Source organism: Aquitalea sp. ASV15, from assembly GCF_016429115.1.
GTDB classification, from domain to species: domain Bacteria; phylum Pseudomonadota; class Gammaproteobacteria; order Burkholderiales; family Chromobacteriaceae; genus Aquitalea; species Aquitalea magnusonii.
Genome location: NZ_JAELTZ010000011.1, coordinates 1 through 57,171, shown reverse-complemented (window position 1 = coordinate 57,171; position 57,171 = coordinate 1). Strand labels below are relative to the sequence as shown.

Annotated in this window: 55 protein-coding genes, 1 tRNA gene and 1 pseudogene (1 of these 57 only partly in view); 24 read left to right on the top strand and 33 right to left on the bottom strand. The window is 58.1% G+C overall.

Translation table 11 applies throughout. The features are described 5' to 3' along the window. The 7 genes from JHD64_RS06835 to JHD64_RS06805 all read right to left on the bottom strand — a co-directional run. Positions 1-1,105, bottom strand: the 5' portion of a protein-coding gene (locus JHD64_RS06835) for a tyrosine-type recombinase/integrase (protein WP_233170372.1). 68 nt of this gene lie to the left of the window's left edge; 1,105 of the gene's 1,173 nt are visible here — the first part of the coding sequence; its start codon is at positions 1,103-1,105; its stop codon lies off the left edge, out of view. Positions 1,106-1,751: 646 nt separating this feature from the next. Next, positions 1,752-2,861 (bottom strand): replication initiation factor domain-containing protein, encoded by a 1,110-nt coding sequence (locus JHD64_RS06830; RefSeq protein ID WP_199052711.1) that lies wholly within the window; start codon positions 2,859-2,861, stop codon positions 1,752-1,754. 728 nt (positions 2,862-3,589) lie between these two features. Beyond that, positions 3,590-4,801 carry a zonular occludens toxin domain-containing protein gene (locus JHD64_RS06825; protein ID WP_199052710.1) on the bottom strand — a complete coding sequence of 404 codons (1,212 nt, stop codon included), beginning with the start codon at positions 4,799-4,801 and terminating at the stop codon, positions 3,590-3,592. Positions 4,802-4,973: 172 nt separating this feature from the next. After that, a complete protein-coding gene (locus JHD64_RS06820; RefSeq protein ID WP_199052708.1) occupies positions 4,974-5,294 on the bottom strand; it encodes a DUF2523 family protein in 321 nt (106 codons plus the stop codon). A 5-nt stretch (positions 5,295-5,299) separates the two neighbouring features. Beyond that, positions 5,300-6,619 carry a virulence factor TspB C-terminal domain-related protein gene (locus tag JHD64_RS06815; protein WP_199052706.1) on the bottom strand — a complete coding sequence of 440 codons (1,320 nt, stop codon included), beginning with the start codon at positions 6,617-6,619 and terminating at the stop codon, positions 5,300-5,302. Positions 6,620-6,686: 67 nt separating this feature from the next. Then, complete coding sequence (locus JHD64_RS06810) at positions 6,687-6,923, bottom strand: major capsid protein (RefSeq protein ID WP_199052705.1); 237 nt, start codon at positions 6,921-6,923, stop codon at positions 6,687-6,689. Between the two features lie 322 nt (positions 6,924-7,245). Continuing rightward, on the bottom strand, positions 7,246-7,551 hold the full coding sequence (locus tag JHD64_RS06805; RefSeq protein WP_199052704.1) for a hypothetical protein: 306 nt from the start codon (positions 7,549-7,551) through the stop codon (positions 7,246-7,248). A gap of 205 nt (positions 7,552-7,756) precedes the next feature. Here JHD64_RS06805 and JHD64_RS06800 point away from each other — a divergent pair, with 205 nt between their 5' ends. Together JHD64_RS06800 and JHD64_RS06795 are read left to right on the top strand one after the other, a co-directional pair. Further along, the gene (locus JHD64_RS06800; protein WP_199052703.1) at positions 7,757-8,062 is read left to right on the top strand and encodes a hypothetical protein; all 306 of its coding nucleotides are present in this window, start codon (positions 7,757-7,759) and stop codon (positions 8,060-8,062) included. Between the two features lie 226 nt (positions 8,063-8,288). Continuing rightward, complete coding sequence (locus tag JHD64_RS06795) at positions 8,289-9,341, top strand: NADP(H)-dependent aldo-keto reductase (RefSeq protein ID WP_199052702.1); 1,053 nt, start codon at positions 8,289-8,291, stop codon at positions 9,339-9,341. A gap of 82 nt (positions 9,342-9,423) precedes the next feature. Here the strand turns inward: JHD64_RS06795 and JHD64_RS06790 are convergent, their stop codons facing one another. Beyond that, positions 9,424-9,678, bottom strand: coding sequence for a hypothetical protein (locus tag JHD64_RS06790; RefSeq protein WP_199052701.1), 255 nt, complete (start codon positions 9,676-9,678; stop codon positions 9,424-9,426). Between the two features lie 154 nt (positions 9,679-9,832). Continuing rightward, positions 9,833-11,314, bottom strand: coding sequence for a DNA recombination protein RmuC (gene rmuC, locus JHD64_RS06785; RefSeq protein WP_233170371.1), 1,482 nt, complete (start codon positions 11,312-11,314; stop codon positions 9,833-9,835). Between the two features lie 265 nt (positions 11,315-11,579). On the opposite strand from rmuC, the gene gdhA reads away from it, so the two are divergent. Continuing rightward, positions 11,580-12,917, top strand: coding sequence for an NADP-specific glutamate dehydrogenase (gene gdhA, locus JHD64_RS06780; protein ID WP_199052699.1), 1,338 nt, complete (start codon positions 11,580-11,582; stop codon positions 12,915-12,917). A gap of 66 nt (positions 12,918-12,983) precedes the next feature. Further along, positions 12,984-13,685: a hypothetical protein gene (locus JHD64_RS06775; RefSeq protein ID WP_199052697.1), complete on the top strand. Its 702-nt coding sequence runs from the start codon at positions 12,984-12,986 to the stop codon at positions 13,683-13,685. 168 nt (positions 13,686-13,853) lie between these two features. On the opposite strand, the gene JHD64_RS22210 is transcribed toward JHD64_RS06775, so the two are convergent. The 3 genes from JHD64_RS22210 to JHD64_RS06760 form a co-directional block, all read right to left on the bottom strand. After that, entirely contained in the window at positions 13,854-14,834 is a 981-nt protein-coding gene (locus JHD64_RS22210) for a fimbrial protein (RefSeq protein WP_199052696.1), read from the bottom strand. A gap of 107 nt (positions 14,835-14,941) precedes the next feature. Further along, complete coding sequence (gene recJ / locus JHD64_RS06765) at positions 14,942-16,633, bottom strand: single-stranded-DNA-specific exonuclease RecJ (protein ID WP_199052694.1); 1,692 nt, start codon at positions 16,631-16,633, stop codon at positions 14,942-14,944. Between the two features lie 7 nt (positions 16,634-16,640). Continuing rightward, positions 16,641-17,654: a hypothetical protein gene (locus tag JHD64_RS06760; RefSeq protein ID WP_199052693.1), complete on the bottom strand. Its 1,014-nt coding sequence runs from the start codon at positions 17,652-17,654 to the stop codon at positions 16,641-16,643. Positions 17,655-17,844: 190 nt separating this feature from the next. Here JHD64_RS06760 and JHD64_RS06755 point away from each other — a divergent pair, with 190 nt between their 5' ends. The 6 genes from JHD64_RS06755 to JHD64_RS06730 all read left to right on the top strand — a co-directional run bounded on the left by JHD64_RS06755 (position 17,845) and on the right by JHD64_RS06730 (position 26,756). Then, a complete protein-coding gene (locus tag JHD64_RS06755) occupies positions 17,845-19,176 on the top strand; it encodes a M23 family metallopeptidase (RefSeq protein ID WP_199052692.1) in 1,332 nt (443 codons plus the stop codon). A gap of 17 nt (positions 19,177-19,193) precedes the next feature. Further along, positions 19,194-20,294, top strand: coding sequence for an anhydro-N-acetylmuramic acid kinase (locus tag JHD64_RS06750; protein WP_059285699.1), 1,101 nt, complete (start codon positions 19,194-19,196; stop codon positions 20,292-20,294). A gap of 94 nt (positions 20,295-20,388) precedes the next feature. Further along, positions 20,389-22,689 carry a DNA translocase FtsK gene (locus tag JHD64_RS06745; protein WP_199052690.1) on the top strand — a complete coding sequence of 767 codons (2,301 nt, stop codon included), beginning with the start codon at positions 20,389-20,391 and terminating at the stop codon, positions 22,687-22,689. 85 nt (positions 22,690-22,774) lie between these two features. Continuing rightward, positions 22,775-23,863: a ferrochelatase gene (hemH, locus tag JHD64_RS06740; RefSeq protein WP_199052685.1), complete on the top strand. Its 1,089-nt coding sequence runs from the start codon at positions 22,775-22,777 to the stop codon at positions 23,861-23,863. A gap of 193 nt (positions 23,864-24,056) precedes the next feature. After that, positions 24,057-25,274, top strand: coding sequence for a branched-chain amino acid ABC transporter substrate-binding protein (locus JHD64_RS06735; protein ID WP_059285688.1), 1,218 nt, complete (start codon positions 24,057-24,059; stop codon positions 25,272-25,274). A gap of 279 nt (positions 25,275-25,553) precedes the next feature. After that, positions 25,554-26,756: a branched-chain amino acid ABC transporter substrate-binding protein gene (locus JHD64_RS06730; RefSeq protein WP_059285687.1), complete on the top strand. Its 1,203-nt coding sequence runs from the start codon at positions 25,554-25,556 to the stop codon at positions 26,754-26,756. A 66-nt stretch (positions 26,757-26,822) separates the two neighbouring features. Here JHD64_RS06730 and JHD64_RS06725 read toward each other — a convergent pair whose 3' ends face one another. Genes JHD64_RS06725 through JHD64_RS06715 form a run of 3 tightly spaced genes read right to left on the bottom strand, consistent with a single transcriptional unit; the run spans position 26,823 to position 28,760 of the window. Further along, positions 26,823-27,635 (bottom strand): crotonase/enoyl-CoA hydratase family protein, encoded by an 813-nt coding sequence (locus JHD64_RS06725; protein WP_199052684.1) that lies wholly within the window; start codon positions 27,633-27,635, stop codon positions 26,823-26,825. Between the two features lie 10 nt (positions 27,636-27,645). Then, entirely contained in the window at positions 27,646-28,125 is a 480-nt protein-coding gene (locus JHD64_RS06720; RefSeq protein WP_233170370.1) for a DUF4442 domain-containing protein, read from the bottom strand. A gap of 44 nt (positions 28,126-28,169) precedes the next feature. Next, complete coding sequence (locus JHD64_RS06715) at positions 28,170-28,760, bottom strand: TetR/AcrR family transcriptional regulator (RefSeq protein ID WP_199052683.1); 591 nt, start codon at positions 28,758-28,760, stop codon at positions 28,170-28,172. Between the two features lie 120 nt (positions 28,761-28,880). Between JHD64_RS06715 and dapF the strand changes: the two genes are divergently transcribed. From dapF to JHD64_RS06700, 3 genes are read left to right on the top strand one after another with little or no spacing between them, the layout of a single operon-like run. Next, positions 28,881-29,711: a diaminopimelate epimerase gene (gene dapF / locus JHD64_RS06710; RefSeq protein WP_199052682.1), complete on the top strand. Its 831-nt coding sequence runs from the start codon at positions 28,881-28,883 to the stop codon at positions 29,709-29,711. 36 nt (positions 29,712-29,747) lie between these two features. Continuing rightward, a complete protein-coding gene (locus JHD64_RS06705) occupies positions 29,748-30,398 on the top strand; it encodes a DUF484 family protein (protein ID WP_059285682.1) in 651 nt (216 codons plus the stop codon). Further along, positions 30,395-30,964 carry a hypothetical protein gene (locus tag JHD64_RS06700; RefSeq protein WP_199052680.1) on the top strand — a complete coding sequence of 190 codons (570 nt, stop codon included), beginning with the start codon at positions 30,395-30,397 and terminating at the stop codon, positions 30,962-30,964. Before JHD64_RS06705 ends, JHD64_RS06700 begins: the two co-directional genes overlap by 4 nt. Positions 30,965-31,026: 62 nt before the next feature. On the opposite strand, the gene aroF is transcribed toward JHD64_RS06700, so the two are convergent. The 13 genes from aroF to JHD64_RS06635 form a co-directional block, all read right to left on the bottom strand. Next, positions 31,027-32,046 (bottom strand): 3-deoxy-7-phosphoheptulonate synthase, encoded by a 1,020-nt coding sequence (gene aroF / locus JHD64_RS06695; protein WP_199052679.1) that lies wholly within the window; start codon positions 32,044-32,046, stop codon positions 31,027-31,029. 107 nt (positions 32,047-32,153) lie between these two features. Further along, complete coding sequence (locus tag JHD64_RS06690; RefSeq protein ID WP_059285680.1) at positions 32,154-32,717, bottom strand: hypothetical protein; 564 nt, start codon at positions 32,715-32,717, stop codon at positions 32,154-32,156. A 37-nt stretch (positions 32,718-32,754) separates the two neighbouring features. Beyond that, complete coding sequence (locus JHD64_RS06685; protein WP_199052677.1) at positions 32,755-33,336, bottom strand: TIGR00730 family Rossman fold protein; 582 nt, start codon at positions 33,334-33,336, stop codon at positions 32,755-32,757. A 72-nt stretch (positions 33,337-33,408) separates the two neighbouring features. Next, positions 33,409-34,482, bottom strand: a complete 1,074-nt coding sequence (pheA, locus tag JHD64_RS06680) for a prephenate dehydratase (RefSeq protein WP_059285678.1) — start codon at positions 34,480-34,482, stop codon at positions 33,409-33,411. A gap of 4 nt (positions 34,483-34,486) precedes the next feature. Continuing rightward, on the bottom strand, positions 34,487-35,074 hold the full coding sequence (locus JHD64_RS06675) for an O-methyltransferase (RefSeq protein WP_199052675.1): 588 nt from the start codon (positions 35,072-35,074) through the stop codon (positions 34,487-34,489). 132 nt (positions 35,075-35,206) lie between these two features. Beyond that, complete coding sequence (locus JHD64_RS06670) at positions 35,207-36,430, bottom strand: MFS transporter (RefSeq protein WP_199052674.1); 1,224 nt, start codon at positions 36,428-36,430, stop codon at positions 35,207-35,209. Positions 36,431-36,545: 115 nt separating this feature from the next. Beyond that, positions 36,546-37,631: a 3-phosphoserine/phosphohydroxythreonine transaminase gene (gene serC, locus JHD64_RS06665; RefSeq protein ID WP_110312876.1), complete on the bottom strand. Its 1,086-nt coding sequence runs from the start codon at positions 37,629-37,631 to the stop codon at positions 36,546-36,548. Between the two features lie 61 nt (positions 37,632-37,692). Then, entirely contained in the window at positions 37,693-38,133 is a 441-nt protein-coding gene (locus JHD64_RS06660) for a PaaI family thioesterase (RefSeq protein WP_059287199.1), read from the bottom strand. Next, entirely contained in the window at positions 38,133-38,597 is a 465-nt protein-coding gene (locus JHD64_RS06655; RefSeq protein ID WP_199052672.1) for a PaaI family thioesterase, read from the bottom strand. The genes JHD64_RS06660 and JHD64_RS06655 overlap by 1 nt, the downstream gene beginning before the upstream one ends. Continuing rightward, positions 38,594-41,293 carry a DNA gyrase subunit A gene (gene gyrA / locus JHD64_RS06650; RefSeq protein WP_199052671.1) on the bottom strand — a complete coding sequence of 900 codons (2,700 nt, stop codon included), beginning with the start codon at positions 41,291-41,293 and terminating at the stop codon, positions 38,594-38,596. Before gyrA ends, JHD64_RS06655 begins: the two co-directional genes overlap by 4 nt. A gap of 233 nt (positions 41,294-41,526) precedes the next feature. After that, entirely contained in the window at positions 41,527-43,194 is a 1,668-nt protein-coding gene (locus tag JHD64_RS06645) for an ABC-F family ATP-binding cassette domain-containing protein (RefSeq protein WP_059287196.1), read from the bottom strand. 195 nt (positions 43,195-43,389) lie between these two features. After that, positions 43,390-43,465 (bottom strand) — tRNA-Thr (locus JHD64_RS06640). 44 nt (positions 43,466-43,509) lie between these two features. After that, entirely contained in the window at positions 43,510-44,061 is a 552-nt protein-coding gene (locus tag JHD64_RS06635) for a hypothetical protein (RefSeq protein ID WP_199052670.1), read from the bottom strand. 85 nt (positions 44,062-44,146) lie between these two features. Between JHD64_RS06635 and JHD64_RS06630 the strand changes: the two genes are divergently transcribed. Then, positions 44,147-44,884: an ABC transporter substrate-binding protein gene (locus tag JHD64_RS06630; protein ID WP_199052669.1), complete on the top strand. Its 738-nt coding sequence runs from the start codon at positions 44,147-44,149 to the stop codon at positions 44,882-44,884. A 48-nt stretch (positions 44,885-44,932) separates the two neighbouring features. On the opposite strand, the gene JHD64_RS06625 is transcribed toward JHD64_RS06630, so the two are convergent. Both JHD64_RS06625 and JHD64_RS06620 read right to left on the bottom strand, forming a co-directional pair. Further along, positions 44,933-45,352 (bottom strand): hypothetical protein, encoded by a 420-nt coding sequence (locus tag JHD64_RS06625; protein WP_199052668.1) that lies wholly within the window; start codon positions 45,350-45,352, stop codon positions 44,933-44,935. A 150-nt stretch (positions 45,353-45,502) separates the two neighbouring features. Next, a complete protein-coding gene (locus JHD64_RS06620) occupies positions 45,503-45,865 on the bottom strand; it encodes a hypothetical protein (protein ID WP_199052667.1) in 363 nt (120 codons plus the stop codon). A gap of 550 nt (positions 45,866-46,415) precedes the next feature. Between JHD64_RS06620 and JHD64_RS06615 the strand changes: the two genes are divergently transcribed. The 6 genes from JHD64_RS06615 (at position 46,416) to JHD64_RS22205 (ending at position 49,652) form a co-directional block, all read left to right on the top strand. After that, positions 46,416-46,748, top strand: a complete 333-nt coding sequence (locus JHD64_RS06615) for a multidrug efflux SMR transporter (RefSeq protein WP_199052666.1) — start codon at positions 46,416-46,418, stop codon at positions 46,746-46,748. Between the two features lie 226 nt (positions 46,749-46,974). Next, entirely contained in the window at positions 46,975-47,760 is a 786-nt protein-coding gene (locus JHD64_RS06610) for an SDR family NAD(P)-dependent oxidoreductase (RefSeq protein ID WP_370540938.1), read from the top strand. Next, positions 47,757-48,536: an SDR family NAD(P)-dependent oxidoreductase gene (locus JHD64_RS06605; RefSeq protein ID WP_199052664.1), complete on the top strand. Its 780-nt coding sequence runs from the start codon at positions 47,757-47,759 to the stop codon at positions 48,534-48,536. The genes JHD64_RS06610 and JHD64_RS06605 overlap by 4 nt, the downstream gene beginning before the upstream one ends. A 52-nt stretch (positions 48,537-48,588) precedes the next feature. Beyond that, positions 48,589-48,798: an Arm DNA-binding domain-containing protein gene (locus JHD64_RS06600; RefSeq protein WP_199052663.1), complete on the top strand. Its 210-nt coding sequence runs from the start codon at positions 48,589-48,591 to the stop codon at positions 48,796-48,798. A 16-nt stretch (positions 48,799-48,814) separates the two neighbouring features. Continuing rightward, positions 48,815-49,486 (top strand): tyrosine-type recombinase/integrase, encoded by a 672-nt coding sequence (locus tag JHD64_RS06595; RefSeq protein WP_199052662.1) that lies wholly within the window; start codon positions 48,815-48,817, stop codon positions 49,484-49,486. Between the two features lie 43 nt (positions 49,487-49,529). Continuing rightward, positions 49,530-49,652, top strand: a complete 123-nt coding sequence (locus JHD64_RS22205) for a hypothetical protein (protein ID WP_255524328.1) — start codon at positions 49,530-49,532, stop codon at positions 49,650-49,652. A gap of 155 nt (positions 49,653-49,807) precedes the next feature. Here JHD64_RS22205 and JHD64_RS06590 read toward each other — a convergent pair whose 3' ends face one another. The 3 genes and pseudogenes from JHD64_RS06590 to JHD64_RS22200 form a co-directional block, all read right to left on the bottom strand. Next, positions 49,808-50,197: a hypothetical protein gene (locus tag JHD64_RS06590; protein ID WP_199052661.1), complete on the bottom strand. Its 390-nt coding sequence runs from the start codon at positions 50,195-50,197 to the stop codon at positions 49,808-49,810. A gap of 507 nt (positions 50,198-50,704) precedes the next feature. Next, positions 50,705-51,393, bottom strand: a pseudogene (locus JHD64_RS06585) (IS5 family transposase); the annotation flags it as partial. Positions 51,394-51,475: 82 nt separating this feature from the next. Further along, positions 51,476-51,607: a hypothetical protein gene (locus tag JHD64_RS22200; RefSeq protein ID WP_255524327.1), complete on the bottom strand. Its 132-nt coding sequence runs from the start codon at positions 51,605-51,607 to the stop codon at positions 51,476-51,478. A gap of 160 nt (positions 51,608-51,767) precedes the next feature. Here JHD64_RS22200 and JHD64_RS22450 point away from each other — a divergent pair, with 160 nt between their 5' ends. Genes JHD64_RS22450 through JHD64_RS06565 form a run of 4 tightly spaced genes read left to right on the top strand, consistent with a single transcriptional unit; the run spans position 51,768 to position 56,870 of the window. After that, positions 51,768-52,940, top strand: coding sequence for a site-specific integrase (locus tag JHD64_RS22450; RefSeq protein ID WP_199052660.1), 1,173 nt, complete (start codon positions 51,768-51,770; stop codon positions 52,938-52,940). A 5-nt stretch (positions 52,941-52,945) separates the two neighbouring features. Continuing rightward, positions 52,946-54,595 carry a hypothetical protein gene (locus tag JHD64_RS06575; RefSeq protein WP_199052659.1) on the top strand — a complete coding sequence of 550 codons (1,650 nt, stop codon included), beginning with the start codon at positions 52,946-52,948 and terminating at the stop codon, positions 54,593-54,595. Continuing rightward, positions 54,592-56,469 (top strand): hypothetical protein, encoded by a 1,878-nt coding sequence (locus tag JHD64_RS06570; protein ID WP_199052658.1) that lies wholly within the window; start codon positions 54,592-54,594, stop codon positions 56,467-56,469. Before JHD64_RS06575 ends, JHD64_RS06570 begins: the two co-directional genes overlap by 4 nt. Continuing rightward, complete coding sequence (locus JHD64_RS06565; RefSeq protein WP_199052657.1) at positions 56,466-56,870, top strand: hypothetical protein; 405 nt, start codon at positions 56,466-56,468, stop codon at positions 56,868-56,870. Before JHD64_RS06570 ends, JHD64_RS06565 begins: the two co-directional genes overlap by 4 nt. Positions 56,871-57,171: the final 301 nt, after the last annotated feature.

Sequence of the window (57,171 nt, the reverse complement as noted above, 5' to 3'; positions counted from 1 at the left end):
CGGTATGCAGATAGCGCCGGGTGGTTTCAATCTGCGCATGCCGCAGGTTCTGGCTGACGGTCAGCAAGGGCAGGCCGGCTTCCAGCTGATGCGAGGCCGAACTATGCCGCAGCCAGTGGGTGGTGGCATGTTCCAGATTGGCGGCAATCTGGCTGTGGCCGTTGGCGCGTGCATCATCCGCAGCAGATTTCATGATGGACTTGATGATTTTGTACAGCGAATCGGCGCTGATGGCGGCCATCTCGCCATACACACTGCACACCAGTGGCGTGGTTTCAGCCGGCGAGGGCAGGGGAGTCAGCCCCAGGAAACGGCGATAACGCTGCAAGGCGGTCAACAGCGCCGCCGGCACCGGCACCAGCCCTTCCTTGTCACCCTTGCCGGTCACCCGGAACCACCAGTTACCCCGGATCAGCCGGATGTCTGCCATGCGGGCCGTCGGAATTTCGCGCAAGCGGGCTGCTGTGTAGTAGTACAGCGAGATGATCCACAAGGCGCGCTCGGCATGGCGCTTTTCCCGCTCGGTTTCCGCCGGCAAGGTTTCCAGCCAGTCGAACAGGAAATCTATGGTTTCTTTTTCCAGCAGACGTTCGTCATGGATGACCCGTGCGTCGGGTGTGCGCCCGCGTTTGAGAGCGAACGGGTTGTGGCGCAAATAGCCGGCTTCAACCAGATAGCGGAACAAATTGGCCAGAATCACCTGGGCCTGCAGGCAGGAGGACGCTGACAGGCCGTGTTTGTGTGGCGACCACTTGGCAAACGGCTTCCAGTCCGGGTGGCTGCGCGGCCGGGTTGGCCCGCACCAGCTGATATCCGGATTGCGCAGAAACTCGCTGTATTCCAGCACATCATCGCGATTGATGTCCGACAGGTTCTTGCCACGTTTGAGCGAGGCCCATAACAGGAAGCGCTCGGCTTCCTTGCGGTAGGAGTCCAGCGTGCGCGGCCGCTGGCGATATTCCTTGAGCCAGGTGCGCACAGCCTCGACATCGGAATCAGCATCGATCAGACAGGCACCTTGCTGGCGATTCCAGCCATGCGCCGCGGCAGGCTGCAATGTGGCCGAACTGGCTGTGGCAGTATCGGCATCCGTCTCAATAATCAAGGCAGGGAAATTCAATCAATCACTCCGGCAGCAGTCAAATCCGCCATGCGGATGCTGGTTGATTTGTAATTATTCATTGAAATAAATATCAACATTATGTGGATAATGGTGAATTATAACCAGCTTTTGGCCAACTCGCCTGCTGTTGTCGACACGCTCATTTCGCCGCCAGCGCAGCCATGACCGGGCCTGCATGCATGCAGGCACGCCAGGCTCGCAGGGGAGGAGTGGCCCTGCCAGCCCGCAGCAGGCAACCGGGCGCGGGCCTGGACAGTATCCTGCCGACTCCCGGTGTCGCCGATCGGCCACGACCGCCCATTTCCGTCCATGCCCGCCATGCCATACACCACATCAGCGAAACACCCGATACCCAGCTGTTGGCAACGGATTTTCTGCATGGCGTGCTGCATGTCGCGTCTGCTGCTTGCACGACCACCAGCGACTGCCGGATGCATGATGGCCAAGCAGCCTTGCCATGCCTGCAGCCCTATGTTCGACCTGATTCGAAACAGTGCTGGGCGAGCTACTGGCAAGCAATGCACAGCCTGCTGGTCCGATGGTTGGCTGTGCGCGTCATGCAGGGACAGGTGACTGTGGTCTGTCTTGCCAGCCGTACAGCAGTCATCCAATGCAATCAACTGCGTGCTCAGGCAAAACCTCCTGTCAGCAAGCCGTGTTTAGACAGTCTGGTGTGCAAGCTGATGTGTACAAGGCGCTCCCATCCGGCAGGCTGGGCTTGATGATGCCTTGCCTGTTGTACTGGATCATGCCCGATATCATATTTGACATAATATATATTATACGAACCGCGCGAACTCTCTTCCTTCAACTCTTCTTCACACCTTACTTCCAAAGCTGCACGCTCTAGCATCTCGCTTACTTGCCATGTTGGAGACTCGACTTGCAGCAGCTTCTTGTAGTGCATCACGATTTCCCCAAGCTCAGACCAGTCACCATGTGCATGATGACCGACAAGCTCTTGCATAAAGCCAAAATACTGCTTAATGAAATGCTTGGCGCGAGACTCTAAGCCAGTGTCACGAATCGGCTGTTCAGCACGTACGCGTTCAGCAGGTTGCCGGAAAAAATACTCTGAGAATCTGGCAAACGGCGTCTCACACCAAAGCGAAAAATAATCGCCCTGGGCGAGCTTCTTAAATGCATTGCGTTTAGCCGGCTTGCCGTCTGGTCGGTACTGAACTTCGGCCCGTACCCAATTCCAAGCATCCTTGCGTTTGAGTTGTTTGCCCTTTTCGTACAGCCGGAAAAGATACTTCTGGCCAGAGCCGACATACAGCGTGCTACCGTTGCCGGTGGCACAGTCGTTAATCTCACGTACACCCGGCTTGCGGCCTCGCTGGCCACCTGCAGACCAGTTGTCCACCTCATTAACAACATACGACCGGGCATCAAGGTAGAAATCCTGCGCCTCGAAATCAACAGCAAAGTCAGCGCGGGACATCAGGAAGGCATCAGCGCCAAAGCAACGCAGGAGCAAGGACAGCGCGACCGAAGACAAAGGCCCGGAGCGATCAAACATTATCGTCCCCTTTTGAGACTCGCCACCCTCATAAACCGTGACAATCGGGTCAGACGTAAAGAGCGAGTCTTCATGGACTTGGTAGGCGTAGGTATAGCCGAATTTAGGCCGTACTGGCTTGATAAATAGATTTTCGAGTTTGAAGGCTTCAACAACAGTGCGGGAATTCAATAACTCACTGATTACAGTGAGGTAATCAAGCTTGATGGGGAGCAAAACCCCGTCTGCGTCGCGAGACAGGCAGCTCCTTGAGGGGTATTTGGACCCCGTGTTACATATAACGGGGTCCTGCACTTGCGCAGACGCTGGCGCGTGGTAGAATTCGGACATGGTTTCACTCAGTCGAGTTGAGAGGAACTTAGAACCCCTGTTGAGTTGGCGCTCATCAGGGGTTTCGCTTTTGGTACTTCTTGCAGCGAGGCAATCAAGCCCCTTGGTTGAAAAGCATAATATTCCCTAAACGGGAATACGTAAAGAACGCTCGCCGCTGGGCAGCTCCGGGGGATGTTTGCAACCTCCCCCGGCGCAGCCGGGAGCTTATGGGACTGGTCAGGGCGTCAAGGGCATGAATCCTCGCCCGGTCCCTGTAAACAGGGCTGCGGCCTCCGGTTCAACCCTTGACACCCGGCTAGGTGAAATATTGCCGAGAATGGATCTATAAAAGGCAGATTATTGCTATTACTGCAGTAAGAAATACGGGTTTTGGGGTCGGCGCCGGGCTGGCCGGGGACGAGCTGGAGCAGATCGACAGCAATAAAATGCTAAACGCGACGGCGGATAACTCTACGCGCCAAACGTCGAAAAATGGGATACGTGACAAGGCGAAGCCAAGGCTCAGCCCAATGAAGCAACAAAGGGGCAAGTGAAGCAACAAGACCGCCGAAGAAGCCGGCACCAATAGCGATCTGCAGGACAGCAGACAGCGGTATAGAAATCAGGTCCATTCAATTCGCGGCAGATGCTGCCGCCCTCCTCTTTTTCATCTCAAGGCCCGGACGGCGCAGATCGTCAAAACGGTTTCCCTGCGGGTCAGAGTCGCCGAACTCAAGAGAACGTGCAGCCTGCCCCACCTGCTGGCCTTGCAGCGGGTATTGGCGAGGCTGGTTGGTCTCAGGAACTACGCTACGCGGTTCAGCATAGCGGTCATCCCTGCGCGCCTGCTGATCATCAACATAGGGGTCAAACTCCGACCGCTCTACCCTCGCCTTGCACTTGTCCAGGGGGAGATCAACAGGCGTACCCTGTTGAGTGAAACAGCCACACTTCTTGGTACTGGCAATGCAAGCAACAATACGTGGAAAGGTACGCGGCACAGCCAAGTCGTCGTATCGCGGAGCAGTCTCAGGAGAATCTGGAATACGGGGAATCCTCTCCTGAATGGCCATTAAAATGGTTTTCGGAGGTTTCCCCCCGGCGCTGACCGCCCCACCTTGTAAGGGGGAGCCAGCCCCCGACTGTTGTGGGTTCGGAGCGCCGGGCGCAAGCTGCGCTTGCATCTGGTGAGGCGTCACCCAGAACATCTGGTACAGCTTCCAGCCCAGAAAGCCCAAAGCAAATACAACGAATACGGCGAGAATTAAAAGCTGCTTGAGCTTTTTAGGCATCTGGAATTTATGGGTGTGGGCTTCGGCACTTTTGTACCAGCTGTAAACTTCCTTCGGAAAAACGAATACCTTGTTATCCAAGCATGATTTAGTCGCAGAACGAGAGTTCGGGTTTTCTTGGCAACCCTCTTGCCATGTAAGCAATGTCGAACGCTGAGCGCCAAACTGACGAACCAAATGACGATGCGTCCCCACAAGTTTACGGATATGAGCATCCATAAGGCTTGGATGCTGAGTAATAAGAACAACGTCGATACCGAGGTGACGGTGTGTTTCGAACATTGATACATGCTTTGGAACAACGCCACCTGACCGCCTAACGCCAAATATTCTTTGGCACTCATCAATGACCACAATGGCCTCAGCAGGTAATTCATACCATTTTTCAGGGTCCTCCAGTTCAATCCAGCCAAGCAATTCTTTGCCTTTGTCAGATAGTGGAATGCCTGAGTAATAAACTTGACGGTTTTCATTATCAGCCTTTTCTTTAAGCCATTGGAGAGTAAATAAAGTTTTACCACTGCCCGGTGTTGCGGTTATAAGGTAAATCATTTTATAAACCCTAGAATAACAATAATGGAAAAAATAAATGAAATATTTAGAGATATAAAAGTTAGAACGGAGAGTAAATTATGATGATTAAATGACTTTTCAGTAAGGAGTGCGAAAATTAAAGAAGCAATCAACCACGATAGAGGAAAAATAAAAAAAGGCACGGTTGACATCACTTGCCCCCAAATCCAGAAAACTTAATCTGCGAGAAATTACCAGCCTTATCCATGCCGGTTAATGTAAGGCGGATTGTATAAGCGCTAAATAATAACGAGAAACAAACACCAAGACCGGACATTCCAAGAATGTTTACAGCATCAGAACCAAAGCCGGATGTGAAGCCCATAATCGCCGTTTTCAATTTACCGACGATTAAATTAACACCAATAAATGTGACAGAACCAACGCCAATTGCGGTAAGTATACGAGCAATAAGCGCATTCAAAATTGAAGTGATCACACCCCAAACAACAGGAATCAACCAAGCTGGCATGGTAATTACCTCTTGAGAATAATAGCGCCAGCAACTAAAAAGCCGCAGGCAATAACAGCAGGACGTAAGCGAGAAACAATGTCACAGAAAGGGCTGTAATCAATAGACCAATTCCACTCAGTAATGTAAAGCGGGACAACAACGACTTTAGGCGCAGGGCAAGCACCACCACCAAAGAAATCAGTGGTATCAAGCATGGAAGAAATATCACCACCAGAACCGGCGAGGGAAGAAGGTGACGAACCGTCAGGACCAGACAAACCACCGCCTAAATTACAAACCCAATCAGGCATGCCAGTACATGAACCAGGGTCTTGAGTACCAGAGCCGGAAGCATCACCCTTGCCAGAAGATGGACTAGAAGCGTTTCCACCAGTCGAATTAGAACCACCTGATGATGAAGATCCACCATTGTTTGAATTAGATGGAACTGGATCTCCGGGTTTTGAATTTGGGTCAACACAAACAGTCTGCTGACCCGTAGAAATTTTATTCCAACCAGAAGGACAATTAGCGTTGGGGTCAGGTTGAGTATTGGGATAGCACTGCAAAGAGCCAGATGAATTAATAGAACCAATATATCCAGTGGCGCAATTTCCATTAGCATCTTTGCCAGTAGAAGAATCAGCAACGGGGGCGGTGGAAGGCGGAACAGGACCACCGCTATAACATCCAGCTACGCCATTAACAGAACCGTAATACTCACCGGGACCGCATGCGCCGGAATTTGCTGGCTGATTTTGCATTTCAGTAGGGTCAGAAACATTACAAATGTTCCCGTTATAAACCCAAGAGCCAGAAGATGGAAAAGAACGGGCAGCAGTGCAGCCGATAGTTTTATCCATAGAACAACCGGAGGGTGTGGGGTAATGATTATCACAAACACGAGTTCTACCATTGACAATATCGTTATAGCTTGAATCAAACGAAAGCGAGTGACCTGCATTAGATCCACAATATGAAGCCATCTGTGAAGCAGTACACGTTGTGGTCGAAGGATTGGATTGAGAAGAACTACAAGTTTTCTGATCAGATGAAGGGGTATAACCAGAAGGACAGGAATAAGTAACGACAAAGGTTCCGGAATAAATACCAACAGACCAATTAATTCCTTGAGTCTGCAACGAACAATCGGAAAGATGAAAATGATTACAAACCCAAACTGGATCATCAGTAGTAGAGCCAACCCACAACTGGTCACCAGCATAAACAGCTGCAATTTTGTTAGTTATTGTCGCTGTAGAAGGAATCGAATCTGCATGACTAACGGAAGAGAATCCAGCCAGCCCCAACAAAAGCAATAATAACGAAATAGCCCGCCACATTACGCACCCCTGTCACAGAATAAAAAAAGGGTGGCAGATGCCACCCCTGCCAGTTCAAGCTGGACGATTAAGTGCGGGCCAGAGCGCCCTTAACCATGCCATACAGCTTGATCAGACCCTGGACGCCCAGAACAGCGGCACCGATAGCGGCGACCGCAGCCAGACCAGTACCGATGAGAGTAACCAGACTGGAAACATCGACACCGGTAGTAGAGTCAGCAAAGGCCGGAACGGCAACAGCAGTAGCAGCAGCAGCTACAACAACACCACGGCCAAAGCGGCCAACACGGAAAATGTGTTTCATGTGTTTTCACCTTGAGAAGATGCGAGGAAATTGCCGATATTCCTGTAGAGCCAGGCACTGCCCCAAACGAGTAAGATAGAGCCGGAAATAAGAGCGCCATCAGACAAGGAAAGAGGCGGGAACATCGGCTGCAGGGCAGCTACCTCTTGCGGGGAAAGCAAAAGGTAGCCTTGACACGACTGGGGAGAGTCAGTCGTGACATTCAGGGAGCCAGTGGGCTGCTGCACGACGCACACGCTCATTGCGCCACCTCCCCGTGGGGCGTAGCCCCTTCCGTGTCGGCTGCGCCAGCGCGTGTATGTGTCGTTTGGCAGACCATGGCTTATTGTTCAATTGCGCGGAGGACGTTTTGAACCGGGCGACGGGTGACACGTTCACCGGTTTCCTTATCGGTAGCCTGAAATGACTTACCGAAGTAACCAGTGACATCGACAACGACTTGCACGTCATCGCCGGATGCGCCAAGGCGTTTCTTAGAGGAGATTTCACACACACCGGGCATGCTGAATTCGTCAGCAGCGGGAATCAAAATGACGGTATGAGTGAACTCACCGTTGCGCCGTGCTTCTTTGATGCGGCCAACGATGAGAGCGCGATTTGCATTGGGACGAGCTTGGGGTTCAGCCATGGGAAACCTCTACAGTGAAAGTGCGGGAGTGATAACCGCTAAACGATATGCGAACAGTCAAGGAGCCTGCCAAGAACAGACAGTCAGACGTAAAGCCATGCGAAGACTTGCAAACCGCAAAGGCTACAGAACGGTACATTGTAGGCTCCCGTTTAGTCCCTAGAAGGGACTATCAAAACAGGAGTTTAGTCCCTAAAAGGGAATAATGAAACAAAAGGAAAGAGAAAAGGTGAAAAATTTTTGCGAATACGTGGAAGAAATCAAGAAAAAACAAGGAATTACGAGCAATTACGGTGTTGCCAAACAGCTACTAATAGACCCAAGAAAGATAGGTCTAATAATAGAAGGGAAAAGGCATCCGCCACCGATAGCAGCCTATCGCATAGCGGACATTCTAGAACTAGACCCAACAGAAGTAAGGGCTTGTTTGGATTACGAAATGACGAAAGACGAGCAGGCGCGAGAATACATAAAGTCAGTTTTTTTTCGACGCGCGCGGAACGTAGCATAGGTGGTGCAAGTAGTTACTGGCACGACAAACGCAGACGTAGGAACAAAGGTTTTTTCATAGTGTGATATGACGGCGTAGTGTGTCATAAGCCCCTATTATGCGAACTTACGTAAACCACGGCACAAAGCCAAACCATGCTCTTGCCGTGGTCATGTCCGGCTTCTCACCCGGCTTGTGGCCCGCTACCATAGCTGGCTTGACCCACCCGCACAGAAAGACAAGCATCATGCAATACCGCAAGTTGGGTGATACCGATGTCTCGGTCAGTGTAATCGCACTGGGCACCATGACCTGGGGTGAACAGAATACTGAAGCCGAAGCGCACAGCCAGATCGATATGGCGCTGGCGCATGGCGTCAATCTGATCGACGCTGCCGAGATGTATCCGGTACCGCCACGGCCGGAAACCCAGGGACTGACCGAGAGCTATATCGGCAGCTGGCTGAAGAAATCCGGTTTGCGTGAGCGCATTGTGCTGGCCAGCAAGGCTGTGGGTCCGGCGACTGACCCCAAGCGGCCAAGCCACTTTCGGGATGGCAAGCCACACTTCGACCGCAAGAACCTGACACGGGCGCTGGATGACAGTCTGCGCCGCCTGCAAACCGATTATCTGGATCTGTATCAGCTGCACTGGCCGGATCGCACCGCCAATACCTTTGGTGCGCTTGGCTTCCCCTGGCAGGACGATCCGGATGGCAGCACGCCGATCGAGGAAACACTGGCCATTCTCAAGGAGTTTATCGATGCCGGTAAAATCCGTGCCATCGGCTTGTCCAATGAAACGCCCTGGGGCTTGGCCCAGTTTCTGAAAGCCTCGGAAAATCTCGGCTTGCCGCGTGTGGTGAGCATCCAGAATCCTTACAGCCTGCTCAACCGGCTGTTTGAGATCGGCCTGTCCGAGTTCAGCCGGCGGGAAAACATTGGCCTGCTGGCGTATTCGCCGCTGGCTTTTGGCGTCCTGTCCGGCAAGTATCTGCACGGCGCGCGCCCTGCCGCTGCGCGCCTGACGCTGTTCGAGCGCTTTACCCGCTATAGCAGTGAAGGCGCCGCGCTGGCGGCGCAGGCTTATGTCGAACTGGCGCAACGCCACGGCCTGAGCCCGGCCCAGATGGCGCTGGCCTTCGTCAATAGCCGTCCCTTCGTCACCAGCAATATCATTGGTGCGACCACCCTGCCCCAGCTGCAGGAAAACCTGGACAGCATTCATCTGACACTGGATGAAACCGTGCTGCAGGAGCTGGAAGCCATTCACAGCCGCATGCCCAATCCCTGCCCCTGAAACCTGCCATTGCGGTGCCGAGCAATAACAAAAAAGCCCTGATCAATCAGGGCTTTTGCTTTGGCAGACGTAAGGGCCTGGCTTATTCGATGTCTTTTTCGCGCTGATACATGGCGTAGCTGAAAATCGGCCAGCCGGATGCCAGCGCTTGTTCCAGTGTCAGCTGTTGCGGCTGCCAGTGTTCCGGCTGCTCGTCATCGAATTCGCCGAATACGTCGTACAGGGTGGCGGACAGCACATCATCCAGTTCGTCGGCGGATTTCATCTCCACCACGATGAAATCGTACATTTTTTCCCATTCGCTGGAATTGCGCATCGGGATCTTGAAGAACACCATACTGTTACTCCTGTTATCAATGCGGGCCGCAAGGCGGCGACCCTGTTTCATGTTTCGCCGGGCGCTATCTTACCATTTGCGCGGCATTGTTCATCCCCCGTCTGCGACAAGCAGGCAGGCCCGGAGTTTGTGCGCTCTTTGCTGCCGGGCCGCCTCACTCGTCGCTCCCCTCTTCCGCGCCGGCGTCCAGCAAGTGCCCCGGTAGCTGCTTGTTGGGTTTGATGCCCATCTTGCGCAGTCTTTCCGCACTGGATAGCAAATTGCCGCGGCCGCTGGAGAGTTGCCTCATCGCATCGCCAAAAGTGTCGCGGGTGCTGTCCAGCTGCTTGCCCAGCTTTTCCATATTGCCGACAAAGCCAGCCAGCTTGTCGTACATGGCACCACTCTGCCGGGCAATTTCCTGGGCATTCTGGTTCTGGTATTCGTAGCGCCAGATGCTGGCCACCGTGCGCAGGGTGGCCAGCAGGGTGCTGGGGCCGACAATCATGATGCGGCGTTCGAAAGCCTCATTGAACAGGCTCATGTCATGCTGCACCGCCAGCAGGTAAGCCGGCTCGACCGGGATGAACATGAAGACGAAATCAACGGTATTGAGATGGTAAAGGTCCTGGTAGCGCTTTTCCGACAAGCTGCGGATATGCTGGCGGATGGCCGCCACATGCAGCTTCAGCTCTTGTTCGCGCACGACTGCGTCATCGCTGGCCACATAGCGTACATAGGCATTCAGGCTGACCTTGGAATCAACCACCAGCTGCTTGCCTTCCGGCAGGTCGATCACCACATCCGGCTGATAGCGTTTGAGGCCATCTTCGGTCTCCACCACATCCGACACCTGTACCCGGTATTCGCGGTCACGGCTGAGACCGGATGTTTCCAGCACCTTTTCCAGCACCATTTCGCCCCAGCCGCCCTGGGTCTTGTTGCTGGCACCGGTCAGTGCCTGGGTCAGGGCCACCGCGTCCTGGTTCAGCCGGGTATTCAGCTCCTGCAGGCGACGCAATTCATGCTCCAGCGTCAGCCGCTCTTTGGAATCCTTGTCATATGTGTCCTGCACCAGCTTGCCAAAACCCTGGATGCGTTCGTGCAACGGCCCCAGCATGGCACCGATGTTTTGCTGGTTCTGCTCGGTAAACCGTTTGGACTTTTCTTCCAGGATGTCGCTGGCCAATGCCTTGAACTGGTTGCCGAGCGTTTCGCGCGCTTCGCTGAGCAAGGCCAGTTTTTCGGCAGATTGCTGTTTTTCCTGTTGCAACAGGGTTTGCAGCTCCTGCTCCCGGCCGCCCAGTCGCACCACTTCCTCGCCGTACTGGCGCAGTTGCTGCTGCTGTTGCTGCCATTCGCTGCGCAGTTGCTCCAGCTGCCTGGCCTGCTCCTGCCGGCTGGCCCAGTGTGCTGCGGTTTGCTGTTGCGCCTCGTTCAACTGCTGGCGCAAACCGGCCAGTTCTTGCTGCAAGGCACCCTCGCGTTGTGCCGCCTGTGCGTAATTGTCCTGCGCGGCCTGCAGCTGTGCCTGCAAGGTGGCTTCGCGCTGCAGCCATTGCTGGTATTCCAGCTGCTGGCGGCGTAGCAGCTGGTAACGCGCCAGCAGCAGGCCGCTTGTCGCGCCCAGCAATATACCCAGTGCCAACTCAATCATCGGTTCTTCCTGCAGCATGTCGGTTGCGGGCAAGCATAACTGATTATTTGATTTCGTACCAATTCATGAGGCGTGCCGGCAAGCTGCATTGCCGGGCATGCGCGGCCAGAGGATTTCTGAGCAGGCGCGCTGTATTTCCGTTCCGCTCGAAGAATATTCCCAATATCACCTGCCAAGGCAATGGCACGGCAATTCTGGGACAAAATAGCCATCCGCCGTTGCACGGCAACGTCATTCAAACCCACTGCTTGCAAAGCCATTCATCATGCCCAGTCTTCAGCCATTTTTACAGCACATCCAGGCCCGCAACCCAGACCAGCCGGAATACTTGCAGGCGGTAAGCGAGGTCATCGCCAGCCTGGAGCCCTTTTTACAGCAGCATCCGCGTTATACCGAGCACTCTTTGCTGGAGCGACTGGTCGAACCGGAGCGCATCGTGATGTTCCGGGTCTGCTGGAGCGACGACCATGGGCGGGTGCAAGTGAATCGTGGCTACCGGATCCAGCACAGCATGGCCATTGGCCCTTACAAGGGTGGTATCCGCTTTCATCCTTCAGTGAATCTCTCGGTGCTGAAGTTTCTGGCATTTGAGCAAACCCTGAAAAACGCCTTGACCACCCTGCCGATGGGTGGGGCCAAGGGTGGAGCCGACTTCGACCCCAAGGGCAAGAGCCCGGCCGAGGTGATGCGTTTCTGTCAGGCCTTTGCCAGCGAACTGCAACGCCATATCGGTGCCGATACCGATGTGCCGGCGGGTGATATCGGTGTCGGTGGCCGCGAGGTGGGTTATATGGCCGGCATGGTGAAGAAGCTGAACAATCGTGCGGACTGCGTGTTTACCGGCAAGGGGCTGAGTTATGGCGGCTCGCTGATGCGCCCGGAAGCCACCGGCTTTGGCACGGTTTATTTCGCCCAGGAAATGCTGCAGACGCGCGGCCTGTCGCTGGAGGGTTTGCGCATCAGCGTGTCTGGCTCCGGCAATGTGGCGCAATATGCGGTGGCCAAGGCGATGGAGCTGGGCGCCAGGGTGCTGACAGTGTCCGACTCCAGCGGCACGGTCATTGACGAGGCCGGTTTTACCCCGGAGAAACTGGCTGAGTTGATGGAGGTGAAAAACCATTTGTATGGTCGGGTCAGCGACTATGCGGCCCGCGTGGGGCTACCGTTTCATGCCGGCATCCGCCCCTGGTCCGTGCCGGTGGATGTTGCCCTGCCCTGCGCCACCCAGAATGAACTGGATGCCGCTGATGCGCGCCAGTTGATTGCCAATGGCGTGTGCTGCGTGGCAGAGGGGGCAAACATGCCTTCCACGCTGGAAGCCGTGCGGCTGTTTGAGGAGGCTGGCGTGCTGTATGCCCCGGGCAAGGCCAGCAATGCCGGCGGCGTGGCCACCTCCGGCCTGGAGATGAGCCAGAACGCCGCGCGGTTGAACTGGAGTCATGGCGAGGTGGATGCGCGCCTGCACTCCATCATGCAGGGCATTCACCAGGCTTGCCTGGCCCACGGCCGCGGGCCGGATGGCCGCCACAGCTATGTGCGCGGTGCCAATATCGCCGGCTTTGTCAAAGTGGCGGATGCCATGCTGGCGCAAGGGGTGTTGTAACACAGGGGTGGTCGGTGGCAGCGCCTGCGGTGATAATGCAGCATTCCGCTCCATCGATTTCCCCTTATGCGTTTCCTGTTCCTGTTGCTGATTCTGCATGCATCCCTGGCCGCTGCCGATGAAGTCCCGCCTCATTTGCAGCTGGCCCGTCAACTGCTGGAGGAAGTCAGTCCGGCACGTAATAGTTACCAGCACAATGGCTGGGTGCGCTGGAAGGGAGATTGGGGACTGTTTGGCCGAGTCAGTGAGCCGGAAGTCAAGACCGACTGCAGTGGCCTGATCGATGCCCTGTTCGAGCGCCTCAACAGTCAGGCACTGACTGCCGTGCAGCATGGCCACTGGAAGGCTTATCCCAAGGCAGAAAACTATTACGAGGCCATCGCCGCCAGTCAGGGCTTTATCCGGCGCGCAGGAATCGGGCAGGTGCAGCCGGGCGATATCTTTGCTGCCAAGTACCAGAATGAAAAAGACACCGGCCATGTGATGATCATCAACGCCCTGCCACAGTTATTGAACCCGCAACAAAAGCCGCAAATCGATGGCACTGTGCAGTGGGCTGTGGAAGTGATCGATTCATCGGGCCCCCATTGGAAAGGCGACACCCGCTACCGCGAGGATGGCAGCCAGCAAACAGGTATTGGGCGCGGCACCATCCGACTCTACACCTTGCCGGATGGCAGTCTGGCCGGCTGGGCCTGGTCGCTGGGGCCGGGCAGCCACTATCGCGATCACGACCAACTGGCCATCGGGCAACCACGCTACCAGTAACCTTGCCGCTTTACTCCGCCACGGACTGGATGGCCGCCACCGCCATGTGCGCGCTGCCAATAATGCAGCGTCATCCACCATCGACCGTGCTGCGCCATGGCCTAGCTATTGCTGCTGCAGATTCCACAGGCTGATTCCTCAGCCGGAGCCATGTCAAAACCAATCAGCCTATCGATAACTAAGCGTGAATGTTGCTTTGCCATTGGCTGTCCCGGCGGCAATGCTGCCTGTCCTTATATAATTTGCCGAAAGGGGAATGCTGAAAATGCCATTCATTGCCGATCCGGCAAACCATTGACCGGTATTGCCGGCGCTAGTGGAGTCCGGTCCGTAACTGATCAATTTCCCATTATTTTGAATCTGAATCCCCAGCCCCTTCGCGGTGGAATCAGCGCTCAATGAAAGAGTATTGCTGATGTTGGATGGGTTGCTTAAGTCGGTCAGTGTAATGTAAACCCTGGTATTGGAGCCGGCACTCCCTCCGCCACAGTTCAAGGTTAAATTAAAAGGCAAGGGCGGCGTGGTGCTACCTATTCCCGCGAAAGACGCGGCACTGTGACTACCAAAATTGACCGTCATTGAGGAAGTGGCCGGTGTGCAAGTCGGAACCACAGGCTGTACCACCACTGCACCTGCCCAGTTGATTGTCACAACCTGGGTGGCATAATTTTCAACCCATATGCCAGCGACTTCTCCGCTCAGGGTGCCGCCGGCCGTGATGGGCCCGGTCTTGATCAAGGCAAAGGGGATATTGAATGCGGAGTAAGTAATGGTTGGATTACTCCCCCGGTCCGGAGGGAGCACCGGCCAAAAACTGCCAGCAGGGCCAATGCGGATGCCGATTCCGTCAATGCTGGTTGGATAGGTGTTGTAGGTCGCATTATAGGCGCCGTAGGTGCTCACCCCTTGATAGACGGATTTTCTCACCCCGCCAGGACAATTCACGGTTCCAACACCATTTACATTCAGGGTCTGAGTGTAAAGAACGGTGCCAATGGCTACCGTGGGATTAAAACTGGGAGGGGTGTAATTGGAAAGTGTAAAAGTCAGAATCTTTCCTGGGCCAGCACTGGTGGTGCAGGCTGCATATGCAAAGTCAGTAAAAAAGATTGCCAGTAAATACAATAGCATTTTTATTGTTTTATACACAGTGCACCCTCTTTCACTGTAAAAATTTCAACAATAAATGTAGCTATCGTGCAATTCAATCAAACAATGCCCTTGAATATCCAAGGAAATTTCTTAATTACGATGCCTTACTCCGCCGCCGCCCAGTGCTGCAGATAAATCTGCAACTCCTTGCGCCCCTGCCATTCATTCGCCACCAGCTGGTAGACGGCATTGATATTGTCCGGCAGCCAGTCCACCTGATTGAACAGCATGGCGTCAAATTCCTGCCCCTGTTTGGCAATGCGCAGCTTCAGATGCTTGTCTCCCACCACGCGCTGGCTCATCACGGCAAAGCGGTCGTAAAAATACGGAACCGGAAAGCCCTGTCCCCAGACCTCGGCCGCCAGTTCTTCGGCAAAGGGCAGATGTAGCTCGCGCGCATCCAGTCCGCCATCGGTCTCGATGGTACGGGTCAGCTGGTTTTCATCCAGCAGTTCACGCGCCACCTGTTCGAAGGCCTGCTGAAATTCGCCAAAACGTGCTTCTGTCAGTGTCATGCCAGCTGCCATGGCATGGCCACCGAATTTGAGGATCAGGCCGGGATGGCGCTTGTACACCAGGTCCAGCGCATCGCGCAGATGAAAGCCGGGAATGGAGCGGCCCGAACCCTTGATTTCCCCTTCGTCGCCGGGGGCGAACACAATGGAGGGGCGATGGAAGCGTTCCTTCAGGCGCGAGGCCACAATGCCCACCACCCCTTGATGCCAGTCGTCACGGTACAAGGTGAGCGTGTAGCGGTCGGCCGGATCAATGCTGGCCAGCACGGCCAGCGCTTCGTCCTGCATGCCGTGTTCGATTACACGGCGCTCGCGGTTAAGCCGGTCCAGCTCCTGCGCCAGCGTCATGGCCTGGCTTTCATTGCCAGCCAGCAGGCAGGCAATGCCCAGACTCATGTCATCCAGTCGCCCGGCGGCATTCAGCCGTGGCCCCAGGGTAAAGCCCAAATCAAAGGTGTTGGCCTTGTAGTGGGCGCGGCCGGCAATGCGAAATAGCGCGGCAATGCCCGGTGCCATGCGGCCGGCGCGCATGCGACGCAGGCCGTTTTCCACCAGGATGCGGTTGTTCTGATCCAGCCTGACCACATCAGCCACCGTGCCCAGCGCCACATAGTCGAGCAGTTCACCCAGATTCGGCTCGGTCTTGCCGGCGTATACGCCGCGCTGGCGTTGCTCGGCACGCAAGGCCATCAAGACATAGAACATCACCCCCACCCCGGCCAGATTCTTGGAGGGAAATTCGCAGCCGGGCTGGTTGGGATTGACGATCAGCGCCTGCGGCAGCGTGTCGCCCGGCAGGTGATGGTCGGTAATCAATACTTCGATGCCCAGTGCACGCGCCCGCTCTACCCCGGCCACGCTGGCAATGCCGTTGTCCACGGTGACGATGATGTCGGGCTGGCTTTGCGCGGCCAGTTCGACAATTTCCGGCGTCAGGCCGTAGCCGTACTCAAAGCGGTTAGGCACGATGAAGTCCACCTTGCCGCCCAGCATGGACAGGCCCTTGACCGCGACCGAGCAGGCGGTGGCACCATCGGCATCGTAATCGGCCACCACCAGCATGCGCTGGCCGCTGGCGATGGCGTCGGCCAGCCGTCGGGCCATGGCCTGGATGTTTTTCATTTGCTGATAAGGCAGCAAGGCCTTGAGGGTGTAGTCCAGCTCGTCGCTGCCGGCAATGCCGCGGGCGGCATACAGACGTGCCATCAGTGGGCTCAGCCCCTGGGCGACCAGGGCGGAATGGGCGTGCGCAGAGACACTGCGGGTAACAATGCGTGACATGGCGTTCTCAGTACAGGGCAGCCGGCGCTTGCGGCCGTTGCCAGAATTTCCACAGTGCAGGGCGGGAAACGGTTAACTCGAACCCGGCCGGGCCGTGACTCAGCAGTCGCAGCTGTTGCAGCTGCCCCTGCTTGAGCAGTTGCAGCAAGGGCGCGAACCAGTCCAGCTCCATGCGTTGCAGTTGTTCACGCCAGCCCCAGGCGTCGCGGTACTGGGCCGCGGCCAGCAAGGCATCTTGTACCAGCAGCACATGCTCGCTCTTGCCGGCAGCCGCCAGCAAGCCTTCGCAAGCGTATGGGGCCGCGTCGCAGGGAAGTCCGGCTGCCGTCGCCTGCAGTTGCAGCAGCTCATCATCGGCCAGAACAAGATCCGGCCGCTCCACGGCGCTACCCCGCCCTGCCTCGACGGCATCGCCCCACAGCCAGACGCTATTGACCGCCAGTTCACCACGTGCCTCGCGCTCATCATTCAGTGGGTGGATGTACAGCAGCATCTGCATCTCGTTGAGCAGGCGGCTCCAGTGCAGTCCACGCTCACCGGCGGGAAGATGTTCGTTGACGTTTTCGCCCACGGCATCGGGCAGTGGGGTAAAGCTGGCGCGGCTGGCCTCTGGCAGTTGCAGCAGCCAGCGGCCTGGTTGCAGCGCATGGAATTGCAGTCCGTCTTCGGCAAAGTGCTGATTCAGGCTGAGCAGCAAGGCGTCCGCTTCGTGCTGGGAGATGCTCATCACGCCGACATCAGCCAGCAGGGCACGGTCACGGTCGATGCGCACATGCACCGGATCGGCCAGCAGCCAGTGGCCGGCACCCAGTCCGGCGCGTTGCGCCAGCTGGCTGGCGATGCTGGCGCCAGGCATGCCCAGCGGCTGTTGATAGAGTTGGCTCAAGGTACTGGTCAGGGGGCGGCGGCTTCCGCGTCCCAGCAGGATGGACAAGGCAGGCAGCGCCAGTCCGCGACAAACTTCGGCCCCGTCATGGGCATCCAGCCAGCTCAGGCCGGGCATCAGCAGTGTCAGCTTCATTGATTGAGGTACAGGCAGGTGGCGGGCAGGTTTTCTGCCCGCACAGCACTCGGCAGCACGGCCAAGTCCTTCATTGAATGGATGGTTTTCGGAACTTATGACAGCCCGATCCAACCAAGTTGGTCGGGCGCACTGCCACTTGTCACAAACCCTGTATTTTCCCGGAAGCACGCATGGCGTCCACCAAAGCATGAATTATCGCAAACTGCTGCAGTTACCGCAAAATTGTACCCGCCGCCTGATCAATCACCACTTGAGCTGGCTTGGCCTCGCCGCCAGCCTGCCCCTGTTTGGCATGGTCACGGCCTTTGCCGTGGCACCGGGTGATCCGCATGCAGCCGCCGCACTGCGCCAGCGCATGGTCACCGAAAAGCTGGCCTTGCCAGCCTTTACCCCGCCAGCCACTGCAACACGCTACTGGCGTAGTGAAACGGTGAATCGTGGCGACACCATCGCCAGGGTCCTGAACCGGCTGGGCGTGCGCGATAGCGAGGCACGGCGTTTTCTTTATTCCAGCCCCTTGTCACGCGACCTGCTCAAGCTGAACACCGGCGCCACGCTGGCGGTGGAAACCAGCGATGAGGGCGAGTTGTACGCCCTGCGTTTTCTGAATGATGACGAAAACGGCGAAAAAGTGCTGGTAGCCATCGCCAAGCAGGGTGATCAATGGCAGGCCAGTGCCGACCCGCTGACCACAGAAAGCATCGACAGCTTGCGCTCCATCACCATTCGCCGCAGTGCCCCGCGTGAGTTGCAGGCGGCGGGCGTGCCGCGCGAAGTGGTGGCGCAGCTGGCGGACATCTTTGCCGACCGGTTTGCGCTGGACAGCCTGCAGCCCGGCGACCGCATCCAGTTGGTATTCGAAAGCCTGATCCACAACGGCAGCCCCATTGCCAATGGCAATGTCCTGGCCGCTGAAATCAGCCGTGGCGGCCAATGGCATCGCGCCTTTTATTTTGCCCATGACAGTGAAAGTGGCGCCTACTACGACGCGGCCGGCCGACCGGTCAAAAAGGGGTTCAGCCAGCAGCCGGTGGCGAACTACCGCATCAGTTCGGGCTTTGGCACCCGCTATCATCCGCTGCTGCACTCGCTGCGCATGCACCAGGGCGTGGATTACGCCGCCGCACCGGGGACCCCCATTGTTGCGCCGGCCGATGGCGTGATCAGTGCCGCAGAAACGCAGAATGGCTATGGCAAAGTCATCACCCTGAGACATAATGCCAAGCTGAGCACGCTGTATGCGCACATGCAGCGTTTTGCCCCCGGCGTGAAGACGGGCAAGCCGGTCAGGGCCGGTGATGTGCTGGGCTATGTCGGCAGCAGTGGGCGCGTTACCGGGCCGCATCTGCACTTCGAGGTAAAACTCAATGGCCAGGCCGTCGATCCAGCCACCGCCGCCCTGCCCGCCCCCGGCCTGACTGATGCCCAGCGCGTGGCTTTTGCCCAACTCAGCCGCCAGCTGAGTGACAAGCTGGCGTTATTGCGCGACACGCCGGGAATGATTGCACAACTGGATTGATGGAAAGACCGAAGCAGATGACGGAGCGCTATATCGGACTGATGTCCGGCACCAGCCTTGACGGTGTGGACGCGGTATTGCTGAGCATGGATGCGCAGGGCCGTCCTTGCGTCGAGGCCGACAGCTTTCTTGCCTTTCCGCTGGAAATCCGCCAGCAGGTACTGCAACTGCAGCCGGTGGGCGACAATGAGCTGGATCGTGCCGCACGCCTGGGCAATGAGCTGGCCCGGCTCTATGCCGAAGTGGTGGCGCAGCTTTTGTCCGGGCAGCAGCTCCCTCCTTCGGCCATTACGGCCATCGGCTGCCATGGCCAGACCATCCGCCACGCCCCACATGCCGGCTACACGCTGCAGATCGGCAATCACGCGCTGCTGGCCGAGCTATCCGGCATTGATGTCATCGGCGATTTTCGCAGCCGTGACCTTGCCGCCGGTGGTCATGGCGCACCACTGGTGCCGGCCTTTCACCAGCACGTTTTTGCCAGTGATGCGGAAAATCGCGTCATCCTGAATATCGGCGGCATCAGCAATCTGACCCGCCTGAGCCGGGGTGCGCCGGTCATCGGTTTCGACTGTGGTCCTGGCAATATGCTGCTGGATGCCTGGTGCCAGCATCATACCGGAGCCAGCTTCGACGCCAATGGCGAATGGGCGGCCAGTGGCAAGCTGCATGCACCGCTGTTGCAACAGCTGCTGAATGAGCCATTTTTCCGGCTGCCACCACCGAAAAGTACCGGGCGCGACCTGTTCGATCTTGCCTGGCTGCAAACCCAACTGGCATTGCAGCCCGCCATTGCCGCGGCGGATGTGCAGCACACCCTGCTGCAACTGACCGCCCACAGCATTGCCGATGCAATCGACCGCCATTGCCCTGACACCGCCAGCGTCTATGTCTGCGGCGGTGGCGCGCTGAATGGTGCGCTGATGCGGGCCTTGCAGCAGCGACTGCCGCAGCAGGTGATCCGCAGCACTGCCGCACTGGGTTTGCCGGTGCATCAGGTGGAAGCCGCTGCCTTTGCCTGGCTGGCCTGGAGTTTCTGCCAGCGCCAGCCAGCCAATCTGCCAGACGTGACCGGTGCCAGCGGGCCAAGGGTGCTGGGGGCACTCTATCCGCGCTGAACCGGCGCGCCGGCCGGCGGCCTGACAACGCCAGCCACTCCGAATGGCCTTGTCAGGCTATAATCAGCCACTGTCATAGCCCATAACGAGAAAAATGCGACTTTTCAAAAGAAAGGCCGTCGTCAAGAACAGTCAAACGCCATTACCGCCCAAGCTTGCCAGCCTGCTGCGCGAAGCCTGGTGGCTGCTGATGGCCGTTGCTGCGGTCTACCTGGTGCTGGTGCTGGCCAGCTATTCCGCACAAGACCCTTCCTGGTCACATAGCTCTTCCGATCCCACCGTGCGCAACTACGGCGGTGCTTTTGGCGCATGGCTGTCCGACATGCTGCTGTATGTATTCGGTCTGTCAGCCTGGTGGCTGGTGGTGTTCTGCCTGGTCGCTATCGCCTGGGGCTACCGCCGCATGGAAACACTGGGCTTTCGCCTCAATCCGATGACCCTGGCCGCCATGGGCGGTTTCTTCCTGCTGCTGCTGTCCAGTTCCAGCGTGGAAGGCATTGTGCTGGCCAGCAAACAGCTGAACCTGCCGCTGACTGCCGGCGGCATGCTGGGACACTGGCTGGGCAAGGCACTGGCGCACGGCCTGGGCCAGTCCGGCGCCTACCTGCTGCTGTCCGTGACCGGCGCCATTGGCTTTTCCCTGTTCACCGGTCTGTCCTGGCTGGACATCATGGAAAGAATCGGCGGCGCGCTGGAAGATGGCGTGCTCAAGCTGTGGCATGGCTGGCAGGCGCGCAAGGACCGGGAAATCGGCCGCGAGACTGCCCAGCAGCGCGAGGCCAAGGTCAATACCGAAAAGAAAAAACAGGAAGACAAGACCCCGGTCCGCATCGAGGCCACGCTGGCTGAAGTGCCGCTATCGCCCAAGGTGCAAAAACCGGTACAGCAGTCGCTGTTTGCCGATCCGGACCGTGGCGAGCTGCCCGGACTGAGCCTGCTGGAAGCGCCCAAGGACCAGCACGAGCCGGTATCCGCCGAAACCGTGGAATACACCTCGCGCCTGATCGAGCGCAAGCTGGCCGACTTTGGCGTGGATGTCAAAGTGATTGCCGCCTACCCTGGCCCGGTAATCACCCGCTATGAAATCGAGCCGGCCGTCGGCGTCAAGGGTGCGCAAATCGTCAATCTGATGAAGGACCTGGCGCGCGCCCTGTCGCTGGTTTCGGTGCGGGTGGTGGAAACCATCCCCGGCAAGACCTATATGGGTCTGGAGCTGCCCAATCCGAAACGGCAGATCGTGCGGCTGTCGGAAATCATCGGCTCCGATGGCTATCAGAACATGACATCACGCCTGGCCATTGCCGTGGGCAAGGATATCGCCGGCCAGCCCGTAACGGTGGATCTGGCCAAGATGCCGCATGTGCTGGTGGCCGGTACGACCGGCTCCGGCAAATCCGTGGCCATCAATGCCATGATCCTGTCGCTGCTGTACAAGTCCACCGCGCGTGAAGTGCGCCTGATCATGGTCGATCCGAAAATGCTGGAATTGTCGGTTTATGAAGGCATTCCGCATCTGCTGGCGCCGGTGGTCACCGACATGAAACAGGCTGCCAATGCCCTTAACTGGTGCGTTGGCGAAATGGAGCGGCGCTATCGCCTGATGTCCAAGCTGGGCGTGCGCAATCTGGCCGGTTACAACCAGAAGATCAAGGATGCCGACAAGGCGGGCGAGAAAATCCCCAATCCCTTCAGTCTGACCCCGGAAACCCCGGAGCCGCTGGATACCCTGCCCCTGATTGTGGTGGTGATCGACGAGCTGGCCGACCTGATGATGGTTGCCGGCAAGAAAATCGAAGAACTCATCGCCCGTCTGGCGCAGAAGGCCCGCGCCGCCGGCATTCATCTGATTCTGGCCACCCAGCGGCCATCGGTGGACGTGATTACCGGTCTGATCAAGGCCAATATTCCGACACGGATTGCCTTCCAGGTTTCCAGCAAGATCGACAGTCGCACCATTCTCGACCAGATGGGCGCCGAGGCCCTGCTGGGCCAGGGTGACATGCTCTATCTGCCGCCTGGCTCCGGCTACCCCAATCGGGTGCATGGCGCCTTTGTCGCCGATGACGAAGTGCACCATGTGGTGGAATTCCTCAAGACCACCGGCGAACCCGACTACATTGAAGGCATACTCAGCGGCCAGAGCGAGGCGGATGAGGGTGCGGCCGCCAGCGGTGGCGATGTCGATGGCAGCGGCGAGTCCGACCCGCTGTACGATGAAGCGGTTGCCATCGTGGTCAAAACCCGCAAGGCGTCGATTTCTTCGGTGCAGCGGCATTTGCGCATAGGCTACAACCGCGCCGCCCGCCTGATCGAACAAATGGAAAGTGCAGGCCTGGTTTCCGCCATGGAAACCAATGGCAACCGCACGGTACTGGCGCCGGCACGCGAAGACTAAGCCGGCACGCCAGCCCTGCAGCAGTTCAACTCGGCCACCGGCTATCCTGCCGGTGGCGCAACCCAGCATCGGTAGCGAGAAACCCATGTCCGGATACCTTCCAGAGCCCCCCTTCAGCCACGACTCTTCCGCCAAGACCGGCGTTTTGCTGATCAACCTGGGTACGCCAACAGCGCCCACCGGTCAGGCGGTACGCCCTTATCTCAAGCAATTCCTGTCGGATACCCGGGTCATCGAAATTCCCAGGGCCGTGTGGTGGCTGATCCTGAATGGCATCATCCTGAATGTGCGCCCGAAAAAATCTGCCGAAAAATACGCCAGCATCTGGAGCAAGGATGGCTCGCCACTGCTGGTGAATACCCGCAAACAGACCAGCCTGCTCAAGGGCTTACTCGGCGAGCAAGGCATGCGCAATGTCGTGGTCGACTACGCCATGCGCTATGGCCAGCCCTCGGTCGAAACCGTCATTCAGAACATGCGCGCCCAGGGCGTGGACAAGCTGCTGGTGTTGCCGCTGTACCCGCAATATGCCGGCTCATCCAGTGCCACGGCGCTGGATGATGTATTCCGCGTGCTGATGAAGCTGCGCAACATGCCCGAACTGCGCACGGTACGCCACTTTCATGATGATCCTGGCTATATCGATGCACTGGTGCAGCAAGTGCAGGCGCACTGGCGGCAGCATGGCCGAGCAGAAAAATTGCTGATGAGTTTTCACGGCGTGCCTCGCTTCACCCTGGACAAGGGCGACCCCTATCACTGCGAATGCCTGAAAACCGGCCGCTTGCTGGCCGAACGATTGGGCCTGGGCAAGGAGCACTATGTGGTGAGCTTCCAGAGCCGTTTTGGCCGGGCCGAATGGCTGCAACCCTATACCAGTGCCACGCTGGAGCAATTGGGCCGGGCCGGCACCAAGAGCCTGGATGTGATTTGCCCCGGCTTCGTATCCGACTGCCTGGAAACGCTGGAAGAAATTGCCATGGAAGGCAAACACAGCTTTCAGAGCAGCGGCGGCGGAGAATTTCGCTACATTCCCTGCCTGAATGACAAGCCGCAATGGATTGCTGCGCTGGCCGGCATTGTGGGGAAAAATCTTCAAGGCTGGCAGGAAGTTATAGAACAAGATACTGCCCAGCGCCAGCAGCGCGCACAGTCGCTTGGGGCCAGCCGTTGACATGCGCAAAAATAAATTTTAAACGTCCGAATAAACCCCGTTGACACTCGCGCAAACTGCTCCCCATAATCAGCGCAGCTGGTAGCCATTCCAAAAGAATGGCCTGAATCAGTAATGGGCAAGGTCTGAATTTCAATCAGACTGCCCGCAGAGATCGCCAAGTCTACATAGATAAGATCAGGGGAAATAAAATATGAATAAGTATGCTCGTCTGAGCCTCATCGCTGCTGCCGCCATGACCCTGGCTGCCTGCGGCAAACAAGAGCAACCGGCTGCTGGTGCTGCTTCCGCTCCCGCAGCTGCCGCCAGCACCGGCGGCGACGTGACCGTGAAGATCGGTCAGGTATCCCCGATGTCCGGCCCGATCTCGCATCTGGGCAAAGACAACGAATTTGGCGCCAAGCTGGCCATCGAAGACCTGAACGCCGAAGGCGTTGAGATCGGCGGCAAGAAAGTCAAGTTCGAACTGGTTTCCGAGGATGACCAGGGCGATCCGAAAATCGGCACCCAGGTTGCCCAGCGCCTGGTTGATGCTGGCGTGGTCGGCGTAGTCGGCCACCTGAACTCCGGCACCACCATCCCGGCCTCCAAGATCTACTCCGACGCCGGCCTGCCGCAGATTTCACCGTCCGCCACCAACCCGGACTACACCAAGCAAGGCTTCAAGACCACCTTCCGCGTGATCGCCAACGACGTGCAGCAAGGCACGGCGCTGGGTCAGTTCGCTGCTGACGGCCTGAAAGCCAAGAAGGTCGCCATCATCGACGACCGTACCGCTTACGGCCAGGGTCTGGCAGACGAGTTTGAAAAAGCCGTCAAGGCCAAGGGTGTGGATGTGGTTAAGCGTGAATTCACCACCAACACCGCAACCGACTTCAATGCCATTCTGACCTCCATCAAGGCCACCAAGCCGGATGTCATCTTCTACGGCGGCATGGACGCACAAGCCGGCCCGCTGGCCAAGCAGATGAACCGCCTGGGCATCAAGGCCAAGCTGATGGGTGGCGACGGCTGGCAGACTCCGGAATTCATCAAGCTGGCCGGCGAGGCTTCCGAAGGTCAGTACTCCTCCAGCTGCGGCGTTCCGCGCGACAAGATGCCAGGTTTTGCTGCCTTCAACGACAAGTTCAAGGCCAAGTTCAACACCGAAGTGCAAATCTACGCTCCGTATGAGTACGATGCCGTACGCGTACTGGTTGACGCCATGAAGCGCGCCAAGTCCACCGATCCCAAGGTATACCTGCCGGAAGTGGGCAAGACCGACTACACCGGCGTAACCGGCAAGATCACCTTTGACGACAAGGGCGACATCAAGAATGGTGCCGTTACCGTGTACCAGGTCAAGGGCGGCAAGTGGGAAGTGGTTTCCACTGTCGGCGGCGCACCTGCTGCTGCCAGCGCAGCACAGTAAGCCCTCTCGCCTTACCGGAAAAGCGCAGCTCAGGCTGCGCTTTTTTTATGCTTCCCGCCAAAGACTAGCCCTCCATTTTGACGGCAAGCTGATCTGGATCAGCCGCAAAGGTTGACGAAATGCTGCAGAACAACAAAAATGTCCGGGTCAGTGGCGTCGATTGTATCCAGTCCATGCCATCAACAGACCCCACCACCCCCGGGGTGTGCTGACATGAAATGCCAAAAGCTTTCGTGGCGAATGACCCTTATCCAATTCTAATTAGACCAGGGCATTTCCATGTATCTCCCGCGTATTACCCTTATCACCGCTGCCGTACTGGCACTGGCCGCCTGCAGCAAGCAGGATGCAGCCGCTCCGCAACAAAACGCATCGGCCGGCGCAGCCGCCAGCGATGCAGTCATCGTCAAGATCGGCTCTGCCAATCCGCTGACCGGCCCGTTCGCCCACTGGGGCCGCGATGCCGACAATGGCGTGAAGCTGGCAGCCGAAGAAGCCACGGCAGAAAACCTCAAGCTGGACGGCAAGCCGGTCAAGTTTGAAGTCGTGTCCGAAGACGACCAGGCCGACCCGAAAACCGCTACCCAGGTAGCGCAGCGTTTCGTCGACAACAAGGTTGCCGGTGTAATCGGCCACCTGACCTCCGGCGCGGCGATTCCGGCCTCCAAAATCTACTCCGACGCTGGCATTCCGATGATTGCCGGTTCGGTGACCAGCCCCAAGTTCACCGAGCAAGGCTTCAAGAACACCTTCCGCATCATTGCCAATGACCAGCAGCAGGGACAGGCGCTGGCCAAATTTGCCGTGGGCGACCTGAAGCGTACGCGTATTGCCATCATCGATGACCGCACCACCTACGGCCAGGGTCTGGCCGATGACTTCGCCAAATCGGTGGAAGCTGCAGGTGGCAAGGTGATCAAGCGTGAATTCACCACCAATAGCGCCACCGACTTCATGGCCATCCTCACCTCGATCAAGGGCGAAAAGCCGGATCTGGTGTTCTACGGCGGCATGGATGCCCAGGCTGGCCCGATGGTGAAGCAGATGCGCAAACTGGGCATCACGGCTGACTTCATGGGCGCCGACGGCGTGAATACTGCCGAATTCGGCAAGCTGGGCGGCAAGGATGCCGATGGCAGCTACGCTTCCAGCGCTGGCGCTCCCAAGGAAAGCATGCCGGGCTTTGCTGCCTTCAACGACAAGTTCAAGAAGCGCTTCAATGCCGAAATCCAGGCTTACGCACCGTACACCTACGATGCCACCCGCGTGATGATCGAAGCCATGAAGCGTGCCGGCTCGGCCGACCCGGCCAAGTACCTGCCGGAAGTGGCCAAGACCAAGCTGCAAGGCGTGACCGGTGAAATCGCCTTCGACCCCAAGGGCAATATCATGAATGGTACGGTTTCCCTGTATCAGCTCAAGAATGGCAAGTGGGAATCGGTAGCCAAGCCGGCCGCAGCAGCAGCCAGTGCAGCGCAATAAGCATTTGCGTGATCGCCAAAGAAAAACGGCAGCCAAAAGCTGCCGTTTTTCATGCAGAGCACCAGCTCAGTCGCGAAAGCTGGCGGCCTGGCGTGTCATCATGGCCATGCCGGCCTGCTGGATGTCTTCTGACAGCAGCATGGCGGCATTCCAGGTGGCCACATGATTCAGGCTGTCGGCCACGCTGTGGTCACGCGCGTAGTTAAGCATTTCCTTGCTGCCCCGCACCGCCAGCGGTGACTTGGACGCCATCAGCCGTGCGCTTTCCAGTGCTGCGGCCAGCACGCTGTCGGCATCCGGCAACACCCGGTTGACCAGGCGGATGGCCAGCGCCTCTTCGGCGCCCACATCGCGTCCGGTCAGCGCCATTTCCCGTGCCACGCCCTGCCCGACCACATCGGGCAAGCGCTGCAGTGTCCCCACATCGGCCACCATGCCGATGTCCACTTCACGCACGCCAAATACCGCATCGGCTGCGGCAAAGCGAAAATCAGCCGCCAGCGCAATATCCAGCCCGCCCCCCAGACAAGCACCATGAATGGCGGCCACCACCGGCTTGCGACAGTTCTCCAGGCTGGAGACGGTGTCCTGTAGCTGCAAAATGAGCCGCCGCAGCTTTTCGCGTTTGCGGCCTTCGCAATCATCCGCGATCACCGACTGGATGCCCATCAGCATGGCCAGATCGATGCCGGAGCAAAAATGCCGGCCCTGCCCGGCCAGCACCACCGCTCGCACGGTCGGCTCGGCATCCGCCCACTCCATCACCGCTTGCAATTCCAGCCACATGGCCTGGTTCAGCGCATTGGCCTTGTCGGCGCGATTGAAGCGCACCAGTGCCACCTTGTCCTGCTGTTCGACGCTAAAGGTCTGCCATTGCATCGCCTGCTCCTTATTGCGGCCGTTTCTTGGGAATCCACGCCCACACCATCTCGCACTGAATGGGCGATTCGCCAGACTCATCGGTTACCGTCACTTCAACCAGGGTTTCACCCTTGTCAATATGGTACAGGTCGCGAATCTGTGCATCGCTCAAGGTGGCCACGGCCCGCATATCACCCTGGGAGCGCTTGGTGTAATTCACTTTCATCGATTTGAGCAGCATCAGCTTGTCATCCGGCACATTCATCCCCACCACGAAGCCGCTGGCGGTTTCTGCCAGCAAGGCCATGGCAGCCGCATGCACACCCTTGATATGGTTCTGCACCTTGCGCTGATTGCGGATGGATACTGTCAGCCGGGTATGCCCCACTTGTTCGAAGCGCAGGCCGGAAGTGGCCAGAAACGGCACCAGGCGGCCAAACAACAGGGAAAGCACCCTGCTGCGCAGGCCAGGCGGTAGTTTCCCCACCTTGTCAGCGATGCGGCTCATGCTGTTTTTCTGATAGTCCATGCGTGTTAGCCCTCTTTGTTATGTCATGGAAGTGGTGTGGCCAGGCCCAGCAAGGCCCGGATTTGAAGCTTCAGTGCCGGCAATACCGACTGATCGGTACGCGCCAGCTGCAGTCCGCCCTGCAGGGCGGCCAGCATCAGCAAGCCCATGGCCTCGGCCGTGCCGGCGTAGTGCATGCTGCCATCGTCCCTCCCCGCCGCGGCGATGCGTACCGCCCAGTCGCGCATCTCGTCGACAAAGGCATTGGCCTCTGCCTGCATTTCGGCGGGCAGCGTCTGGTATTCGGTGGTCAGGATGCCACTGGGGCAAATCTGCTGGTCCTGCTCGAAGTAGGCATCGGTCAGGGTGAAATAGCGTTCCAGTTGCTGCTGCGGAGCCAGCGTGTGCTGGGCATCGACAAAGCGCTGGAAACGACGGCGATAACGCTGGATCAGCGCCACCCCCAGGTCGCTCTTTTTCGGGAAGTGATAGTGGATGGCGGCATTGCGCACTCCCAGTTCCGAGCTGATGTGCTGGTAGCTGAAAGCATTGAAGCCGCGCGTCAGCAACAGCTGCTCGGCAATGTCGAGAATGCGTTTGCTGGTATCGTTCTTGGCGTCGGCGGCAGGTTTCATGCGGAAACTCTACTTACTGGTTAGTAAGGTGTCAATCGAATACCCCTGAAAGCTGGACAGGCTTAGCGTATCAGTTATGATGGAAGGCATTTGGCCAACCCTGAGACCGGACCTTTTCCGATGCGACTCAAATTCAGCAAGATGCATGGCCTGGGCAATGATTTTATGGTGATAGACGGCGTCAGACAGACCGTTTCACTGGATACCGACAGAATCCGCCAGCTCGGCAACCGCCACTTTGGCATCGGCTTCGACCAGCTGCTGCTGGTGGAGTCTCCCCACGCAGAAAACAACGACTTCCGCTACCGGATTTTCAATAACGATGGCAGCGAAGTGGAGCAATGCGGCAATGGTGCGCGCTGTTTCGCCAAATTCGTTTGCGACCAGAAACTGACCAACAAAAAGGCCATCCGGGTGGAAACCGCCAAGGGCGTGATCATTCCGGAATACCTTGGCCAGAACCAGGCAGTGGTCGACATGGGCGTGCCACGCTTCCGTCCGGTAGACATTCCCTTTGTCGCCGAAGGCGAAGCCATTACCTATCCGCTGGACATCGCCGATTACAGCTGCGACATCAGCGTGGTATCGATGGGGAACCCGCACGCCGTTCAGGTGGTCGATAGTGTCGATACTGCACCGGTACAGCAACTGGGCGCCCTGATTGAAACCCACCACCGTTTCCCGGAAAGAGTCAACGCCGGCTTCATGCAAATCGTGTCACGGCAGGAAATCCGCTTGCGCGTGTTCGAACGTGGCGCCGGCGAAACCCTGGCCTGCGGCACCGGTGCCTGTGCCGCTGTGGTCGCCGGCATTCGCCGTGGCCTGCTGGATGCCAAAGTGCTGGTGCATACCCGCGGTGGCGACCTGCAGATCGAATGGCATGGCGAAGGCCAGCCGGTACGCATGACCGGCCCGGCCATGACCGTTTTCCAGGGTGAAATCGAAGTCTGAGCTGCCGGACCACCCCCCAAGAAAAGGATGTGATTGATGCATAGCGACGAGGTATTGGCTTACCTGGAGAATCATCCGGACTTCCTGCAACATCATGCCGACCGCTTCGGGCTGCGCGCTGCTGCCGCACAGCAGGACCGCGTGGTGGTGTCGCTGGCTGACCGGCAGATGCTGGAGCTGAAAGACCGCAACCGTCAGCTGGAAGCGCGCCTGCATCAACTCATCCGCCACGGCGAGGCCAACGACCAGATCATCCACAGCGCACACCGTCTGTCCTTGACGCTGCAGCGCTGCCTCACCCTGCAACAGGTGGCCGACGGACTGGCCAGCTGTTTTCAGCAGGATTTCGCGCTGGAACGCATGGCCTTGCGCCTGTGGCATCCGGCTGCCGAGGCTTCCCCGTTGTTCAATGCCCGCCATGAAGTGCAGGCATTGGCGCGCAATCTGTCCGCCCCCTACTGCGGGCCATATGTCAACGACGAGGTACTGGGCTGGTTCCCGGCCACGCCGGTGCTGCAGTCCTTCAGCCAGATCCCGCTGACCGATGCCAGTGGCGCGGCCTTTGGCCTGCTGGTGCTGGCCAGTGACGACGCCCAGCGCTTTACCTTCGACATGCACACCCATTATCTGGCCCAGATGGGTGAGCTCATTTCAGCAGCATTGCTGCGGGTACTGGGACAGGCATGACGGCAACGCTGGGCGGCTGGATCCTGATTCTCCTGCTGGTAAGTTACTACCTGCACATTCTCTGGCGGCAGATCGCGGCACGCAGCCCGGTGGCCATCACGGCCTTCGTGGCGGGCTATTTCATGCTGGCCGCACTGTTCCGTCACGCTGAACCCTACCCCGTGCTGCGGCCGGTCTGGCTGCCCTTTATTTACTGCTATGTCTGGCTGGCCTTCAGCGCCGCCATCTGGCTGCTGGCCACGGCCAGGGCTTCGCGACGCGGACTGCGTTTTCCCGGCGAGCCGCCGCTGATCAGCGCCCTGCTCTGTTCGCAGCTGACACTGAGCCTGGGCACCCTGCTGCTGTCGCCGCTGCTGGACTGGCGCCCGATGGCCGCCTACGTCATGCTGCCTCCGGTGATGGTGGTGCTCAGCTATCTGCTATACCGGCTGTTTGCCGTTGTGCTGCAGCGTAATGGCGGTAATCAGCTCAGCTGGGGCCTGCTGCTGGCCAGCACCTTGCTGTCGCCGCTGCTCAGCATGCTGCTGGGGGCCTGGCTGGCTCCCTATCTACTGGGCTGGACCTGATACACACCGGCCAGCTCATAAAAAAACCGGCCCATGGCCGGTTTTTCCTTTCAACCTGCCGCTCAGGCCAGGCTGCGCCCCAGCGCAGCGGCCAGAGGCGCCAGCTCATCCAGCAACTGCCGGAAGGCTTGTGGATTGAGCGCCTGTTCGCCATCGCACCAGGCATTGGCCGGGTCCGGGTGTATGTCCAGCATCAGCCCATCCGCACCTGCCGCGATGGCCGCCTTGGCCAGGGAGGACACCATCCATGCCTTGCCGCCGGCATGGCTGGGATCGACGATGACGGGCAAATGGGTTTCACGCTTCAATACCGGGATGGATGACAAATCCAGCATATTGCGATAGCTCGGCTCAAAGCTGCGCACACCGCGTTCACAGAAAATGATGTTGTGGTTGCCACCTGCGGCGATGTGCTCGGCCGCCATCAGCCACTCGGTGAGGGTGGCGGCCGGGCCGCGCTTGAGAATCACCGGCTTGTTGATCCGCCCCACTTCCTTGAGCAGTCCGACATTCTGCATATTGCGTGCGCCGATCTCGATCATGTCGACATCCAGCTCGAGAAAGGTTTCCAGCATGCGCACGTCCAGCAGCTCGCTCACCATGGGCAGGCCATGGCGGCGTGACTCCTGGCGCAATTGCTCCAGCCCGGCCACACCGATGCCAGGGAAGGCATAGGGACTGGTACGCGGCTTGAAGGCGCCACCGCGCAGCAGGCGGCAGGCCCCAGCCTTCACCAGTTCCGCGCACTGTGCCATCTGTTCGGCAGTTTCCACGGCAGCTGGTCCGGCAATGATCTGGATGGCCTGGCCGCCAAAAGCCTGGCCGCGCACCTGCACCACGCTGTCTGCCGGATGCACCTCGCGCGAGACAATGCGGTAATCCTTCACCACCCGCATGGCGCGCTCCACGCCGGGCATCAGCTCGAAGGCATCCGGGCTGAACACCCGCTCGTCACCGACGGCGCCGATGATGGTGCGCTCGGTGCCGCGCGAAACATGTTCACTCAATCCGGCGGCGCGAATCTTGTCTACTACCGCCTGGATGTATTCATCAGGGGCGTGGTGCTTCATCACAATAATCATGCTGAGTTCCTGCAAGGGAAGATCCGGCCTGTCACTGCAGGCGCAGACGGAACCTGACGGTTTGACTGCCCGATTCTACCAGAACGCTGCGGCCTGCCGGCGGCCGGCTATTTGCGCAAATGCTGCCATTGACGCGACAGGCGGCGTCCCAGCCGCATCCATACCGCCGGTCGTCTGTTGCGCAGCTGTTGGCGCAAGGCTTGCACGGCCTGCCAGTAGCGCGAGGCGGCCAGTCGTTCAAACACATAAGCCTTGAAGCGCAGGAAAGCCTGATAACTGCGAGCAAACCACGCCACCTGCAGCAGCTGGTCACGGGTCAGCTCGAACAGGCGCGCCGCAATGGCGGTGCCCACTACCTTGGCCAGCAGGATCACCAGCAAGCCAAGCAAGGCATGGCCACGGCCGATCAGCAACACCGCCATCAGTTTCACCGGCAACAGGCCCAGCACCGGCAGCAAAAACAGGCTGAGGGCGATGGCTGGCCGTCGACTGGCAATCCAGCGTTCGGCCTGGCGCAGCAGCGGCAACCGGCCCAGTCTGGCCACTATCGCCGCCAGCTCGTCCCAGGCGAATTCCTCAAAGGCGATAAGCAGTGCTGCCAGCAGCACCAGCGGGCCGCTCACGATGCGCTTCACGCGCCAGGCAATGGTTTTACTGCGACTGTCGCACATGGTGGGCTTTATGAATGACGATGCCTTGCAGGTGGGGTCAGGTATGGGCCAGATCAAGCCACTTGGCGGTGTGGCGCGGCTGATAACTGCGCATGGCATCCAGCAGTGTGAGGATGTCGGGCGAGTGGCTGAACAATTCCATATTGCTGGCCGGGACAAATCCTTCGGCCACGGCATGCCGGGTCAGCGCCAGCAGCGGCTGGTAAAAGCCGGCCACATCCAGCAGCCCTACCGGCTTGTCATGTACCGATAACTGGGCCCAGGTGAGGATTTCAAACAGCTCGTCAAATGTGCCAAAGCCACCGGGCAGTGCCACAAAGCCATCCGCCAGCTCGGCCATCATGGCCTTGCGCTGGTGCATGGTGTCGGTGACATGCAGCTCGGTCAGGCCCAGATGGGCCACTTCCTTGGCCTTGAGGAATTCCGGAATCACGCCGATGACCTTGCCACCGGCAGCCAGTGCGGCATCGGCCGCCACGCCCATCAGGCCGACCTTGCCTGCGCCATACACCAGGGTAATGCCCTGCTCGGCCAGCGTGCGGCCAAAATCAGCGGCGGCGGCGATGTATTCCGGGCGCTGGCCCTTGTTGGAACCGCAAAACAGACAAACGGACTTCATCTTTACACTTCCTCAAAAAAGCTGCAGCCGGGTGGATGCTCCAGCCCGGCTGCGCATGGCATGTCGATCAGCTTACAAAACGGCTTGCGGATAGGAACCCAATACCTTGACGAAGGATGTGCGCTCCGCCAGCCCGGCCAGCGCGGTAGCGACATTGGCATCGTCGTGATGCCCTTCCATGTCGATAAAGAATACATAGTCCCACAGGCCGGCGCGCGATGGCCGTGATTCGAACTTGGTCATGGAGACGCCATTGTCGGCTACCGGTGCCAGCAACTGGTGCACCGCGCCCGGACGATTGGGGGCGGCCACCACGATGGAGGTCTTGTCCTGCCCGGTGGCACCCACCTGCTGATGGCCCAGCACCAGGAAGCGGGTAGTGTTGTTGGGTTCGTCTTCGATGTTTTCCGCCAGCTTGACCAGGCCATAGCGCTCGGCCGCCGCCTGACCGGCAATCGCCGCCGCCTGGACATCTTCGCTGGCCAGGCGTGCTGCCTCGGCATTGCTGGCCACCGACACGCGCTCCACACTGTCCGGCAGGTTCTTGTTCAGCCATTCGTGACACTGCGCCAAAGCCTGGGCATGGGCATAGACGCGGCTAATGCCGGCCATCCCCTCCTGCTTGCGCAGCAGGTGGTGATGAATGCGCAGCACCACTTCACCGCAGATGCGCAAGGGACTGCTGACCATCAAGTCCAGCGTGCGCCCAACCGCGCCTTCGGTGCTGTTCTCCACCGGGGCCACCACATAATCCAGCGCGCGCGATTCCACCAGGCGGAAGGCTTCGTCCACCGAGGCGCAAGCCACGGTATGTGCGGCATGACCAAAATGTTTGGTGGCGGCCAGCTGGGTAAACGTACCCTCCGGACCAAGATAGGCAATGGACAGCGGCTTTTCCAGCGCCAGGCATTCCGACATCACCTCACGGAACAGCCGCGCCACGCTTTCATTTGGCAGCGGGCCGGGGTTGAGCTGCTGGATGCGGCGCAGTACCTGCGCTTCGCGTTCCGGGCGGTAGATGATGCCGCCGCCCTTGATTTCGCCGATCTCGCGGGCGTGATTGGCGCGGCTATTCAGCAGATTGAGAATTTCCACATCGATGGCATCGATGGCGTCGCGGTGTTGCTTCAGCAGTTCTTCTGACACGTAATCAATCTTTCACTATGACAAACTGGCCTTTTCCAATCTGGTAAGTTTCCGCGAGATAGCCTTCCGTCGCAAGCACCAGTCGTATGAAATCGGCACATTCCGCGGCGTGCGACAACACATTGTCCACCACGATCAGCCCGCCCGGCCGCAAAACCCGGCATAAAGCCGGCCAGTATGCGGCGTAACAGCTACGGTCTGCATCAAGAAACACCATATCCACGCTACTGTCTGCCTGCGCCGACAAATAAGCGCCAGCATCCTCACAGCGCAGCGTCACCTTGTCGCTCAGGGCAAAGTCTTGCAGATGCGCGGCGGCCTGCTGCTGCTTGGCGGGCAGAATGTCCAGGCTGGTGATGCTGCCGGCGCGGTCGCGCAGGGCCAGCGCCAGCCACAGGGTGGAATAGCCATTCGAGGTGCCAATCTCCAGCACGCATTGCGGATTGGCATGGCGCAGCAACTGGTAGAGAAAACGCCCGGTATCCGGCGTGATGAACAGGTTTTTCTGTGCCCGTTCGCCGGTCGCGGCATCGTGGCGTTCACCCTGCTCCCAGATGGTTTGCAGCCTGGAGAGCACTTGACTTGTCAGCATGAGACTTTCCTTTTTATTGTCAGAAGCAAGCGGTAATCAGATCGGCAAAAGACAGGATAAAGCGTGGCTGCTGATACATGGCCAGCAGTGCCAATAGAATGATGGCAGCCAATAGCAACCAGCCAGCCGTTTTCATGTGGCTGCCCGCTCGGCAAAGGCGGCGGAAGCGCGCTCGCGGATCGGCAGGTTGGCCAGTGCGGCCATGACTCCCAGCACGATGGCAATGCCCCACACCACATTGTAATTGCCGTTCAGGTCGTACAGCTTGCCACCCAGCCACACCCCAAGAAAGCTGCCTACCTGGTGCGAGAAAAACACTGCGCCGGACAACATGCCCAGATGCTGTACGCCAAACTGGCTGGCAATCACGCCATTGGTCAGCGGCACGGTGGATAGCCACAGAAAGCCCATGACCGAGGCAAACACCAGTACCGATGGCACGGACAGGGGCAGCAGCAGAAACAGCCCGATGGCAATGCTGCGCGCCAGGTAAATGCCCGCCAGCAAGGGGGGCTTGGCAAAGCGGCTGCCCGCCTCGCCAAACAGGAAGGTGCCAAAAATATTGAACAAGCCGATCAGCGCCAGGGCCAGGCTGGCGACATTGCCACCCATGCCGTGGTCACGCAGATAAGCCGGCAGATGCACGCCGATAAACACCACCTGGAAACCACAGACGAAATAACCGGCCATCAGCAAGCGGAAACCCGGCTCGGTCCAGGCGCGGCCAAAGGTATGCAGCATGCCTTGCAGCAAGTGGGGATGACTGTGCGACTGCGCAGTTTGCGGCAGCGCGGCGGCCTGGCGGGTCAACCAACGCCCCAGCGGCAGCATCAGCAAGGCGCAAGCCCCCAGCACCAGCAAGGCTGGCAGCCAGCCCAGGCCATCGATCAGCGAGCGTTCCAGCGGCACCATGGCGAACTGGCCGAACGAGCCCGCCGCAGCGGTCAGGCCCATGGCGCGTGAGCGGTAAGCAGCAGGTACGGTACGGCCCAGTACGCCGAAAATCACGCTATAGGTGGTGCCGGACAAGGCCAGGCCCAGCAACACACCGGCGGACAGGCTGAACAGGGTGGGCGTGGCGGACACGGTCATCAACAGCAGGCCAAGGGCATACAGCAGGCCGCCACCCAGCAGCACCTTGCCCGGGCCGTGACGATCAGCCAGCGCGCCGGCAAAGGGCTGGGCCATGCCCCACACCAGATTCTGCATGCCCAGTGCAAAGGCGAAGCTTTCGCGGCTCCAGCCAAAGGCGCTGGTCATGGGCGGCATGAAAAAGCCAAAGCCATGGCGCACGCCCATGGCCAGCGAAACGATCAGGCCGCCGGCGAGCAGCAAGCGTTGGAGGGAGCGATCCATGGAATGATTTCCGCTATTGTTATGGTCATCCATCATAAGACTGCCGCGCACAAGAAAAAACCCGTGTAGAACACGGGTTTTTGCACACACTGTCGCCACAGCAGAACAATACTGCTCAGCCGTGCTGGCGGGCGAAGTCCTGCATGAAATTGGCCAGCGCCTTGACGCCTTCGATCGGCATGGCGTTGTAGATGGAGGCACGCATGCCGCCGACCACGCGATGGCCCTTGAGCTGGATCAGCCCGTTCTTGCGCGCTTCCATCAGAAAGCTTTCTTCCAGCGCCTCGTCCTTCAGGCGGAACACCACATTCATGCGCGAGCGGTACGGTGCATCGATATGGGTATGGTAGAAGCCTTCGCTGGCCTCGATGGCGTGATACAACAGGCCGGCCTTTTCCGCATTGCGGCTTGCCATGCCCTTGATCCCGCCCAGTTGCTTCAGCCACTTGAACACCAGGCCGGCGATATAGATGGGATAGGTCGCCGGCGTGTTGTACATGGAGTCGGCATCGGCGTGGGTCTGGTAATTCAGCATGGTCGGCAGATCGGCTCGAGCGCGGCCCAGCAGGTCTTCGCGCACCAGCAATACCACCAGGCCGGACGGGCCGATATTCTTCTGCGCGCCGGCATAAATCAGGCCGAACTTGCTGACATCGACTTCGCGTGACAGAAAGTCAGACGACATGTCACAAACCAGCGGCACGCCCAGGTCGGCCGGGACAAAGGGGAACTGCAGGCCGCCAATGGTTTCGTTGGAGGTGTAATGCAGATAGGCGGCGTTGGGGTCGCGCTGCCAGTTTTCTTCTGCCGGCACATAGGCAAAGTTGCGGTCTTCGCTGCTGGCCACCACGTTGACATGGCAATAACGGCGCGCCTCCTTGATGGCCAGCTTGGACCAGTGGCCGGTATTGACGATATCCACCGACTGTTTGTCGCCCAGCAGGTTGAGCGGCACCATGGAAAACTGCATGGAGGCACCGCCCTGCAGGAACAGCACCTTGTAACCGGCCGGCACCTGCATCAGCTCGCGCAGGTCGTGCTCGGCATCATGGATGATTTCCATGAATTCCTTGCCGCGATGGCTCATTTCCATCACCGACATGCCGGAGCCGTGCCAGTCCAGCATTTCGCTCTGGGCCTGAGCCAGTACTTCGTGGGGCAATACCGCCGGTCCGGCAGAAAAGTTATACACCTTGGCCATGTCTGTCCTCAGTCATTGCTTCAATGTTGCGGCATGACCCGGCAGGCCATGCCGGTGTGTGTCACTGCGTGAGCAGGAAGTGGGCCCGGGCAACAGCCACCGGCTTGCGGCGGTCTTCTTGCCAGGCTTCGATCAATACATGGGCCACACGCTTGCCCTGCTTGGTGATCTCGCAGCGGGCGAATAGCGTCTGTGGACGGCCGGAGCGCAGGTAATCCAGCGAAAAATCGACAATCTTCGGCGCTTCCAGCGATTCGCGATGCCAGATCAGGTGCAAGAGCGCGGCATTTTCCAGAAAACCGCCGATCAGCCCGCCATGCAGCGCCGGCAAGACAGTGTTGCCGACATTGCGCGGATAAAACGGCAGCTGGAACAGCAATTCGCCATCGTCACCCGTGCTGACTTCCACCCCCATCAGGCGGGCATAGGGAATGGCCTCGCACAGCGCGGCGACATTATTGTCATCGCGCAGGGCAGCCAGTTGCTGCATGAATTCACTCATCACGCCCCCTCTTTCAGCATGGAGGCGCGGCTGGATTCACGCATGAAGGTGGCCACGCCATGGGCGATGGGGTCGGCCGGATCGTCGTGGTAGCACACGGCACGGGTAAAGGCGATCTGGCTGGCCAGACGGTAACATTCCGCCCGGCAGTAGATGGCCTTGCCCGGCGTGGCTGCCTTGAGGTAATCAATGCGCAGATCCAGCGTGGCAATGGTTTCAAAGTCCGGCAGGCAGGCGGTGACCGAAACGGCACTGGTGGTATCCACCAGCGAGGTGATCACCCCGCCGTGAATGGTGCCGCTGGCCGGGTTGCCCACCAGGTCTTCGCGCCACTCCACTTTCAGGGTGGGCTTGCGGCCCTCGGTGCCCAGGTACTGGAAACCGAGGGTGGCGCAGTGCGGCAAGGAGACGAAGAGCGCGCTCATCGTCTCCAGCACCTGCGCATTGGCAGGCGTTGCCGTCATGCCTCGGCTTCCCCTGCGCTGGCGGCGTCAGCAGCCGGGGCGGCGTTGTCTTCACCGTCGACCACATCACCATCAACAATTTCAGCCTCTTCGTCCGACTCGCCTTCGGCCACTTTTTCCAGACCGATCAGCTTTTCACCCTCGTCCAGGTTGATCAGGCGTACGCCCTGGGCCGAGCGGCCGGTTTCGCGTACTTCCGATACCTTGGTACGGATCAGCACGCCACCGGTGGTGATCAGCATCACGTCGTCGCTGTCTTCCACCAGGCTGGCGGCCACCAGCTTGAGGCCGGTCTTGTCGGTCAGGTCCATGGCAATCACGCCCTGGGTGCCGCGGCTGGTATGACGGAATTCGCCGGTACGGGTGCGCTTGCCATAGCCGCCATCGCTGGCGGTCAGCACCTGCTGCTCTTCCGAATTGGTGACCAGCAGCGAAATCACATGCTGGCCTTCGGCCAGCATCATGCCGCGTACGCCTGCGGCAGTGCGACCCATCGGACGCACGTCGGTTTCGCTGAAGCGTACGGCCTTGCCGCCGTCGGAGAACAGCATGATCTGCTCGTTGCCGGAAGTCAGGGCCACGCCAATCAGGTTGTCACCTTCTTCCAGGCGCACGGCGATGATGCCGGCGGTACGCGGACGGGAGAAGGCTTCCAGCGGGGTTTTCTTCACCGTGCCGTTGGCGGTGCACATGAAGATGAACGGACCCTTGGCCTTGAGGGCGGCGGCTTCCTCGTCTTCATTTTCGTCGCACACGGCTTCGGCATCGGTGAAGGCCTTGATCGGCAACAAGGCGTTGATCTTCTCGCCATCGGCCAGCGGCAACACATTCACCATGGGCTTGCCACGGCTGTTGCGACCGCCTTGCGGCAGATCGTAGACCTTGATCCAGTAGCAGCGGCCCTTGCTGGAGAAGCACAGCACGTAGTCGTGGGTATTGGCCACGAACAGGGTGTCGATGAAATCGTCATCCTTGGTGGCAGCAGCCTGCTTGCCACGACCGCCACGGCGTTGCGAGCGGTAGTCGTCAATCGGCTGGGTCTTGATGTAGCCGGTATGGGAAATGGTCACCACCATGTCTTGCGGGGTGATCAGGTCCTCGATATTGATGTCGCCGCCAAACGGCTCGATTTCCGAACGGCGTGCATCACCGAACTGGGTCTTGATGGCGGACAGCTCGTCACCGATGATCTGGTTGATGCGCTCCGGACGTTCCAGAATGTCGATCAAGTCCAGGATGATGGCCATGATGTCGCGATATTCGCCGACGATCTTGTCCTGCTCCAGGCCGGTCAGGCGTTGCAGACGCATTTCCAGAATGGCCTGCGCTTGCGCATCGGACAGACGATAGCCATCGCCATGCAGGCCAAAGGCAGGGTCCAGACCATCCGGACGGGCCTTGCTCTGGTCCACGCGCGACAGCATTTCTTCCACCAGTTCGGAGCGCCACGGGCGCGCCATCAGGGCGATCTTGGCGGCCGGCGGGGTTTCCGAGGCCTTGATCAGGGCAATGATGTCGTCCACATTGGACAGCGCCACGGCCAGACCTTCCAGGATATGGCCACGCTCACGTGCCTTGCGCAATTCGAAAATGGTGCGACGGGTGACGACTTCGCGGCGGTGGCGCAGGAATTCGTCGATGATCTGCTTCAGGTTCAGCAGGCGCGGCTGGCCATCGACCAGGGCCACCATATTGATGCCGAAGCTGTCCTGCAGCTGGGTCAGCTTGAACAGGTGATTGAGCACCACTTCCGGCATTTCGCCGCGCTTGAGCTCGATCACGATGCGCATGCCGGACTTGTCCGACTCGTCGCGCAGATCGGAAATGCCTTCGATCTGCTTGTCACGCACCAGTTCGGCAATACGCTCCAGCAGGCGCGACTTGTTCACCTGGTAGGGAATCTCGTCGACGATGATGGCCTGGCGGTCGCCCTTGCCGATGTCTTCGAAATGGGTGCGGGCGCGCATGATGACGCGGCCACGACCGGTGCGGTAGCCCTCTTTAACCCCGGCCGTGCCATAGATGATGCCGGCGGTGGGGAAGTCGGGTGCCGGAATGATGTCGATCAGATCATCGATGGTCAGTTCCGGATTGGCCAACAGCGCCAGACAGGCATCCACCACTTCCGTCAGGTTGTGCGGCGGAATATTGGTGGCCATGCCCACGGCAATGCCGGAGGAGCCATTGATCAGCAGGTTGGGGATCTTGGCCGGCAGGATCAGCGGTTCGTGTTCCGAACCATCATAGTTCGGCCCGAAGTCCACGGTTTCCTTGTCGATATCCGCCAGCAGTTCGTGCGCAATGCGCGCCATGCGGATTTCGGTGTAACGCATGGCGGCGGCGCTGTCGCCATCCACCGAGCCGAAGTTGCCCTGGCCATCCACCAGCGGGTAGCGCAGGCTGAAGTCCTGCGCCATGCGCACGATGGTGTCGTATACCGCCGAGTCACCGTGCGGGTGATATTTACCGATGACATCGCCCACGATACGCGCCGATTTCTTGTAGGCGCGGTTCCAATCGTTGGAAAGTTCGTGCATGGCAAACAGCACGCGACGATGTACCGGTTTGAGGCCATCACGCACATCGGGAAGCGCGCGGCCCACGATCACGCTCATGGCGTAATCGAGGTAGGAGCGGCGCATTTCCTCTTCGAGGCTGATTGGGATCGTTTCCTTGGCGAAAAGCTGATCTGTCATGGGTAAATGGCTATCTTTTCAGGAATCAAAAATAGCCTAGATTCTAGCACGTCCACCCCGCCTACGCATGCCTTGTCGCGTGCGGGGCGGGCGCAATGGCTGCCAGCACGGCGGCGGCCTGCTGCGTCAGGTACTTAGCCGTGTGCCCGTGGCAAAAGCCAGCGCAGCCGCCAGCGGCCAGCCATGACAAAGGGCCGCCCATGGCGACCCCTCTGCAGTAGTGCAACCGCCGCTCAGCGCTTGCCGGCTGCCTGTTCGCGGCGGCGACGCGCCTCTTCCAGCAGGTAGACCTGATAGTCATCCAGGTCGCCGTCGAAATCCTTCACCCCGCCGCGTGAAACCAGCCAGAACTCATCGCACACTGCCCGCAGCAAGGCGCGGTCGTGACTCACCAGCATCACCGAACCTTCAAACTCGTTCAGCGCCACGCTCAAGGCTTCGCGGGTGGCCAGGTCCAGGTGGTTGGTCGGCTCATCCAGCAGCAACAGGTTGGGGCGCTGCCACACGATCATGCACAGCACCAGCCGCGCCTTTTCGCCACCGCTCATGCTGCCCACCTGCTGCTTGACCATGTCGCCACTGAAATTGAAAGTGCCGAGAAAATTGCGCAGCCCCTGCTCGCGGCAATCATTGGCCGGCGGACGGAGGGCGGCCGGAATGTCGCGCGCCAGGCGGAACATGTGCTCCAGCGGATTATCCTGCGGGCGCAGCACGTCCAGCTCCTGCTGCGAGAAGTAGCCGATATTCAGCCCCTTGCCGCGAATGATCTCGCCGCCAGTGGCCTGCAAGGCCTCGGCCACAGTCTTGACCAGGGTCGACTTGCCCTGCCCGTTTGCCCCCAGGATGCCGATGCGCTGCCCGGCCAGTACCGAGCGATTGACACCACGCACGATCACGGTGGGCGGCGTACCCGCCGGCGCATCCTCTGCCGCCGGATAGCCAAACTCGGCCTGCGACATGGTCAGCATCGGATTAGGCAGGCTTTGCGGCTCCTTGAATTCAAACTGGAAATCTGCCTCGGCCAGTACCGGCGCAATCTTCTCCATCCGCTCCAGCGCCTTGACCCGGCTTTGTGCCTGCTTGGCCTTGCTGGCCTTGGCCTTGAAGCGATTGATAAAGCTTTGCAGATGGGCAATCTTCTCCTGCTGCTTGGCCTGCGCCGCCTGCTGCAGAATCATCTGCTCGGCACGCATGTCTTCAAACTTGCTGTAATTGCCGCCGTAGCGCACCAGCTTGGCATTGTCGACATGCAGGGTGACATTGGTGACTGCATCAAGGAATTCGCGGTCATGACTGATCACCACCATGGTGCCGCCATAGTTTTTCAGCCAGGCTTCCAGCCAGACCAGCGCGTCCAGGTCCAGGTGGTTGGTCGGTTCGTCCAGCAGCAGCAAATCAGACGGACACATCAGCGCGCGGGCCAGTTGCAGACGCATGCGCCAGCCGCCGGAAAAACTGTTTACCGGCTGACTCAGCTCGGCCACGCTAAAACCCAAGCCCAGAATCAGCGACTGCGCCCGCGCCGGCGCGTCGTGTTCGCCGGCATCATTCAGCGCCGTATAGGCATGCGCCATGCGCATATAGTCTTCACCCGCCTCGGCCTCGGCCACTTCCAGCCGCGCCGCCAGCAAGGTGGTATCGCCCTCGACCACGAAATCGGTGGCACTTTGCTCGGTCTCCGGCATGTCCTGCGCCACCTGCGCCATGCGCCATTGCGCCGGAATCGACACATCGCCGCCATCTTCATGCAGGCTGCCATTGAGCACCGCAAACAGGGAGGACTTGCCCGCGCCATTGCGGCCAACCAGCCCCACTTTCTCGCCCGGATTGAGCGTGACCGAGGCATTGTCGAGCAACACTTTACTACCGCGACGCAAGGCCACGTTCTTCAGGATAATCATTGGGTCAATTGCGCATTCATGAGAGTGAGGTGAAGTTCACTTGAGCGAGCCGCAAGACTTCACGACGCGCGGCCAGGATGCGGCCAGCACGATACCGCAAGCACGGAGTGGGGTTGGGAGAGCCTTTGTCGGAATTCGCCGACAAGGCAGCAAAATGTAAAACGGGCCTTGTATTTCTACAAGGCCCGTGGAATATGGTGCCGGCGGCAGGAATCGAACTCGCGACCCCCTGATTACAAGTCAGGTGCTCTACCAACTGAGCTACACCGGCGAAGGGCTGCAATATAGCGTCTTGCCCCTTGGCTGGCAAGCCTGTCAGTGCATTTTTTTATGCCTTCTGACCGGCTTTTTCGCTAGCTTGTTGTTTTTGCTTGTTTTGTGATGAACGGGTTTGGCAGCATTTTTTTTGCCCGTCATCTTGCTGGCAGGCTTGTGCTTGGCGGCTGCAGCGTGCTTGCCATGCTGGCGGTGGTGCTTCTTGCCCGCGGCGTGATGCTTGCGGCTGGCCGGTTTGCTGGCTTTGCGCTGCGCCCCGGCGGCATGGGCCTGGCTGGCTGGCGCATGATGCGCTGACTTCTTGGCTGATTTGAGCGGTGCGCTCTGCTCATCGCCCGGCAGCGGGATGTCCTCGGTTTCTGCGTGGGCAAAGCCACCCAGCAGCAGCGCTCCCAGCAACAGGGCGGTGCGGATAAATGAATGATTCATGGTGAAGTCTGGGCCCTTAATGGTTGGCCATCTGGCTTGATGAACATGGATGCAAGGTGGCAATACTAGCATGGCTTGGCTGGCTGCATCACCCAGCCGGATTGCGCAGCCGCCTGCGCGCCCTGCTCCATCGCACAGCCGCCCGGTCCATTCAATTTGCATTTGCCGCGCCAATTAACCAACAAAATCGATGCCGGGCATTTATAAATAATGCTAAAGACATTTGCTTCGCAAAGGAGCGCGCTTCATGCCCGGCTTACCTAGCACACTACTGGCACTCTGCCTGTCGCTCATGCCCTGCCTGGCCTGGGCGGCAGAAGCAGGCCAGACCATCTTGCTGGAATGCGACTACCTGCCCAGCATCTGCAACCAGCCAGACCAGCCCACCCCGGGCATGATGATGGAAATTGGCAGCGAAGCCATACGCCGGGCCGGCTATATTCCACAGACCCGCATCCGCCCGTGGAACCGCGCCATGCGCGAGGTGATCGACAGCAGCAACGCCATCATCATCTATTTTGCCCGCACGCCGGAACGTGAGCCTTTGTTTCACTGGATTGCCATCATCAACAGCACTGATTTCCGCTTTTTCACCCGCGACGGGGCGGCGCCATGCCATACCCTGCAGCAAGCCATTGCGGCAGGCCGCATCGGCGTACGCACCGGCTCCAGCGTGCTTAGCTGGCTGGCGCAACAAGGCGTGAGCCAGCAGCAAATCGAACAAAGCCAGCTGCCCGACATGGCCAAGATGCTCAAGGCCGGCCGCATCGGCAGCTTTCTGGGCAGTACGGCCACCTTCAGGCCAAGCTACCAGCAACAAATCGGCACCATGCCGGTCGAGGGCAATGTGATCTACAGCAGCGAAAACTGGATAGCCTCCGGCCCGCGCTTTCCGCCGGAAACCGCGGCCCGGATCGCCAATGCCCTCGCCCGCATGAAGGATGACGGCTTTATCGAACAGATCATGCGCAAATACGGCAAGTAAGCACATCATCCAGCAGGTTTCCGGCCAGCCCAAGGCCGAGCCTGGTCATTATTCAGGCGACACGGCAGCGCGCACGCTCCAGCAGGCCAGCGCGCCCCATAGCACGGCCAGCGCATTGCCCAGGGCAAACAGCACATGGAATACCTTGGGTGCTGCCAGCCAGCCTTCCAGGTGATTTTCTCCCAGTAGTAATGACAAGCCACACAGCAGCAAGGTGACATTGCGCTTGATGCGCAGCTCCGGCTGATGGGCCGCCCAGGCAAAGATCAAGGCGACAAACAGGTCGAAATAGGCAATTTCCCGCTGCCAGTGCGCGGACAGCGCCCAGGTGGTGCCGGCGGCCGTCCACGCAGGCTGGATCATGTGCGACAGTGCGGAACAGACTGCGGCCGCGGCCCACAGCCGCAACAAGATGTCGAAGCGGGCAAGTCCTGCTGAGGATGGGGTGGTGGTGGACTGGTGGGTCATCTGGATGGGCTTTCTGCAGGAAACAGGTGGATGGCCTTCAGCAAATGGCGGCGTGAAGGCATGTTTTTATCCATGGCTGGTGCGCTACAAGTCACCGCCAGCAGGGTGCGCGCTGCCACCAGCATGATTGTCATTCGATTCACCCTTCAGCTAGTCCGCCCCGTTCTCTCCCGCCATCAGCTCAATGCCCAAGGCATCGGCCACATGGCGGTTGTTCTCGGCGCTATCGGCAAAGGACCACTCCCTGTCCATCAATGTGCGGATATAAAAGGCATCACTGTAGCGTGACCAAAACAGGCAGGGCAGAAAATACGCCAGCGCCGCCAGCAAGATGGAGTCGCCCAGTGCGCGGGCCAGGAACAAGCCCAGCATGGTGGGCAGCGCTAGTTGCAGGAAAATCAGCGGCTGCTGGCGGGTGATCGCCTCGACATGACCAGCCAGCATGGTGACCAAAGATGGCCGACTGAAACGGACTTTACGCAAGGTGCCGTGATCGGAAAGTAGGATATGCATGGACTTCTCTATGATTAATGACCTGGAAAATGCATCGAACCGCCCTGCCCGGCCAGGCCGGAGTCATGACGGGTGCTATTGAGGCGTGCTCGCAGTCGCCGCCGCACCCGGCTGCGCATCCATACCGAATCGCGTTGTCAGGCTCCTTGCGATAGCCAGGCCAGCCGGTTTGCGGGCTGTGCAGCTGCAAATCTGTGCGGAAGCCGTGGCGCTGGCCAGCAACAGCATTATCGACCGAGCCCTGCCAATTCCAATATCATATTGCCAAACCAGGCCTTCCGCCAGACCGGCGATACGGTTCCGGCGCGATCATTGATGGTGCTGCTAACGGCTACTGCATCCTCTTAGCGATCCGGCCCATGCAGACATGCACCATTCAGGATATTCAGCTGCACAGACACGCAGAGCGCTTGCACAGCGCGGGGCATCTGCCACAAGAGGCCCGCTTCACCAAGCCGTTCACAACACTGGTATAGTGGCAACTGAATTTGGGGTACCGCTCTCATCCCTCTAGCCGCGCTCGGTATAAGCGCAGGCTTTGGGGAGCATCATGAGCTCACAAGCATTTTCCTGGCTTTTCCTTGCCGCCAGCGTGATCGCAGAAGTCTTAGGCACCGTTGCACTACGCTATTCCGACGGATTCACCCGCACCGCGCCTTCCATCATCGTCACCCTTTGTTATGCAAGTGCCATTTGGCTCATGTCCGTATCCGTTCGCCATCTTGAAGTCGGCTTGGCATATGCGGTATGGGCCGGATTCGGAACGGTACTGATTGCCCTTCTGGGAATTCTTTGCTTCGGAGAGTCAACGGCACCGCTTCGACTGATTGGCATTGCCTTAATCGTTGGCGGCGTCGTCGCGCTCAATTTAAGCCCCTCCTAAACCTGCCATCTGGTCAAAGACATGCCCCTGCGCCGCTTGCCCGCAGCTAGCAGAAAGGCGAGCGCGTGGCGGGCAACTGGCGGAACCGCTGTTACCAGGATGATGAATGCTCACCAATATTTGATCATATACATGAATAAATAAAACATATTTTTCGATTTTATGGATATTATTTTAACAAGTTTGATCACAAAGGACGAAAATGACCAGGACAAGGACACTCCCCGTGGCAGCGCACCCGCTGTTCAGCTTGCAGGGAAAGACTGCGCTCATCAGTGGCGCAGGCAGTGCGGAAGGTATCGGCTTTGCCACCGCCAGGCTGCTTGGCGAGCTGGGCTGCAGCGTTGCGCTGTGCGCTACAGGCCCGCGCATCCACGAACGTGCGGCTGCACTGCGCCAACAAGGCATAAGGGCACAGGGGTATATCGCAGACCTTACCGTTGCTGCTGAAACAGACCATTTGTTAAAGCAGGTGGCCCAGGACTTTGCGCGCATCGATATTCTGGTGAATAACGCCGGCATGACGCAGGAAGGGCAAGCCGAAGCATTCACAACATTTGACATGCTGGAAGATCGCGACTGGACAAAAACCCTTCAGCGCAATCTCGATACTTGCTATCTGCTGACGCGGCGCGTGCTGCCCGGCATGCTGGCAAGCGGCCATGGCCGCATCATCAACGTCGCTTCGGTCACCGGCCCAGTGGTGGCCAACCCCGGCGAAGTGGCATACAGCGCGGCAAAGGCCGGCATGGTGGGCATGAGCCGCGCACTCGCGCTGGAAGTGGGCCACAAGGGCATTACCGTCAACTGTGTCGCGCCAGGCTGGGTGGCCACGGCATCCCAGACCGAGGCAGAGCACCAGGCCGCAATGCATACCCCCATGGGCCGCGCCGGTACCCCGGAAGAAATGGCAGCGGCCATTGTATTTCTCGCCATGCCCGCCGCCAGCTACATCCATGGTGAAATGCTGGTGGTCGATGGTGCCAACTGTCTGCAGGAGCGCAAGGGATGACACCATTCAGCCAGAATCTGTTTGCCGGACGCGTCTATCTGGTAACCGGTGCCGCCGGCGGGGTGGGCGGGAGCGTTGCGGAGAAATTGCTGTCGCTGGGCGCCAGGGTGGTCATGACCGATGTGCAGCGCGAGCGCCTGCAAGTGCGCGCCGACCAGCTGGGCGCTGCCGCCCTTGCCGTTGACTTGCGCCAGGCGGAAAACGCTCAAGCACTGATTGACTTCAGCCTGCAGCAATATGGCCGGCTGGACGGGCTGGCCAACTGCGCAGGGGTATGGGTGGAAGGACCGAGCGAGCTGGCCAGCGAGGACGAATGGCAGCATTGCGTGGACATCAATCTCAAAGCAGTGTTCTTTCTTTGCAGCCGCGCCATTCCGGCCTTGCGTGAAACGCAGGGGGCCATCGTCAATATCAGTTCCGATGCGGGCGTGATCGGCAATGCCGGTGCCGCCATTTACTGCGCCAGCAAAGGGGGCGTCACCGTCATGAGCAAGGCGCTGGCCAGGGAATTGGCGCCCAGTGGCATCCGTGTCAACGCGCTGTGCCCGTCCGACATTTTCTCTCCCATGCTGGAGTTTCAGGCTGCGCGCTACGGCGAGGGCGATCCGGAAAGCTACTACCGCCGGCTGATGGCGCACTATCCTCAACAGGACAAGGCCCGCTTCCTGACACCCGCCGAAGTGGCGGACCATGTGCTCTGGCTACTGTCTCCCGCCTGTGCCGGGGTGACTGGCGCCAGTGTCATGCTGGATTTCGGCCTGACCGCAGGGTATTGAACCAGAGCCCTGCCTGCCGTACCGGGCGTATCTGCCCTCTCCCAGCCGCCAGTTGCTCACCGCCAGCGGGCAAAAGTACTGGCGCTACCGCTTCCGTATCGATGGCAAACCCAGCATGTACACTATTGGCGAATACCCCGCCGTCGGGGCGGCAGAGGCGCGCAAATTACTCACCGAAGCCCGCGCCCTGGTTGAGCGCGGCATCAACCCCAACCTGCAAAAGAAATCAGCAGCGGGCACGACAAGGGCTGACCTTTCGTGACGTAGCCACCGAGTGGATGGCCAGCAATACCCACTGGACCGCAGGCTACGCCCGTCAGGTCGAAAAAACCCTCACCCACGACGCCCACCCCAAACTGGGCGACCTTCCCCTGGCCGACATCAACCCCGTCCAGGTGCTGGAAGCCCCCCGCCCGGTACTGGACCGCAACGCCAGAGCCGTAGCCCGCAACCTGCGCCAATGGATAGGTGCCGTGTTCCGCTACGACATCACCACCCTGCGCTGCCAAACCGACCCCACCGCCGCGCTCGGCCAGCTGGTCAAACGCACGGTGGTGCGCCACCATCCACCACTGCCCATCGACGCCATTCCGGACTTCCTGCGCAACTACACCGGCTACGGCATCGCCAAGCCTGCCACACTCCTCATGCTTTACACCTTTTTCCGCACAGCAGAAATCCGCAACGCCGAATGGAGCAACATCAACTGGGAAGCACGCCTATGGCGCATCCCCGGCCACAAAATGAAAATGGGCAGCGACCACATCGCCCCCCTGTCACGCCAAGCGCTGGATCTGCTGGGCGACCTGCACGGCCTCACCGGCCAACTCCCGCCAGCCGCAGGAAGGCATCTCCGCCACTACCATCAACACTGTCATCGCGAGCATCGGCTACAAACACCTCATCTCCGGACACAGCTTCCGCTCCACCGCCTCCACCCTGCTTCATGAGCTGGACCACGACGAACGCGTCATCGAAATCTAGCTCGCTCACATGGAAAGAAACAAGGTCAAGGCCGGCTACAACCACGCCAAGTACCTGGAGCAACGTCGCCAGATGATGCAGGACTATGCCGACTATCTGGACAAACTGGCCGAACCACTCAAGGCTGAATAAACACAAAGTCGCCACTGACGTAACCAATAAAAAACGCAGCCCCCCAGGCTGCGCTTCATCTCCCTACCAATATTCAACAGCAACAAAAAAGCCTGCTCCAGCAGGCTTTGGTTACACAACACTGCAAAGCCACCAGGCGCGGCCGCTCCGCCCACTCAAAAGCTGGGGAAGCGATACTTGAAGCGGCTCCCCAGCAAATGAATGCCGAACATCGAAAACGGCACCAAAAACACCATGCCTTCCAGAAAGTGCATGCCATCACGATCACCCGTCGCAATGTACACCACCAGATTGGCGAACATGGCATTCGATCCCACTTTCAGAAACAGCTCTCCCCAGCCCATATTCCCTTCATAGTCCGTGCCTTTGGCAGAGCGCTGCACCACGCACATCGCCAGAAAAGCCAACACCACACAAGCAAGACCCCATTGCCAGCCAACCGGCGAACTCAGGTTCCGCCCCCAAAAGCCGAACGTCGCTAGCAGGCTGATCAACTGATAAGCCGATTCCAGCCTGAACTTATGCTGCACACCATTGATACGCATTGCTCTACGCCAATCCAATAAACAAAGCCGCAAGATAGCACAGGAGCATGTCTGGAGACACCCCTCATGCCCAACAAAAACGCAGCCCGCAGGCTGCGCCATCCCTGACTCACCAGGCCAAGCCCTAACCCACCCTCGCCCCTGCCAACTCGGCCCCATGCTGCTGCATCAAGGACAGGATCACCGGCATTGCCGCCCAACGCTGCGGCTGAGGGGAAGCGCAGCGTGGCCAGGTACGCCTCACCCTGCGCCACCGGCGGCTCAGCCGCAGCCGCTGGCGCCAACGCAGGCACGGCAGCAGGCGCCGCAGGCCCACCGCCCTCCAGCCACTGCCACAGCCTTAGCAGGCTGTTGAAATGCCCGTCAGCCGGGCGTATTCCTTCTTTTGCTTGCGCATGACCCATCCTTCACATCGCCCCCAGCTGCCGTCCCCACAGCCAGTTCAAGGCAGAATCCCTTATCAGACGGTGCTGGCGGGGTGGATTTCCCCGATAACGACCTGCTCACGGCGGTGCTGGCGCGCACATTGACCACCAGTCCGTGACGATTGTCGGTCAGCACATGACCCAGGTAGCTCAGCTGCGCCGGTGCGACACTGCTTTTGCGGTACAGCTTGCTGTCTGGATCGGTGACCGAAGCATGACTGGCGTCACTGCGCTTCTCGCCATGCCAGTTGGGGGGCGGTCATCATCACTTCCGTCCTTGCGGCGCACACTTTTATGGCTGGCCCATGCCTGGATCAAGGTGCCATCGACGCTGAAATGTTCACCCGATAGCAGCCCCTTACTGGCAGCCATCTCGACAGTGGTATTGAACAATTCGGTGACGGCATCAAAGGTCATCTGCCGGTCACGATTCTTGCTGAATACGGAGTGGTTCCACACGGGGTCTTCGATGGCGAGGCCGACGAACCAGCGGAACAGCAGGTTGTAGGAAATCTGTTCGACCAGCAGCCGCTCGCTGCGGATGCTGTACAGCACCTGGAGCAACATGGCGCGCATCAGTTTCTCAGGGGCAATGCTTGGTCGTCCACCTTTGACATCGGCCTGGTACATTGCCGAGAAGCGGGCATCCATTTTGGTGAGGGCTTCGTTGAGCCAGGTGCGGATGAGCCGCAGTGGATGGTTGGCCGGAACGAATTCCTCCAGCCGGATGGTGGTGAAGAAGGCTTCGTTATAACCGTCTGCTCCACGCATCGTGCAACCTTCCGTCGTGAGTGTTTGTCCGCATCGTCGCTGATCGGTACACGAGGCGCCAGTATTTCAACAGCCTGCTAATCTACATGCCCTTGCCCAGGGCCTGATTGCCTGCCACATACAGCTTCCATGCAGCTATCCAGTTTGTGGCCATGGTTTGCTGGGCGGTGGCCAGCGGCAGGCTGCCATCACACACCATGCGATACAGCACCACTTCCAGCTGGTCTTTCTTGGCGGCATTCCATTCGCTCTTGCGCGGCTGTGGCCACAGGTTTTGCGGGTCGCGCGGCGCTCCGCCTATGCTCAGGGCGATCAGGTGATATGGGGCTTGAAAGCCGTTACCTTATTGGTCTATCAATGTAGCTACCGCCTTCGTGGCTTTTTTCACAGATGTTGATATGGAACTTATTTGGGCTACTAATAGCTTCAAGATCAATGGAGTCACCTACGCCGGCTTTCCGATCCTGCTCCATGACTCCATGCGGGGTGTCAGCGAAGTTAACTCCTTCCTTCGCTATTACTTGGTTGAGCGTGGTCGTGTTGGATCAAATAAGACATGGTTGGTAGTAGGTCAAGCTTTATACGACTACTACGGATTCCTCCAGGCCCATGATCTTCGATGGGACAAAGTCTGCCTGGGAGAATCCTCAAGCATCATCGCTGCGTATAGGGACTATTGCCTAAGAACCGTCAAGCTATCCAGAAACACAGTACGGCAACGGTTGAACTATGTGTGTAAGTTCTATGAGTATGCAGCCCAGCATAAGTGGATCAGCGACGTGCCGTTTCATCTTGAATCCGTGTTTCGAGGCGCGGCCGACAACTTGTTTAGCCACATTGACAGCTCTGGCGGCATGACGCTCGCCAAAGATGTCATGCCAAAGAGCCAGAAGCTACTACCCAAGCTTCTCAGCCGAGATGAAATTCGCCTACTGCTCTCTGTACCATGCAATCGGCACCACAAGATGATATTGCGCATGGGATTGCACACGGGGATGCGTCGGCAGGAAATTGCCACGTTCCCAGTCGACTACGTGTTCGATCCGGCCACGTCGGGCCAAACTGCTCGCAATATTCAAATCTGGCTTGACCCCAATGATGGCACTGGCATGCAGACCAAGGGCAGCAGACCACGCAACATTACAATTAGCCGCAACTTCATGTCCGATCTCTGGCAGTACCACGTGCATGTCCGTGGTGAACGTGCCCGCCTATCTGGCCAACAACACCATGCACTGTTTCTCAATCAGTTTGGTGAACCTTTTGCGGCGGGTGGAAAACGACTTGAACGCATCATCCGGGAAATCGGTAACTTGGTGGGTGTTGATGTACATCCTCACAAGCTACGTCACACTTATGCGACATACACCTTGCACGCCTTGCAAGGTGGAAAACGGAGTTTCGAGCCGCTGGTTTTCTTGCAGCAACAGCTTGGTCACGTATCCATCCAAACAACAATGATTTACGCCCATTTAGTTGATTCACTGGTGGACGATGCCGTGCTTGCTTTTGATGAAGAGATCACCAACTGGTGCACGGAGACCTGAACTGAATGGCTGGCAAGAAGACTTTTGAGCGATCTGACCTGACTGGACACGTTAGCACAGCTCATCTACTCAAAGGGGAAAATGCCTCACAAGTGGCATGTCAGCGCCGCACCATCGTTGACTTTCCAGCGGATGGAAATGCAACGCTCAGGCGCACTTTTGATTTTGCTCGGTGGTACGGTGTAGGTATTGATGACGTTACCAGTGCCTGTCAGCTCCAAATTGAGCGTTTCCTCGCAACTGGAGAGGGGGATTGCTCCATCGCGACGATAGTAGCGTACTGTAGTGGCGGGCTACATCACTTCCTCTCCTACTGCGCGCTGGTCGCGAGCACGAAAGCTCACTCTCTTGGTTTAGCAGATGTCGACCGTGATCTGATTGATGGTTTCCTGCTGTATCTGAAAAGCACAGGCACGAAGACCACGGTGCAGAAAAATTGGTATACAAGGTCCAAATCCGTACTGGTCGCCCTCGGCAAGCGGGGCTTGAAAATCAATCACAGTGGAGATAAGGCCACATTCCCCAAAAATCCATTCCCCAATACGAATCGAAAATTCACGGCAGAGGATCCGCTTTCAACCCGTGAGCGCAAGGCATTGATACTCGCGCTGAATGCAGAGTTGTCAGAGCTTTACCGCGACGACTGTAAATTAACGGGCCATTTACTGGCCTGCGCCCTGTGGGCCGTGGCATTGCGCACAGGAAGAAATACTGCACCCCTGCTAGAAATGACCACGGATTGTCTTCAAGCGCACCCCAAAAGTGGCATGAAACTGCTAGTTGTATACAAACGCCGTGGCAACAACACCAATAAGGTAGCTGTGCGCGACACGAAAGACATCGCAGGGCACGTCGGGGTCATGACTGATACCGTTCGTCTTATTGAACGTGTTCAGCAGCTTACCGCTCCGCTACGGCTGCATGCACCAAACTACTTACGCGACCGGCTTTGGCTGTTTCCACCCAGAAGGCACAACCGTGATAGGCCAGTAACCGTTTTAACTAATAACACCTTGTTGCTCTCTATCAAGTCCCTAGTAACAAAATCGGGTCTACGTGACGCTAATGAGCAGCCTCTGGTTGTAAATATCTCGCGCCTGAGAAAGACGTTTGAGAATCGAGTTTTCGAGTTGGCTAACGGTAGTCTTGTCGTTGCTGCAAAGGCAACAGGGCATTCTGCTATCGTTGCAGACCGCCATTACATGACGCCCGGCGAGCATGCCGCAAAAAACTGGAAATTCATGGGGGTGCTCCTTGCCAACGAACTTGGGAGTGGAAGCCTTAGCACACAAGATAGAACACCATCTGGCCAATGCTCCGATAACAAGCACGGGCAGTTCGCTCCTAAAAACGGCGGAACGTGCTTCAACTTCCTATCGTGTATACGCTGCAAGAACTATGTTGTAACAGCAGACGACTTACACAAGGTGTTTTCCTTCTATTGGTTGATAGTACGAGAGCGCAATCTTGTAGGCAAACGGAAGTGGGCGGAAGTATACGGCCATATTGTTCGCTTGATTGATCGAGATATTGCCGATTTTGGCGTCCGTAGAAAAATTTTCACACAGGCGCAGGTCGATTCTGCACGTGATACGGCTAAGGTCGCGCCTCATCCCTACTGGGCCGCCCGGGATATGCTGGAGTCCATCGATTGACAACTACCACGGCCAATTGGCATTTTATCGACCAGCCACTTGATTGCAGTGGATTGGTACCGGAAGCCCGGGACGAGCTTATTATCACAACAGTCCATGTTGATGGGATATGGCAAGTCTTAAGTCGCTACGGTGACGATGTGTGGATCCTTTCTGGAGGACCTACCAATCGCCATGCGAATCAGCGCCGCTTGGACTTCAACAAAGTGCCTTATGATTTTCGCTCTCAATTCAAGGCAATGCTGTATCGGTATCAACGACGTGGTCGCGCCGGCAGCACGCGTCCTGGCGCAAGCTCGATGAAGGTTCTATTCACCAATGCGCTACCATTTTTTTCATTTCTTGAGTCCTTGCATATTAGGCGGGTATGTGACGTAACGCCCATGTTATGTGCTACTTACGCTCAGGCCTGTGCTGAGCGTAAGTCAGCACGCTCGAAGCCGTTATCAAAGGCTTTTCTCACCAAGCTATACGAAGCTGTTGAAGCTTTATTCGAGCTTAGCCAACATACGGATGATCCTATGCTGCAGCCTCCTTGGCCGGAGTCGTCTGCGGCGATTAAGGCCGGTACCGCCAGCGCGACGGCCTACTCTACACGTAATTCGACTACCCCATTGATTCCTGATGAGGTGTTCTGCTCCTTGTTTGCAGCCGCTCAGGATTGTATCGCTCAACATGAACAACTTCTTTCGCTTCGAGATTCAGTACAGATGATTGAACAGCGATATCAGGGTCGGGATCCTAGAACTGTAAACGATGCGTCAAATAAATTCTTAAAATCGCAAGGCTGGTTTCTTGGGGTTCGTAAATTGCGAAGCGAAGTTCGTGACATTCGAACCGCTTGCTACATCATTGTTGCTAGCTTATCTGGCTGTAGAAATCACGAGATTGCCTTTATTCAACGTGATGCCTGTTACAAGACGGAAGCCGAAGACGGCGAGGAATACTGGTGGTTCAATTCCCGATCGATGAAGACTGATGCAGGTCACACAGCATGGATGATTCCAGAAGAAGCTGTCACTGCTCTAAAGGTCATGGATCGCTGGGCAGTACCTTTCCAGGCTATGATTGATCATGAAATAGCGCAGCGGCGTATTGCCAATCCAGCCGATACAGGCATCGCGGAGGCGCAGGCCCATCGTGATGCGGTCTTTTTAGGAGTGGATACTAAAAAGAACAATCTGGTGCGGACTCTTTCTCTTATGTCGTGGAATAGTCACCTAAATACTTTTGCGAAAAAGAACGGCATTGTCTGGAAGTTTGCAAGCCATCAATTCCGCCGAAAATTTGCCAACTACGCTGCGAGGAGCAAGCTAGGCGATCTTCGCTACCTTAAGCAACACTTTAAACACTGGGCCATGGACATGACCTTACTCTACGCGCTCAACGAAGCACAAGAGATGGCATTATTCATTGACGTATTAGATGATCTTGACATACTACGGGAAGGTAAAATTGCTGAATGGACTAATGTGAATATGCCCCTATCAGGTGGGGCGGGAAATAGCTTTACAAAGTGGCGCCGACGTGACGATATTCACCTCTTTGCAAGCCAAGCTGATATGGTTCAAACAATTGCAGAAAATATTTCTATTCGATCCAACGGCCACGCATGGTGTACGGCTGATAGTGGCATTGATTGCATCGGAAATGGTGGTCTTGACCGAATCCGCTGCTCAGATTGTTCCCATTCAATTATTGAACCTGTGCATATTCCCATTTATCAGCGTCTTTACGACCAGCTTGCATTACTCAAAGACCTTGAAGATATAGGCGAAAGTGGGCGCAACCGGGTAAAGAGGGACCTCGCACGATGCGCCAAGGTGTTGCAAGACCTTGGGTACGACCCTGAGCAGCAGAAGCCGACACTATGACCGACTCCAAGCGGCTCAGTATCGAAGCCAGGACTAAAGAACTACACCTTGCCATCAAACGAATTCAATGTGGCCGGTCGCGTACTAACGCCGTCAAACTCACCATCACCTCGGTTGCTCGCGAGGCCGGTGTGAGTACAGCGCTAATCCACAATATTTATCCCGGAATCGCGGAAATCATCCGAGAGATACAAGGTCGCTCAAGTCGGGCCCAGCGCGACGCTAAACATCAAAAGCTCAAAGCTGAACGGGACAAGTTACATGCCTTGCGCGTCGAGCTTAGGGCGGCAAAGGCCATGATTGCTGATCTCGCCTCCATCAATGAGGTATTGTCGGCTGAAAATGAAAAGTTGAAAGCCATGTCGACTGCTGGAAATGTTCGTGCCTTTCCAAAGAACTAATAAGAATCGCGGCATGTGCTTGAAACTGTGGCTTGGCTTGCATTTAACTAGATTTTCAGTTGGGTGATTCGCCTCGAGTAATGTTTTACGTGTAAGCCTCACCCGGTTGCGGTGCGTCGCCTTCTCCGTTGTAGTCAGCGCGACCGCTTTCTCAGGCGCTCTCGGCAGCACCGCTCTCGTTAACTGTTTGATGCCTTCCTCAGTTGCTATCCGGATGTCGCGTACCCTACCAAACTGACCATACCGGAGAGGATTCTGACCTGTCTCTTATACACATCTCCGAGCCCACGAGACATTAACA

Excerpts from the sequence above, each read along its gene's own strand:
- JHD64_RS06620 (WP_199052667.1), bottom strand. The coding sequence starts at position 45,865 with ATGCATATCCTACTTTCCGATCACGGCACCTTGCGTAAAGTCCGTTTC.
- JHD64_RS06655 (WP_199052672.1), bottom strand. The coding sequence starts at position 38,597 with ATGACGGCAACGCCTGCCAATGCGCAGGTGCTGGAGACGATGAGCGCG.
- JHD64_RS06825 (WP_199052710.1), bottom strand. The coding sequence starts at position 4,801 with ATGATTTACCTTATAACCGCAACACCGGGCAGTGGTAAAACTTTATTT.
- JHD64_RS06575 (WP_199052659.1), top strand. The coding sequence starts at position 52,946 with ATGGCTGGCAAGAAGACTTTTGAGCGATCTGACCTGACTGGACACGTT.
- JHD64_RS06675 (WP_199052675.1), bottom strand. The coding sequence starts at position 35,074 with ATGCTGACAAGTCAAGTGCTCTCCAGGCTGCAAACCATCTGGGAGCAG.
- JHD64_RS06700 (WP_199052680.1), top strand. The coding sequence starts at position 30,395 with ATGACGGCAACGCTGGGCGGCTGGATCCTGATTCTCCTGCTGGTAAGT.
- JHD64_RS06615 (WP_199052666.1), top strand. The coding sequence starts at position 46,416 with ATGAGCTCACAAGCATTTTCCTGGCTTTTCCTTGCCGCCAGCGTGATC.
- serC (WP_110312876.1), bottom strand. The coding sequence starts at position 37,631 with ATGGCCAAGGTGTATAACTTTTCTGCCGGACCGGCGGTATTGCCCCAC.
- JHD64_RS06725 (WP_199052684.1), bottom strand. The coding sequence starts at position 27,635 with ATGCAATGGCAGACCTTTAGCGTCGAACAGCAGGACAAGGTGGCACTG.
- rmuC (WP_233170371.1), bottom strand. The coding sequence starts at position 11,314 with ATGATTGAGTTGGCACTGGGTATATTGCTGGGCGCGACAAGCGGCCTG.
- JHD64_RS06755 (WP_199052692.1), top strand. The coding sequence starts at position 17,845 with ATGAATTATCGCAAACTGCTGCAGTTACCGCAAAATTGTACCCGCCGC.
- JHD64_RS06815 (WP_199052706.1), bottom strand. The coding sequence starts at position 6,619 with ATGTGGCGGGCTATTTCGTTATTATTGCTTTTGTTGGGGCTGGCTGGA.
- JHD64_RS06800 (WP_199052703.1), top strand. The coding sequence starts at position 7,757 with ATGAAACAAAAGGAAAGAGAAAAGGTGAAAAATTTTTGCGAATACGTG.
- JHD64_RS06760 (WP_199052693.1), bottom strand. The coding sequence starts at position 17,654 with ATGAAGCTGACACTGCTGATGCCCGGCCTGAGCTGGCTGGATGCCCAT.
- JHD64_RS06635 (WP_199052670.1), bottom strand. The coding sequence starts at position 44,061 with ATGCAAATTGAATGGACCGGGCGGCTGTGCGATGGAGCAGGGCGCGCA.
- JHD64_RS06720 (WP_233170370.1), bottom strand. The coding sequence starts at position 28,125 with ATGAGCCGCATCGCTGACAAGGTGGGGAAACTACCGCCTGGCCTGCGC.
- JHD64_RS06685 (WP_199052677.1), bottom strand. The coding sequence starts at position 33,336 with ATGAAGTCCGTTTGTCTGTTTTGCGGTTCCAACAAGGGCCAGCGCCCG.
- JHD64_RS22205 (WP_255524328.1), top strand. The coding sequence starts at position 49,530 with ATGGAAAGAAACAAGGTCAAGGCCGGCTACAACCACGCCAAGTACCTG.
- gyrA (WP_199052671.1), bottom strand. The coding sequence starts at position 41,293 with ATGACAGATCAGCTTTTCGCCAAGGAAACGATCCCAATCAGCCTCGAA.
- recJ (WP_199052694.1), bottom strand. The coding sequence starts at position 16,633 with ATGTCACGCATTGTTACCCGCAGTGTCTCTGCGCACGCCCATTCCGCC.
- JHD64_RS06630 (WP_199052669.1), top strand. The coding sequence starts at position 44,147 with ATGCCCGGCTTACCTAGCACACTACTGGCACTCTGCCTGTCGCTCATG.
- JHD64_RS06660 (WP_059287199.1), bottom strand. The coding sequence starts at position 38,133 with ATGAGTGAATTCATGCAGCAACTGGCTGCCCTGCGCGATGACAATAAT.
- JHD64_RS06795 (WP_199052702.1), top strand. The coding sequence starts at position 8,289 with ATGCAATACCGCAAGTTGGGTGATACCGATGTCTCGGTCAGTGTAATC.
- JHD64_RS06645 (WP_059287196.1), bottom strand. The coding sequence starts at position 43,194 with ATGATTATCCTGAAGAACGTGGCCTTGCGTCGCGGTAGTAAAGTGTTG.
- JHD64_RS06805 (WP_199052704.1), bottom strand. The coding sequence starts at position 7,551 with ATGGCTGAACCCCAAGCTCGTCCCAATGCAAATCGCGCTCTCATCGTT.
- JHD64_RS06735 (WP_059285688.1), top strand. The coding sequence starts at position 24,057 with ATGAATAAGTATGCTCGTCTGAGCCTCATCGCTGCTGCCGCCATGACC.
- hemH (WP_199052685.1), top strand. The coding sequence starts at position 22,775 with ATGTCCGGATACCTTCCAGAGCCCCCCTTCAGCCACGACTCTTCCGCC.
- JHD64_RS06625 (WP_199052668.1), bottom strand. The coding sequence starts at position 45,352 with ATGACCCACCAGTCCACCACCACCCCATCCTCAGCAGGACTTGCCCGC.
- JHD64_RS06820 (WP_199052708.1), bottom strand. The coding sequence starts at position 5,294 with ATGCCAGCTTGGTTGATTCCTGTTGTTTGGGGTGTGATCACTTCAATT.
- JHD64_RS06590 (WP_199052661.1), bottom strand. The coding sequence starts at position 50,197 with ATGCGTATCAATGGTGTGCAGCATAAGTTCAGGCTGGAATCGGCTTAT.
- JHD64_RS06790 (WP_199052701.1), bottom strand. The coding sequence starts at position 9,678 with ATGGTGTTCTTCAAGATCCCGATGCGCAATTCCAGCGAATGGGAAAAA.
- JHD64_RS06810 (WP_199052705.1), bottom strand. The coding sequence starts at position 6,923 with ATGAAACACATTTTCCGTGTTGGCCGCTTTGGCCGTGGTGTTGTTGTA.
- JHD64_RS06595 (WP_199052662.1), top strand. The coding sequence starts at position 48,815 with ATGGCCAGCAATACCCACTGGACCGCAGGCTACGCCCGTCAGGTCGAA.
- JHD64_RS06730 (WP_059285687.1), top strand. The coding sequence starts at position 25,554 with ATGTATCTCCCGCGTATTACCCTTATCACCGCTGCCGTACTGGCACTG.
- JHD64_RS06670 (WP_199052674.1), bottom strand. The coding sequence starts at position 36,430 with ATGGATCGCTCCCTCCAACGCTTGCTGCTCGCCGGCGGCCTGATCGTT.
- JHD64_RS06565 (WP_199052657.1), top strand. The coding sequence starts at position 56,466 with ATGACCGACTCCAAGCGGCTCAGTATCGAAGCCAGGACTAAAGAACTA.
- JHD64_RS06715 (WP_199052683.1), bottom strand. The coding sequence starts at position 28,760 with ATGAAACCTGCCGCCGACGCCAAGAACGATACCAGCAAACGCATTCTC.
- aroF (WP_199052679.1), bottom strand. The coding sequence starts at position 32,046 with ATGATTATTGTGATGAAGCACCACGCCCCTGATGAATACATCCAGGCG.
- JHD64_RS06750 (WP_059285699.1), top strand. The coding sequence starts at position 19,194 with ATGACGGAGCGCTATATCGGACTGATGTCCGGCACCAGCCTTGACGGT.
- dapF (WP_199052682.1), top strand. The coding sequence starts at position 28,881 with ATGCGACTCAAATTCAGCAAGATGCATGGCCTGGGCAATGATTTTATG.
- JHD64_RS06605 (WP_199052664.1), top strand. The coding sequence starts at position 47,757 with ATGACACCATTCAGCCAGAATCTGTTTGCCGGACGCGTCTATCTGGTA.
- JHD64_RS06705 (WP_059285682.1), top strand. The coding sequence starts at position 29,748 with ATGCATAGCGACGAGGTATTGGCTTACCTGGAGAATCATCCGGACTTC.
- JHD64_RS06775 (WP_199052697.1), top strand. The coding sequence starts at position 12,984 with ATGCGTTTCCTGTTCCTGTTGCTGATTCTGCATGCATCCCTGGCCGCT.
- JHD64_RS06745 (WP_199052690.1), top strand. The coding sequence starts at position 20,389 with ATGCGACTTTTCAAAAGAAAGGCCGTCGTCAAGAACAGTCAAACGCCA.
- gdhA (WP_199052699.1), top strand. The coding sequence starts at position 11,580 with ATGCCCAGTCTTCAGCCATTTTTACAGCACATCCAGGCCCGCAACCCA.
- JHD64_RS06690 (WP_059285680.1), bottom strand. The coding sequence starts at position 32,717 with ATGTGCGACAGTCGCAGTAAAACCATTGCCTGGCGCGTGAAGCGCATC.